This is a genomic window from Paraoerskovia marina DSM 21750, assembly GCF_000701465.1.
GTDB classification, from domain to species: Bacteria; Actinomycetota; Actinomycetes; order Actinomycetales; family Cellulomonadaceae; genus Paraoerskovia; species Paraoerskovia marina.
The window spans coordinates 1,206,382-1,262,725 of sequence record NZ_JNIY01000003.1 but is presented as its reverse complement, the minus strand read 5'-3'; the positions used below and the strand labels follow the sequence as shown (position 1 = coordinate 1,262,725).

At 70.8% G+C, this 56,344-nt stretch carries 58 protein-coding genes and 1 riboswitch (2 of these 59 running past the window's edge); of the genes, 15 read left to right on the top strand and 43 right to left on the bottom strand.

All coding sequences use genetic code 11. The features are described from left to right. A protein-coding gene (gene argC / locus Q343_RS0106005) for an N-acetyl-gamma-glutamyl-phosphate reductase (RefSeq protein ID WP_211248965.1) crosses the window boundary here: on the bottom strand, window positions 1-111 show its 5' portion. 957 nt of this gene lie to the left of the window's left edge; 111 of the gene's 1,068 nt are visible here — the first part of the coding sequence; its start codon is at window positions 109-111; its stop codon lies off the left edge, out of view. Between the two features lie 94 nt (window positions 112-205). Here argC and Q343_RS0106000 point away from each other — a divergent pair, with 94 nt between their 5' ends. Continuing rightward, window positions 206-1,198, top strand: a complete 993-nt coding sequence (locus Q343_RS0106000; protein WP_029252684.1) for a quinone oxidoreductase family protein — start codon at window positions 206-208, stop codon at window positions 1,196-1,198. Beyond that, entirely contained in the window at window positions 1,195-1,443 is a 249-nt protein-coding gene (locus Q343_RS0105995) for a hypothetical protein (protein ID WP_029252683.1), read from the top strand. Before Q343_RS0106000 ends, Q343_RS0105995 begins: the two co-directional genes overlap by 4 nt. A 7-nt stretch (window positions 1,444-1,450) precedes the next feature. Here Q343_RS0105995 and thiD read toward each other — a convergent pair whose 3' ends face one another. The 9 genes from thiD to infC form a co-directional block, all read right to left on the bottom strand. Then, complete coding sequence (gene thiD / locus Q343_RS0105990) at window positions 1,451-2,308, bottom strand: bifunctional hydroxymethylpyrimidine kinase/phosphomethylpyrimidine kinase (protein ID WP_052366940.1); 858 nt, start codon at window positions 2,306-2,308, stop codon at window positions 1,451-1,453. After that, window positions 2,300-2,396: riboswitch (TPP riboswitch) on the bottom strand. (Overlaps the previous gene by 9 nt.) A 46-nt stretch (window positions 2,397-2,442) precedes the next feature. Continuing rightward, on the bottom strand, window positions 2,443-3,339 hold the full coding sequence (locus Q343_RS0105985) for an SDR family NAD(P)-dependent oxidoreductase (RefSeq protein WP_052366890.1): 897 nt from the start codon (window positions 3,337-3,339) through the stop codon (window positions 2,443-2,445). Then, window positions 3,336-5,909 (bottom strand): phenylalanine--tRNA ligase subunit beta, encoded by a 2,574-nt coding sequence (pheT, locus tag Q343_RS0105980; RefSeq protein WP_029252680.1) that lies wholly within the window; start codon window positions 5,907-5,909, stop codon window positions 3,336-3,338. The genes Q343_RS0105985 and pheT overlap by 4 nt, the downstream gene beginning before the upstream one ends. Further along, window positions 5,909-6,994 (bottom strand): phenylalanine--tRNA ligase subunit alpha, encoded by a 1,086-nt coding sequence (pheS, locus tag Q343_RS0105975; RefSeq protein ID WP_029252679.1) that lies wholly within the window; start codon window positions 6,992-6,994, stop codon window positions 5,909-5,911. Before pheS ends, pheT begins: the two co-directional genes overlap by 1 nt. A 108-nt stretch (window positions 6,995-7,102) precedes the next feature. Beyond that, window positions 7,103-8,005, bottom strand: a complete 903-nt coding sequence (locus Q343_RS13875) for a hypothetical protein (protein ID WP_029252678.1) — start codon at window positions 8,003-8,005, stop codon at window positions 7,103-7,105. 48 nt (window positions 8,006-8,053) lie between these two features. After that, window positions 8,054-8,896, bottom strand: coding sequence for a TrmH family RNA methyltransferase (locus Q343_RS0105965; RefSeq protein WP_029252677.1), 843 nt, complete (start codon window positions 8,894-8,896; stop codon window positions 8,054-8,056). Window positions 8,897-8,936: 40 nt separating this feature from the next. Further along, complete coding sequence (gene rplT, locus Q343_RS0105960) at window positions 8,937-9,320, bottom strand: 50S ribosomal protein L20 (RefSeq protein ID WP_029252676.1); 384 nt, start codon at window positions 9,318-9,320, stop codon at window positions 8,937-8,939. Between the two features lie 62 nt (window positions 9,321-9,382). Further along, window positions 9,383-9,577, bottom strand: a complete 195-nt coding sequence (gene rpmI / locus Q343_RS0105955; protein WP_029252675.1) for a 50S ribosomal protein L35 — start codon at window positions 9,575-9,577, stop codon at window positions 9,383-9,385. Window positions 9,578-9,673: 96 nt separating this feature from the next. Continuing rightward, window positions 9,674-10,576, bottom strand: coding sequence for a translation initiation factor IF-3 (gene infC, locus Q343_RS0105950; protein ID WP_248616759.1), 903 nt, complete (start codon window positions 10,574-10,576; stop codon window positions 9,674-9,676). 378 nt (window positions 10,577-10,954) lie between these two features. Here infC and Q343_RS0105945 point away from each other — a divergent pair, with 378 nt between their 5' ends. The 6 genes from Q343_RS0105945 to Q343_RS15420 all read left to right on the top strand — a co-directional run bounded on the left by Q343_RS0105945 (window position 10,955) and on the right by Q343_RS15420 (window position 15,269). Next, a complete protein-coding gene (locus Q343_RS0105945) occupies window positions 10,955-11,368 on the top strand; it encodes a Fur family transcriptional regulator (RefSeq protein WP_029252673.1) in 414 nt (137 codons plus the stop codon). Between the two features lie 50 nt (window positions 11,369-11,418). Continuing rightward, window positions 11,419-12,927, top strand: a complete 1,509-nt coding sequence (locus Q343_RS0105940; RefSeq protein ID WP_029252672.1) for a catalase — start codon at window positions 11,419-11,421, stop codon at window positions 12,925-12,927. A 106-nt stretch (window positions 12,928-13,033) separates the two neighbouring features. Then, complete coding sequence (locus tag Q343_RS0105935; RefSeq protein ID WP_029252671.1) at window positions 13,034-13,393, top strand: DUF1844 domain-containing protein; 360 nt, start codon at window positions 13,034-13,036, stop codon at window positions 13,391-13,393. Then, complete coding sequence (locus tag Q343_RS0105930; RefSeq protein ID WP_248616745.1) at window positions 13,390-13,980, top strand: hypothetical protein; 591 nt, start codon at window positions 13,390-13,392, stop codon at window positions 13,978-13,980. The genes Q343_RS0105935 and Q343_RS0105930 overlap by 4 nt, the downstream gene beginning before the upstream one ends. Next, window positions 13,977-14,714 carry a S1 family peptidase gene (locus Q343_RS0105925; RefSeq protein WP_029252669.1) on the top strand — a complete coding sequence of 246 codons (738 nt, stop codon included), beginning with the start codon at window positions 13,977-13,979 and terminating at the stop codon, window positions 14,712-14,714. The genes Q343_RS0105930 and Q343_RS0105925 overlap by 4 nt, the downstream gene beginning before the upstream one ends. A 9-nt stretch (window positions 14,715-14,723) precedes the next feature. Further along, on the top strand, window positions 14,724-15,269 hold the full coding sequence (locus Q343_RS15420) for a hypothetical protein (protein WP_052366888.1): 546 nt from the start codon (window positions 14,724-14,726) through the stop codon (window positions 15,267-15,269). Between the two features lie 18 nt (window positions 15,270-15,287). Here the strand turns inward: Q343_RS15420 and Q343_RS0105915 are convergent, their stop codons facing one another. From Q343_RS0105915 to Q343_RS0105885, 7 genes are all read right to left on the bottom strand, one after another. After that, a complete protein-coding gene (locus Q343_RS0105915; RefSeq protein WP_043109303.1) occupies window positions 15,288-16,007 on the bottom strand; it encodes an SseB family protein in 720 nt (239 codons plus the stop codon). Then, entirely contained in the window at window positions 16,004-16,735 is a 732-nt protein-coding gene (gene priA / locus Q343_RS0105910) for a bifunctional 1-(5-phosphoribosyl)-5-((5-phosphoribosylamino)methylideneamino)imidazole-4-carboxamide isomerase/phosphoribosylanthranilate isomerase PriA (protein ID WP_029252666.1), read from the bottom strand. The genes Q343_RS0105915 and priA overlap by 4 nt, the downstream gene beginning before the upstream one ends. A 32-nt stretch (window positions 16,736-16,767) precedes the next feature. Continuing rightward, entirely contained in the window at window positions 16,768-17,409 is a 642-nt protein-coding gene (gene hisH, locus Q343_RS0105905; RefSeq protein ID WP_029252665.1) for an imidazole glycerol phosphate synthase subunit HisH, read from the bottom strand. Beyond that, complete coding sequence (locus Q343_RS0105900) at window positions 17,406-17,918, bottom strand: hypothetical protein (RefSeq protein ID WP_248616744.1); 513 nt, start codon at window positions 17,916-17,918, stop codon at window positions 17,406-17,408. Before Q343_RS0105900 ends, hisH begins: the two co-directional genes overlap by 4 nt. Beyond that, window positions 17,915-18,514: an imidazoleglycerol-phosphate dehydratase HisB gene (gene hisB, locus Q343_RS0105895; RefSeq protein ID WP_029252663.1), complete on the bottom strand. Its 600-nt coding sequence runs from the start codon at window positions 18,512-18,514 to the stop codon at window positions 17,915-17,917. The genes Q343_RS0105900 and hisB overlap by 4 nt, the downstream gene beginning before the upstream one ends. Next, window positions 18,511-19,680 carry a histidinol-phosphate transaminase gene (locus Q343_RS0105890; protein WP_029252662.1) on the bottom strand — a complete coding sequence of 390 codons (1,170 nt, stop codon included), beginning with the start codon at window positions 19,678-19,680 and terminating at the stop codon, window positions 18,511-18,513. Before Q343_RS0105890 ends, hisB begins: the two co-directional genes overlap by 4 nt. 70 nt (window positions 19,681-19,750) lie before the next feature. After that, the gene (locus Q343_RS0105885; RefSeq protein ID WP_029252661.1) at window positions 19,751-20,173 is read right to left on the bottom strand and encodes a Rieske (2Fe-2S) protein; all 423 of its coding nucleotides are present in this window, start codon (window positions 20,171-20,173) and stop codon (window positions 19,751-19,753) included. A 111-nt stretch (window positions 20,174-20,284) separates the two neighbouring features. On the opposite strand from Q343_RS0105885, the gene adhP reads away from it, so the two are divergent. Together adhP and Q343_RS0105875 are read left to right on the top strand one after the other, a co-directional pair. Further along, a complete protein-coding gene (gene adhP / locus Q343_RS0105880) occupies window positions 20,285-21,307 on the top strand; it encodes an alcohol dehydrogenase AdhP (RefSeq protein ID WP_029252660.1) in 1,023 nt (340 codons plus the stop codon). 63 nt (window positions 21,308-21,370) lie between these two features. Then, entirely contained in the window at window positions 21,371-23,632 is a 2,262-nt protein-coding gene (locus tag Q343_RS0105875; RefSeq protein WP_029252659.1) for a RecQ family ATP-dependent DNA helicase, read from the top strand. Window positions 23,633-23,650: 18 nt separating this feature from the next. Here Q343_RS0105875 and hisD read toward each other — a convergent pair whose 3' ends face one another. Continuing rightward, the gene (gene hisD, locus Q343_RS0105870; protein WP_029252658.1) at window positions 23,651-24,973 is read right to left on the bottom strand and encodes a histidinol dehydrogenase; all 1,323 of its coding nucleotides are present in this window, start codon (window positions 24,971-24,973) and stop codon (window positions 23,651-23,653) included. Window positions 24,974-25,038: 65 nt separating this feature from the next. Between hisD and Q343_RS0105865 the strand changes: the two genes are divergently transcribed. Then, window positions 25,039-25,266 carry an RNA-binding S4 domain-containing protein gene (locus Q343_RS0105865; RefSeq protein ID WP_029252657.1) on the top strand — a complete coding sequence of 76 codons (228 nt, stop codon included), beginning with the start codon at window positions 25,039-25,041 and terminating at the stop codon, window positions 25,264-25,266. Window positions 25,267-25,273: 7 nt separating this feature from the next. On the opposite strand, the gene Q343_RS0105860 is transcribed toward Q343_RS0105865, so the two are convergent. The 23 genes from Q343_RS0105860 to mraZ all read right to left on the bottom strand — a co-directional run bounded on the left by Q343_RS0105860 (window position 25,274) and on the right by mraZ (window position 50,354). Next, window positions 25,274-25,678, bottom strand: coding sequence for a pyridoxamine 5'-phosphate oxidase family protein (locus tag Q343_RS0105860; RefSeq protein WP_029252656.1), 405 nt, complete (start codon window positions 25,676-25,678; stop codon window positions 25,274-25,276). Between the two features lie 10 nt (window positions 25,679-25,688). Continuing rightward, window positions 25,689-29,264 (bottom strand): DNA polymerase III subunit alpha, encoded by a 3,576-nt coding sequence (gene dnaE / locus Q343_RS0105855; protein WP_029252655.1) that lies wholly within the window; start codon window positions 29,262-29,264, stop codon window positions 25,689-25,691. Between the two features lie 60 nt (window positions 29,265-29,324). Then, window positions 29,325-29,804 (bottom strand): GNAT family N-acetyltransferase, encoded by a 480-nt coding sequence (locus tag Q343_RS0105850; RefSeq protein WP_029252654.1) that lies wholly within the window; start codon window positions 29,802-29,804, stop codon window positions 29,325-29,327. Next, window positions 29,801-30,733: an RluA family pseudouridine synthase gene (locus Q343_RS0105845; protein ID WP_029252653.1), complete on the bottom strand. Its 933-nt coding sequence runs from the start codon at window positions 30,731-30,733 to the stop codon at window positions 29,801-29,803. Before Q343_RS0105845 ends, Q343_RS0105850 begins: the two co-directional genes overlap by 4 nt. Then, on the bottom strand, window positions 30,730-31,341 hold the full coding sequence (locus tag Q343_RS0105840) for a signal peptidase II (RefSeq protein ID WP_052366886.1): 612 nt from the start codon (window positions 31,339-31,341) through the stop codon (window positions 30,730-30,732). Before Q343_RS0105840 ends, Q343_RS0105845 begins: the two co-directional genes overlap by 4 nt. A gap of 50 nt (window positions 31,342-31,391) precedes the next feature. Then, entirely contained in the window at window positions 31,392-31,853 is a 462-nt protein-coding gene (locus tag Q343_RS0105835; protein WP_029252651.1) for a TraR/DksA family transcriptional regulator, read from the bottom strand. Window positions 31,854-31,968: 115 nt separating this feature from the next. After that, the gene (locus tag Q343_RS0105830; RefSeq protein ID WP_029252650.1) at window positions 31,969-32,643 is read right to left on the bottom strand and encodes a DivIVA domain-containing protein; all 675 of its coding nucleotides are present in this window, start codon (window positions 32,641-32,643) and stop codon (window positions 31,969-31,971) included. Between the two features lie 171 nt (window positions 32,644-32,814). Next, window positions 32,815-33,105, bottom strand: a complete 291-nt coding sequence (locus Q343_RS0105825; RefSeq protein WP_029252649.1) for a YggT family protein — start codon at window positions 33,103-33,105, stop codon at window positions 32,815-32,817. 24 nt (window positions 33,106-33,129) lie between these two features. Beyond that, window positions 33,130-33,603 carry a cell division protein SepF gene (locus Q343_RS0105820; protein ID WP_029252648.1) on the bottom strand — a complete coding sequence of 158 codons (474 nt, stop codon included), beginning with the start codon at window positions 33,601-33,603 and terminating at the stop codon, window positions 33,130-33,132. A gap of 143 nt (window positions 33,604-33,746) precedes the next feature. Then, window positions 33,747-34,472 (bottom strand): purine nucleoside phosphorylase YfiH/LACC1 family protein, encoded by a 726-nt coding sequence (locus Q343_RS0105815; protein WP_043109299.1) that lies wholly within the window; start codon window positions 34,470-34,472, stop codon window positions 33,747-33,749. 3 nt (window positions 34,473-34,475) lie between these two features. Next, the gene (gene ftsZ, locus Q343_RS0105810; RefSeq protein ID WP_029252646.1) at window positions 34,476-35,750 is read right to left on the bottom strand and encodes a cell division protein FtsZ; all 1,275 of its coding nucleotides are present in this window, start codon (window positions 35,748-35,750) and stop codon (window positions 34,476-34,478) included. 164 nt (window positions 35,751-35,914) lie between these two features. Beyond that, on the bottom strand, window positions 35,915-36,892 hold the full coding sequence (locus tag Q343_RS0105805; protein WP_155990636.1) for a cell division protein FtsQ/DivIB: 978 nt from the start codon (window positions 36,890-36,892) through the stop codon (window positions 35,915-35,917). Then, window positions 36,889-38,223, bottom strand: a complete 1,335-nt coding sequence (gene murC, locus Q343_RS0105800; RefSeq protein WP_248616758.1) for a UDP-N-acetylmuramate--L-alanine ligase — start codon at window positions 38,221-38,223, stop codon at window positions 36,889-36,891. The genes Q343_RS0105805 and murC overlap by 4 nt, the downstream gene beginning before the upstream one ends. Before the next feature lie 59 nt (window positions 38,224-38,282). Next, on the bottom strand, window positions 38,283-39,410 hold the full coding sequence (murG, locus tag Q343_RS0105795; RefSeq protein ID WP_029252643.1) for an undecaprenyldiphospho-muramoylpentapeptide beta-N-acetylglucosaminyltransferase: 1,128 nt from the start codon (window positions 39,408-39,410) through the stop codon (window positions 38,283-38,285). Between the two features lie 91 nt (window positions 39,411-39,501). Next, window positions 39,502-40,788, bottom strand: coding sequence for an FtsW/RodA/SpoVE family cell cycle protein (locus tag Q343_RS0105790; RefSeq protein ID WP_029252642.1), 1,287 nt, complete (start codon window positions 40,786-40,788; stop codon window positions 39,502-39,504). Window positions 40,789-40,792: 4 nt separating this feature from the next. Next, window positions 40,793-42,223: a UDP-N-acetylmuramoyl-L-alanine--D-glutamate ligase gene (gene murD / locus Q343_RS0105785; RefSeq protein WP_043109297.1), complete on the bottom strand. Its 1,431-nt coding sequence runs from the start codon at window positions 42,221-42,223 to the stop codon at window positions 40,793-40,795. Then, on the bottom strand, window positions 42,223-43,305 hold the full coding sequence (gene mraY / locus Q343_RS0105780) for a phospho-N-acetylmuramoyl-pentapeptide-transferase (protein WP_029252640.1): 1,083 nt from the start codon (window positions 43,303-43,305) through the stop codon (window positions 42,223-42,225). Before mraY ends, murD begins: the two co-directional genes overlap by 1 nt. Beyond that, window positions 43,302-44,711, bottom strand: a complete 1,410-nt coding sequence (locus tag Q343_RS0105775; protein WP_029252639.1) for a UDP-N-acetylmuramoyl-tripeptide--D-alanyl-D-alanine ligase — start codon at window positions 44,709-44,711, stop codon at window positions 43,302-43,304. Before Q343_RS0105775 ends, mraY begins: the two co-directional genes overlap by 4 nt. Continuing rightward, window positions 44,708-46,312: a UDP-N-acetylmuramoyl-L-alanyl-D-glutamate--2,6-diaminopimelate ligase gene (locus Q343_RS0105770; RefSeq protein ID WP_052366883.1), complete on the bottom strand. Its 1,605-nt coding sequence runs from the start codon at window positions 46,310-46,312 to the stop codon at window positions 44,708-44,710. The genes Q343_RS0105775 and Q343_RS0105770 overlap by 4 nt, the downstream gene beginning before the upstream one ends. Before the next feature lie 51 nt (window positions 46,313-46,363). Beyond that, on the bottom strand, window positions 46,364-48,187 hold the full coding sequence (locus tag Q343_RS0105765; protein ID WP_052366882.1) for a peptidoglycan D,D-transpeptidase FtsI family protein: 1,824 nt from the start codon (window positions 48,185-48,187) through the stop codon (window positions 46,364-46,366). A gap of 152 nt (window positions 48,188-48,339) precedes the next feature. Then, window positions 48,340-48,738 carry a cell division protein FtsL gene (gene ftsL, locus Q343_RS0105760; RefSeq protein ID WP_155990635.1) on the bottom strand — a complete coding sequence of 133 codons (399 nt, stop codon included), beginning with the start codon at window positions 48,736-48,738 and terminating at the stop codon, window positions 48,340-48,342. Then, window positions 48,735-49,751: a 16S rRNA (cytosine(1402)-N(4))-methyltransferase RsmH gene (gene rsmH, locus Q343_RS0105755; RefSeq protein ID WP_029252635.1), complete on the bottom strand. Its 1,017-nt coding sequence runs from the start codon at window positions 49,749-49,751 to the stop codon at window positions 48,735-48,737. The genes ftsL and rsmH overlap by 4 nt, the downstream gene beginning before the upstream one ends. Window positions 49,752-49,889: 138 nt before the next feature. Then, a complete protein-coding gene (mraZ, locus tag Q343_RS0105750) occupies window positions 49,890-50,354 on the bottom strand; it encodes a division/cell wall cluster transcriptional repressor MraZ (RefSeq protein ID WP_029252634.1) in 465 nt (154 codons plus the stop codon). A 353-nt stretch (window positions 50,355-50,707) separates the two neighbouring features. On the opposite strand from mraZ, the gene Q343_RS0105745 reads away from it, so the two are divergent. Genes Q343_RS0105745 through Q343_RS0105735 form a run of 3 tightly spaced genes read left to right on the top strand, consistent with a single transcriptional unit; the run spans window position 50,708 to window position 55,233 of the window. After that, window positions 50,708-51,703 carry an AAA family ATPase gene (locus Q343_RS0105745; protein WP_248616743.1) on the top strand — a complete coding sequence of 332 codons (996 nt, stop codon included), beginning with the start codon at window positions 50,708-50,710 and terminating at the stop codon, window positions 51,701-51,703. A gap of 6 nt (window positions 51,704-51,709) precedes the next feature. After that, on the top strand, window positions 51,710-52,996 hold the full coding sequence (locus Q343_RS0105740; RefSeq protein WP_029252632.1) for a DUF58 domain-containing protein: 1,287 nt from the start codon (window positions 51,710-51,712) through the stop codon (window positions 52,994-52,996). Then, window positions 52,993-55,233, top strand: a complete 2,241-nt coding sequence (locus Q343_RS0105735) for a transglutaminase TgpA family protein (RefSeq protein ID WP_029252631.1) — start codon at window positions 52,993-52,995, stop codon at window positions 55,231-55,233. Before Q343_RS0105740 ends, Q343_RS0105735 begins: the two co-directional genes overlap by 4 nt. Here Q343_RS0105735 and Q343_RS0105730 read toward each other — a convergent pair. Then, complete coding sequence (locus Q343_RS0105730; protein ID WP_029252630.1) at window positions 55,184-55,582, bottom strand: DUF3040 domain-containing protein; 399 nt, start codon at window positions 55,580-55,582, stop codon at window positions 55,184-55,186. The genes Q343_RS0105735 and Q343_RS0105730 overlap by 50 nt on opposite strands. A gap of 163 nt (window positions 55,583-55,745) precedes the next feature. After that, a complete protein-coding gene (locus tag Q343_RS0105725) occupies window positions 55,746-56,189 on the bottom strand; it encodes an SAV_6107 family HEPN domain-containing protein (RefSeq protein ID WP_043109292.1) in 444 nt (147 codons plus the stop codon). A 67-nt stretch (window positions 56,190-56,256) separates the two neighbouring features. Here Q343_RS0105725 and Q343_RS0105720 point away from each other — a divergent pair, with 67 nt between their 5' ends. Beyond that, window positions 56,257-56,344: the 5' portion of a spermidine synthase gene (locus Q343_RS0105720; protein ID WP_029252628.1), read on the top strand. It continues 782 nt past the right edge of the window; 88 of the gene's 870 nt are visible here — the first part of the coding sequence; it begins with the start codon at window positions 56,257-56,259; its stop codon lies beyond the right edge, outside the window.

The window sequence follows — 56,344 nt, the reverse complement described above, 5'->3', positions numbered from 1 at the left end:
GGAGTGGGCGGTCAGCGCCCCGATCTCCACGTCGGGATGACTCGCCAGGAGGCGCAGGACCTCTCCCCCGGCGTACCCTGACGCTCCTGCTACTGCGACCCGAACTGTCATATTCATAGTGTGGCATATCTATGCAGTGAGACGCGAACCGGTGCCGCGATGACACTCCGGGTGCGGACACGGCATTCATCACTAGCCTTGCTGGATGCATGCGATCGTGGCTCGCGAAGCGGGCGGCCCTGAGGTACTCGACTACGTCACCCTGCCGGACCCCGGCCCCACGCCCGGACGACTCCTGGTCCGGGTCGCCGCGATCGGCGTCAACTACATCGACACGTACCGACGCAGCGGCGCCTACCCCTCCATGTACCCCCATCTCGTGGGTTCCGAGGGCTCCGGGTGGGTCGTCGACGCCGGAGACGTCCCCGGCTTCGCCCCGGGCGACCACGTCGCGTGGGCGGACGGACCTGCCTCGTACGCCGAGATGGTGAGCGTCGACCCCGCCCGCGCGCTGCGCGTCCCTCCGGACATGTCGTTCGAGACCGCGGCCGCGCTGCCGATCCAGTCCCTGACCGCGCACTACCTCTCGCGGTCGACGTACCCCGCCACGGCCGCCGACACGGTGCTCGTGCACGCGGGTGCCGGCGGCGTCGGCCTCCTGCTGACCCAGATGCTGACCCTCAACGGCGCCCGGGTCCTGACGACCGTGTCGTCCGACGCCAAGGCGGCTCTGTCGCTCGAGGCCGGCGCCGACGCGGCCATCCGCTATGACGAGTTCACGAACATGGCGACCGACCTGCCGAAGAAGCTGCGCGCCGTGACCGGCGACAAGGGCGTCGACGCCGTCTTCGACTCCGTCGGCAAGGTGACCTTCGACGCCTCGCTGGCCTCCCTCGCCCCGCGCGGCATGCTCGTCCTGTTCGGCGCCTCGTCCGGCATGGTTCCCGCGGTCGACCCGCAGCGCCTCAAGAACGCGGGTTCGGTCTTCCTCACCCGCCCCCAGCTCTCCGACCACGTCGCCACGCGCAGCGAGCTCGTCTGGCGGGCGCAGGAGATCCTGCGCGCCGTCAACGACGGGACCCTGCAGGTCCGTATCGGTGCGACCTACCCACTGTCCGACGCCGCGCAGGCGCACCGGGACCTCGAAGGGCGGAACTCGACCGGAAAGCTGGTCCTGATCCCCGACCACGGCGCATGAGCTGGAGCTGGGTGCCGCCCCGCGAGGGCGAGGGTGGCCCGTCCCCCGCGCTGCGCCGGGCCGTCACGGTGCTCGGTGTCCTGTTCACCGCGGTCATCGCGCTGTCCTACGTCGTCTCGGCACAGGACCGCGCCACCCGGGCGTGCGCCATCGACGCCCCCGCGGGTGCAGAGGTGAGCGCGGAGTGGCAGTGGTGGCCTCCCGGTCACGCGTGCGTGTACGACCAGGAGACGACGCAGGTCTGACCCCGCCCTACACCGGCACCTGCGCATGCAGATGGTCGATCGGGCCGTTCCCCGAACCGACGGCGAGTGCGTCCGCCGCCTCGAGCGCTCCCGAGATCCAGGTCTTCGCCTCGCGCACCGCCGACTCCCAGTCGTCGCACCGCGGTCGCAGGGCCGCGAGCGCCGACGACAGCGAACAGCCGGTCCCGTGGACGTTGGACGTCTGCACCCGGGGAGCACTGACCTCGGTCACCACACCCTCGGGCGTGACCAGGGCGTCGGGAGACCCCGGCCCGAGCAGATGCCCACCCTTGGCGAGGACGACCACCGATGCACGTCGTGCGAGCTCGACCGCCTGTTCGAGGACGGCCGACCAGGTCGTGGCGGTCTCCTGCCCGACGAGAACCGCGAGCTCGGCCATGTTCGGCGTGACGAGGTCGACGCGAGGCAGCAGGTCGACCACCGCGCGCTCGGCTCCCGGGTCGAGAAGATGGTGACCGCTCGTGGCGACCATCACCGGGTCGAGCACCACCCATCGTGGCTGCACGCGGTCGAGCCAGAGCCCGATCTCCTGCGCGTACTCCTCGCTCGCGACCATCCCGATCTTGACCGCGTCGACCGCCACGTCGTCGCTCACCGCCTCGAGCTGGCCCACCAGCACGTCGACCGGCGGGAGGTGCACCGCACGGACCCCGTGCGTGTTCTGCGCGACGACCGCCGTCACCACGGCCATGCCGTAGGCACCGTGGGCCGCGAACGACTTCAGGTCGGCCTGGATCCCGGCGCCGCCAGTGGGGTCCGTGCCGGCGATGCTGAGGACCCGGGGCCTGCTCCCGGGCGGGTGTTCGCGCGTCTGCTGCGGCGAACGGTCGGAGGCGTGCGTCATGAGGGACATCCCTTCGCGAGTTCGAGCTCGATCAGGTTCGACGGGTGTGCTCTCAGTCCGCGCGTCGCGGACACCCCGTGTCACGGCGGCCACACTAGCGCGACCACGGCGCCGGGTCCGCCGTCGTCCGGGTGCTAGCGGGGAGGCAGTCCGGCGGGCATCGGGTCGTCGTCGCCCCACGGGCGGACCCGGAGTCGTCGCGCGTCGCCCACGGCGCGGCCCGCGGCGGCCGCGGCGCCCAGCGTCCGCGGGTCGTCGTGCGTGACCCGGAGGTAGGCGCCGGACCAGTCGTCGAGCTCGCCCCGTGCGATAGCCCGCACCATCTCGACCAGGTCCTCGACCGGCGTCCATTCCGTGCGGTTCGCGTGCAGCGGCATCGTGGCCGTCATGTCGGTGCGGACGCTTCCGGGCGACACCTCGAAGACACGCAGCCCGTGCGGCGCCCCCGCGGCGTGCAGGTGCGCACCCATCCGGACCAGCGCCGTCTTGCTTGCGTTGTACGCACTCGATCCGACCATCTCGTGGGTGCTGGCACCGGACGCCAGGTCGACCACGCGTCCTCCCCCGCGGGCGATCATGCCCGGGACGACGGCACGGCTCATCTCGAACGCGCCGCGCAGGTTGGTCTCGACGACGTGCCACCACTCGTCGGGGTCTGCCTCCCACAGGGGCACCTCGGCGTCGATCACCCCCGCGTTGTTCACGAGCAGGTCGACGCCTCCCCACGCCTCCTCGACCCTGGCCACCGCGGCGGCGACGGCCGCGCGGTCCAGGACGTCGGCGACGACACCGATGACGGAAGCACCCGTCGTCTCCCGGACCGACCCGACCGTCTCGTGCACGCGCTGCGCGTCACGACCGAGCAGCGCGACGGCGCGCGTGTCGCTCGACTCGTCGGGCACCGCGAGCCCTTCGGCGACCGCGCGCCCGATTCCCCGGGTCGCCCCGGTCACCAGCACCGTCCGAGCGGGCGGAACGGCTCCCGGGTCCGTCCACGCCGGAACGTCCCCGGGAACGGGCCGCGCCGTCATGCGCGCAGGGTCGCGCCGGTCTGCTCCTGCGCGGCCGCGACGGCCGCCCGGCGAACCTCCACGACCTCGTCCGCCGAGAGCGTCCGGTCCGCGGCACGGAGGCGCAGTGCGAACGCGAGCGACTTGCGGCCCTCGCCGAGCTGCTCGCCACGGAACACGTCGAAGAGCTCGACGTGCTCGAGCAGGTCGCCTGCGCCGTCGACCAGTGCCTGACGCACCTGGTCGGCAGGAACGGACTCCTCGACGACGAGCGCGAGGTCCTCCTTCGCGGCCGGGAACGTCGACACCGGCCGGGCCGCGAACGGCTCTGCCTCGACGGCGTCGAGGAGGACGTCGAGGTCGACCTCGAACGCGACCGTGCGTGCGGGAAGGCCCAGGTTCTCGAGCGCCTTCGGGTGCAGCTCGCCCGCATGGCCGACCACCGTGCCGTCGACCAGGCTGAGGCGTGCGCACCGTCCCGGGTGCCACGGTGCATGGTCGGTGTCGGACGAGACGATCACGTCGACGCCGACCCGGTCGGCGACGAGCCGCGCGCCCGCCAGGGCGTCGGTCCAGTCACCGGCCCGGCCTGGTCCCCACCACCCGCGAGGATCGGCGTTCCCGGCCACGACGCCGGCGACCCGACGTGGCTGCGCCGGGACCGCCGCGGCGAGCACCGCGAGCTGATCCTCCGTCGGTCGAACCCCGCCCGGCAGCTGTGGCGCCACGGGTGCTCCGGCCTCCGGGCACGTCACCCGTCCGATCTCGTAGAGCGCGACGTCGTCGTTCCCCCGACCGAGATTGCGGCGGAGCGTCTCCAGCAACGTACCGAGGAGCGACGTCCGCATCTCGGGACGGTCGCCGGCCAGCGGGTTGGCGAGGCGCAGCGCGCGACGGCGCGGATCATCGGCCGCAAGACGCAGTGCGTCGTGCTGCGCGGGGTCGACGAACGGGTACGACAGCGTCTCGACGTACCCGGCCTCGGCGAGGCTCCGCGCGACGGAGCGCCGAAGCTGCTGCGTCCTGGTCAGACCACGACCTGCGGGCGCGGGCGGTAGGACCGACGGGATCTCGTCGTACCCCACGAGCCGGGCCACCTCCTCGACGAGGTGCGCCGGGCCGACCAGGTCCGGACGCCACGTCGGCACCGTCACGCGGACGACACCGATCCCCGGAGTGTCTCCGACCGTGCACCCGATCTCCTCCAGGATCGACCGGACCCGCGCCTCGTCGACGTCCAGGCTCGTGAGCCGCTCGACCTCCGAGACCCGGAACTCGATCGGCTCGACCCCGGGAACCGTGTCGACGTCGCTGACGGCGGCGTCGGCCGTGCCACCGCCGAGCTCGACGAGGAGGTCGACGACCCGCTGGGCCGCGACACCGGCGAGACGAGGGTCGACCCCGCGCTCGAACCGCTTCGCCGCCTCCGACGGCAGCTTGTGCCGTCGCGCCGTGCGCGCGACGGAGACCGGGTCGAAGTGAGCCGCCTCGACGAGCACGTCCGTCGTCCGGTCGGTCACCTCGGTCGAGGCCCCACCCATCACGCCGGCGAGGCCGAGCACCCGGCTCGCATCCTCGTCCGGCGAGTCGGTGATGAGGAGATCCTGGGGGTCGAGGGCACGGTCGACGTCGTCGAGCGTCGTCAGACGCTCCCCCGCGCGTGCGCGGCGGACGACGATCGGTGCGGCAAGACCGGCGAGGTCGTAGGCGTGCAGCGGCTGACCGAGGTCGAGCATCACGTAGTTGGTGACGTCCACGGTCAGCGAGATCGGGCGCATTCCAGAGCCGGTCAGCCGACGCTGCATCCACGCGGGACTCGGAGCAGTGGGGTCGATCCCCCGGACGACGCGTGTGACGAACCGGTCGCAACCGACCAGCCCGTGGATCGGGGCACGGTCGTCGATCACGACGGGAAACCCGTCGGGTGTCGAGCTCGGCGGCGCGGTGCCGGGCATTCCCGGGTCCGTGAAGGACACGCCCGTCGAGTGCGCGAACTCGCGTGCGACGCCCCGGTAGGAGAAGCAGTAGCCACGGTCCGGTGTCACGTTGATCTCGAGGACCTCGTCACCGAGACCGAGCAGCTCGACCGCGTCCTGACCCGGTTCGAGGTCGGTGCGCCCGTGCAGGAGGTCGCGGCCCAGCACGATGATGCCGTCCGAGTCGTCGCCGAGCCCCAGCTCGGTCGTCGAGCAGATCATCCCGTCGGACACGTGGCCGTAGGTCTTGCGGCTCGCGATCGCGAACGGGCCGGGCAGCACGGTGCCGGGCAGCGCGACGACGACGAGGTCCCCGACGCCGAAGTTGTGCGCCCCGCAGACGATGCCCCGGGGAGTCGCCGGAGCCCCGTCGACTCCCTCGACGTTGTGCGTCCCGACGTCGACCTGGCACCAGTTGATGGTCTTGCCGTTCTTCTGCGGCTCCGCGACCAGCTCGAGCACACGGCCCACGACGAGCGGACCCGTCACCGCCGCGGCGTGGATCTCCTCCTCCTCCAGCCCGACCCGGACGAGGTCGGCGGCAAGCTGCTCCGCACCGAGGCCTTCGGGCAGGTCGACGTGCTCGGCGAGCCAGTCGAGAACGATGTACGGCATCAGATCCCCATTCCGAACTGGGCCGAGAAGCGGACGTCGCCCTCGACCATGTCGTGCATGTCAGCTATTGCGTGGCGCAGCATCAGGGTGCGCTCGATCCCCATCCCGAAGGCGAAGCCCGAGTACTCGGCGGGGTCGATGCCCGCGGCGAGCAGGACGTTGGGGTTGACCATGCCGCAGCCGCCCCACTCGATCCATCCGGCTCCACCCTTCTTCTGGGGGAACCAGAGATCCATCTCGGCGCTCGGCTCGGTGAAGGGGAAGAAGCTGGGTCGCAGTCGCGTCCTGGCCTCCGGCCCGAACATCGCGCGGGCGAAGTGGTCGAGCGTGCCCTTGAGGTGCGCCATGGTCAGGCCCTTGTCGATCGCCAGACCCTCGACCTGGTGGAACACCGGGGTGTGCGTCGCGTCGAGCTCGTCCGTCCGGAAGACCTTCCCGGGGCACGCGATGTAGACGGGCAGATCGCGCTCGAGGAGCGTGCGGGCCTGGACCGGCGAGGTGTGCGTCCGTAGCACGAGACCGGCGAGTGCGTCGGCCGCTCCCTCGACCTCCGACGAACCCTCGACGAAGAAGGTGTCCTGCATCTGGCGTGCCGGGTGGTCCGGTCCGAAGTTCAGCGCGTCGAAGTTGAACCACTCCGCCTCGACCTCGGGGCCCTCGGCGATCTCCCACCCCATGGCGACGAAGAAGTCGGCGACCTGCTCCTGGAGCGTCTCGAGCGGGTGTCGCGCGCCGACGGCACGGCGCGCGACCGGAAGCGTGACGTCAACCGCCTCCTCGACCAGCACCCGCTCGTCGCGCTCGGCCTCCAGCTCGACCTGGCGGGACGCGAGCGCCTTGGCCACGCGGCCGCGTCGTGGACCGACGAGCTTTCCGGCCACCGCCTTGTCCTTCGGCTCGAGGCCGCCGATCTGCCGGTTCGCGAGGGCGAGCGGGCTCTTGTCACCCGTGTGGGCGACCTTGACGGACTTGAGCGCGTCGAGCGAGTCGGCGGCGGCGATCTCGTCGAGCGCCGTGGCGACCGCCGCGTCGAGCGCGGACTCGTCGGTCGGCGACGGGACGCCGGGAGTGGTGTCGGTGGACATGAAGACCTTCCGGAGGGGTTTCAGACGTCGGTCCCGTCGCGCCGCGGTGTGCGGCGTGCCGGGCCGGAGTCGAGTCTAGAACGAGTTACCGCGACCGGGTTCGGATTCTCACCGTCCCGTCGGCTCGTGACCGACGGAAGTCCGCGAGTCCCGACGGACGGCTGTGACCACGATCGTCGCGACGAGCTCGTTCCCCAGGTACGTGCCGAACGCGTGCGGGTCGTCGCGCTCGCCGTGGATCTCGACGTCGACGACCCCGTGTCCCCAGTCGTCCCGCAGCGGTGAACCGACCGTGACCGGGTCGTCGGCGGACCACACGTTCGTCCATCGGACCCGGTCGAGCTCCTGGACCGCGGGACCGATCCGTCGCTGGACGGCGTCGAGGCCGAGCGGGCTGCCGCAGGTGATCAGCTCGGACACCTGCGGCACCCGGCGATCGCAGAGGAGCTCGACGGCGGCCACCGAGCCGAGGCTGTGCGCCACCAGGACCGTCTCGCCGTGCGGGGGAAGACCGTCGAGGATCGCGCGCTGGACGGCCTCGCGCGCGCCCTCGTCAGAGAGGTACAGGGCGACGTCGCGGAACGCCAGCGCAAGGAGAGCCTCGTCCAGGGGACTGTTGTCGGCGACCCACTCGAGCACGTCCCGGACGCGGTCCGTGATCTCGTCGCGCAGGTCGCGCGGAGGGGCTCCGCTCCCGGGAGACCGCGCCAGCGCCTCCACGATCGCCCGCTCGGCCGCCACGATCTCCGGGTCCTGTGCCGTCACGACCGAACGGTCGGACGCGTCGACGGCCCGGGCGAGCGCGTCCCCGTAGGACGGCAGCCACGCCGCACCGACCTCCGGCGGGACGAGCCCGGCGCTCCGAGCACCGTGGGAGAGGTCCTCCATCCACTCACGTCGAGCGGTTCGCAGGTCGACGGCGCCACGACCGTGCAGGAGCACCAGGTGCCGGTCTCCCGCCGGGGTGTCTCCCCGAAGATGCTCCGGACGAACGCCGGCCGCCTCACGCACGCGTCTCTCCTTCCGCCACGAGATCGACGGTACGGGAGCCGCGGTGGATCAGCGCGCCCGGTGCGCGCGAGAGGACGCGTAGAGACAGACGGTCGCGGCCGTCGCGAGGTTCAACGACTCGGCACGGCCCCGGAGCGGGACACGGACCGACGCGTCGGCCAGTGCGAGCTCCGAATCGCTCAGGCCCTGGGCCTCGTTCCCGAAGAGCCAGACCGTGGGCGCCGCGAGGTCCGGCACGCCGTGCGGGGCGCCACCGGCCACGTCCAGGAGGTCGTCGAGGTCGTGGTCACCACCGCCGTCGGCCGCGAGGATCGTGCATCCGGCGCCGCGCAACGCCGAGGTGGCGTCACTCACCGAGACACCAGAGACGACGGGCAGGTGGAACAAGGAACCCGCCGTCGACCGGATCACCTTCGGGTTGTGGACGTCGACGGACTCGCCCGCGAGCACCGCTCCGTCGGCGCCGGCCGCGTCCGCGGCTCGGATCACGGTCCCAGCGTTCCCCGGGTCGCGAACCGTGGCGAGAAGCGCCACGAGCGAGGGTGCCGCCGGGAGGTCGGCAAGTCCGGAGGTGTGCTCGCGCAGGACGGCGAGGACGCCCTGGGCGTCGGCGCTCATCGCGGAGACGACGTCCTCGCCGGCGCCGCGGAGCACCAGCCGTCGCTCACGCGCGGCGTCGACGATCTCCGGGTAGCGCGCGGCGGCCCGCTCGGTCAGAAAGATCTCGAGCACGTGCTCCGCGGCGGACAGGACCGCCTCGCGGACGGCCTGGGGCCCCTCGGCGAGGAACCTGCCGTGCCGTGCACGCGCAGAACGCCCGGACAACGACCGGACCGCGCGCACCCTGTCGCTGCGAGGATTCGTCAGCGACAGGGAGAGCGGACCGCTCATTGTCCGGGCGTCCGGACGGTCGTGCGCATGCAGCGCAGACTCACGCAGCCTTCGGCGCGTTGACGTCTGCGGGCAGAGCGTCCTTCGCGACCTGGACGAGGGCGTTGAACGCCACCACGTCGTTCACCGCGAGGTCGGCGAGGACACGACGGTCCACGGCGACCTCAGCAGCCTTGAGGCCCTGGATAAAACGGTTGTAGGTCATTCCCTGGGCGCGGGCCGCAGCGTTGATGCGCTGGATCCACAGCTTGCGGAAGTCACCCTTGCGAGCCTTGCGGTCGCGGTAGGAGTAGACGAGGGAGTGAGTGACCTGCTCCTTCGCCTTGCGGTAGAGACGCGAACGCTGGCCGCGGTAGCCGCTGGCGCGCTCGAGAGTTGTACGACGCTTCTTGTGGGCGTTGACCGCCCGCTTCACGCGTGCCACGTGATGCTCCTTGCAGTTCGGGTCCGGTAGTCATCGACGGCGGGCGGGGCCCACCGGTCAGATCACTTACCGAGCAGCTTCTTGATCTTCTTGACGTCGGCGGGCGCAACCTGCTGGTCCTGCGACAGGCGGCGCGTCTGCTTGCTCGGCTTGTGCTCGAGCAGGTGGCGCTTTCCGGCCTGCTCGCGCATCACCTTGCCGGTGCCGGTCACGCGGAAGCGCTTCTTCGCTCCGGAGTGGGTCTTGTTCTTCGGCATGGCTGCCAAATCTCCTTGTGTCTGGCCGAGCATCGCGAACGACGTCCGACGGATCGGGCCACGGCCAGAGGGCCGCGACTCGCTGTGTTCAGTTGGTCAGTCGGCCTTCCCGCGCGGGGTCGGCTTGGCTGCAGGACGTGCCGCTGGCTTCGGCACTGCTGCGGGCTTGGGTGCGGCAGCGGGCTTCGCTGCCGGCTTCGGTGCCGCCTTGGCAGCAGGCTTGGGGGCCGCCGCCGGCTTCGGCGCGGCAGCGGGCTTGGGCGAGGTCTTCGGCGCGGACTGCGCCGCAGGCTTCGCCGGTGCCTTGCTCGGCGCCTTCGCCGGCTGCTCGGGTTCCCGTGCAGCCGGGACAGCCGTGTTGACCTCGGCCGCCGCGACAGCGGCCTGGAAGTCCTCGGCCGGCGCTGCCTCTGCCGGCGCGGGCGCAGGCTCGGGCCGCTCGTCGACCCGTGCCGCGGCCGCCTGGTCGCGACGCGTGGTCTTGGTCGGCGCCGCGGGAGCCTCGTCCTTCTTCCGGCGCTGCTCGCTCTTCGCGTCGGCCTTCTTCTTCACCGGGCCGAGGACCATCGTCATGTTGCGACCGTCCTGCTTCGGCATGCTCTCGACGAATCCGAGGTCGGCGACATCCTCTGCGAGGCGCTGCAGCAGGCGCACACCCATCTCGGGGCGAGACTGCTCGCGTCCGCGGAACATGATCATGACCTTGACCTTGTCGCCGGCCTTGAGGAACCGCTCGACGTGGCCCTTCTTGGTGCCGTAGTCGTGCGGGTCGATCTTCAGGCGGAAACGGATCTCCTTGAGAATCGTGTTCGCCTGGTTACGACGCGCCTCACGGGCCTTCATGTCCGACTCGTACTTGAACTTGCCGAAGTCCATGAGCTTGCAGACCGGAGGGCGGGCGTCGGGTGCAACCTCGACGAGGTCGAGATCTGCATCCTGGGCAAGGCTCAGGGCAACCTCCGTGCGGACGACGCCGACCTGCTCCCCGCCGGGACCGATGAGCCGGACCTCGGGGACACGGATCCGGTCGTTGATACGAGGCTCGCTGATGTGATGCTCCTAGGATTCGTCGGTTTCCGCCCGGCATGGAAAAAGCCTCCATCCCGAGATGCAGATGGAGGCCCGACGACACCGCTCGGCATCTGCTCAGCGATGCCCAACTAGACGCTCTGACGAGCGCTGTGACGTACCCGAACTCTGTCGCAGTCGATCGCGGTCGAGAACCAGGTGGGACGGGGTCCACTTGCATACCCGAGACGAACCTCGGGTCGGTCAATCATCCAGTGTAGCAGGGATCGCTCGCCGCACCGCCACCGCCCTGGGATGGATTCGTTCTAAGAGTGGAACTACTCCAGATTACGTGCTTTGATGGTTCCCATGACCACGACCACCGCGGACGAGCTGCGCAGCCGAGGCCTTCGTGTCACCGCTCCACGGCTGGCCGTGCTGGCTGCCCTGGACGGAAACCCTCACGCAGACACCGACTTCCTGGTCCGGGCCGTGCGCGAACGACTGGGCACCGTGTCGACCCAGGCTGTCTACGACGTGCTCCGCGTCCTTACCGCGGCCTCCCTGATCCAACGCATTGAGCCGGCCGGACACCCGGCCCGGTACGAGCTGCGGGTCGGGGACAACCACCACCACGCCGTCTGCCGGCTCTGCGGAGCCGTGGTCGACGTCGACTGCTCGGTGGGTCACGCTCCCTGCCTGATCCCCCAGACGGACCACGGGTTCACCATCGAGTCGGCCGAGGTCACCTACTGGGGAACCTGCCCCGACTGCACCCCGTGACCTCAATCCCCCACGTCCCGCGACCCGGGACACCACCACGAAGGAGCACCATGACCACCCCCTTCACCACCACCACCTCCGGCGCCCCCGTCGCCTCAGACGCCCACTCGCAGTCCGTCGGCGCCGACGGTCCGGTCGTCCTGCACGACCACTACCTCGTCGAGAAGCTCGCCCAGTTCAACCGCGAGCGCGTGCCCGAGCGTGTCGTCCACGCCAAGGGCGGCGGTGCCTTCGGCACGTTCACCGTCACCGGTGACGTCTCCGCCTACACGCGTGCCGCCGTCTTCCAGCCGGGAACCGAGACGCAGATGCTCGCGCGCTTCTCGACGGTCGCCGGCGAGCAGGGCTCGCCCGACACGTGGCGCGACCCCCGCGGCTTCGCGCTGAAGTTCTACACCTCCGAGGGCAACTACGACCTGGTGGGCAACAACACGCCGGTGTTCTTCATCCGCGACGGCATCAAGTTCCCCGACTTCATCCACTCGCAGAAGCGTCTGCCGGGGTCGAACCTGCGGGACAACGACATGCAGTGGGACTTCTGGTCGCTCTCACCGGAGTCCGCGCACCAGGTCACGTGGCTGATGGGCGACCGCGGTCTGCCGCGTTCGTGGCGGGAGATGAACGGCTACGGGTCGCACACCTACCAGTGGATCAACTCCGAGGGTGAGCGCTTCTGGGTGAAGTACCACTTCATCAGCGAGCAGGGAGTCCACCACCTCAGCGGGGACGAGGCTGCTCAGCTCGCGGGTTCGGACGCCGACCACCACATCCGCGACCTCTACGACCACATCGAGGCGGGCGACCACCCCCGCTGGAAGCTGTCGGTCCAGATCATGCCGTACGAGGACGCCAAGTCCTACCGCTTCAACCCGTTCGACCTCACGAAGGTCTGGCCGCACGCCGACTACCCGCTCGTCGAGGTCGGGACGATGGAGCTGAACCGCAACCCGGAGAACTACTTCGCCGAGATCGAGCAGGCGACGTTCGCGCCGTCGAACTTCGTCCCGGGTGTCGCCGCAAGCCCGGACAAGATGCTGTTGGCGCGCATCTTCTCCTACGCCGACGCGCACCGCTACCGTGTCGGGACCAACCACGCCCAGCTCCCGGTGAACGCTCCGAAGACCGAGGACGAGGGTCACTCCTACGCCAAGGACGGGGCGATGCGGTACTCGTTCGCGTCGTCGGACACCCCCGTCCACGCCCCGAACTCCCGGGGCGGCGCGCACGCGGACCCGGCACGCGCGGCCGAGTCCCGCGGCTGGGAGGCGGACGGCGAGCTCACCCGCTCCGCCGCCACCCTGCACCGCGACGACGACGACTTCGGCCAGGCCGGCACGCTCTACCGCGACGTCTACGACGACGCGGAGAAGGCCCGGTTCCTGGACACGATCACGGGACACGTCGGCGGCGTTCGTAGCGCCGACATCCGCGAGCGTGCCATCGGGTACTGGACCTCGGTGGACGCGGACCTCGGCGCCAAGCTCCGCGTCGCGCTGGACGAGGTCGCTCCGCTGGAGACCGGAGAGCCCGGCACCGCGTCCACGCCCGTCGACGCCTGACGGCAGCTGACGGCAGCTGACGCCGTCGTCTGACGACACCGAACCGATGCCTTCGCACCCGGTGCAACGCGCCCAGGCGCACCGCACCGGGTGCGAAGATGTCTTCATGAACGAGAACACCGACCACGTCCACACACCCGATGACGCGACGCGCGACATCGCAGACGTCGCCGCCGTCGAGGTCATCACGACCGCAGCGGTCCACCTCATGAGCGCCGCCGCCGTCAAGTGCGGTCTGGCAGACGACGCCGGGGACGCCGGGCATCTGGACCTGGACGAGGCCCGCAAGCTCATTACCGCGCTCGCCGCGCTGGTGACGGCCTCGGCGCCGGACATCGGCAACCAGCACGCACGGTCGCTCCGCGACGGGCTCAGGTCGCTGCAGCTCGCCTTCCGCGAGGCCTCGGTCGTCCCGGACGCGCCGGGCGAGGGACCCGGCGAGAAGTGGACCGGCGCCGTCTCGTGAGCCTTCCGCCCTCGCTCCCGCCGAACGAGTCGCTGAGCACCTCGTCGGTGTCTGCCCCGGCCACCGGACGGGGCGGTGCCCGGCGTGGCTGGGTCGTCGCCACCTGGCTGCTTCTCGCCACGCTGCTCCTCGTCAGCGCCCTGGCTGCCTATCTTTGGGTCACCACGGCCCGCTGGCAGGAGTCGAGCGCCGGCTGGGAGGCCGACGCGCGCGAGCTCGGCCAACAGGTGGCCCAGCTGGACGAGTCCCTCACGGGCGCGACGGCGGAGCTCGAGCAGGCCCGCGGCCAGCTCACCACCGCACAGGACCGGATCACCGAGCTGGCCGACGAGAAGGCGCAGCTCGGGGACGAGAACGTGGTCTCGCAGCAGTACCTCGACTACCAGGAGCGTGTCTCCGACGCTGCCGGCACCGTCGCGACCGCCCTCGACCGGTGCATCGATGCGCAGGCTCAGCTCATCGGGTATCTCGAGGACCGCGACTCGTACGACCCGGACGACCTCGACCGGTTCGCCGACGACGTCGACGACCTCTGCCAGTCGGCCACGGACGCGAACGCCCAGCTCCAGACGGAGCTGACGGAATGACACGACGCCGAACCCTGGTCGCGAGCACCATGATGCTCGGTCTGCTCGCCGGGTGCTCGGGCACGCTCCCGCCGCTGCCGGACCCGGTGCCTGCGGCGACGGACCTTGTCCCGGACGACCCGTCCCCCCAGGTTCCCGACGGCGTCGACGATCTCACCACGGACGGCTCGGCCGCCGTGCGCAGCATGGCGGTCCGCATCCGCAACGTCCAGTGCGACGGGTTGTCGACCGGGTCGGGATTCGCGCTCGACGAGCACACGCTCCTGACGAACAAGCACGTCGTCGCAGACTCCTCCGAGATCCAGCTCAGCACGTACGACGGCAGGGACGTCGCCGTCGAAGGTGCCTCGAGCGCCCGCATCGCCGACCTCGCCGTCATCCGCACGACGGAGGCACTTCCCTCGTACCCGAAGCTCGCACTCTCCGACCCTGCCCCCGGCGACACGGTCACCGTCGTCGGATACCCGGAGGGCGGACGTCTGACCATCACCCAGGGCGAGGTCGTCGGCACCACGAAGGACCCGCTGAACTCGACCCTGGGCGAGGTCCTCGTCACCGACGCCGAGGTCGAGCCGGGCAGCTCCGGTTCGGCGGCGCTCGACGACGACGGCAACGTCATCGGCGTCGTCTACGCCAAGACCGCCTCCGACCAGAGCCTCCTGGTGCCGGTGAGCACCGTGCAGGCGCTGCTCGAGGACGACGGTGCGTTCGCGCCGGTGGCGTCGTGCTCCTAGTTTTGGGTCATGACGGACGACACACGCGCATGGACCCCTGACCTGTCCCAGTTCACCTCGGCGGTCGACGACACGATGACGACGGGCCGGGTCTTCGGCACGCCGTACGAGCACGAGGGCACCCTCGTGATCCCTGTCGCGAAGATCGCCGGCGGAACCGGGACCGGTGGTGGCGGCGGAACCGGGTCGGGGGCCGGGAACGGGTCCGGCACCGGCTCGGGCCGCGGAACCGGGAGCGGTGCCGGGAAAGGAGCGGGCCGCGGACCTGCCGCCGCACCGACCGACGGACTCGGCGCGGACGGCCAGGCGGAGGCGCAGGGCGAGGCCCAGGGCGAAGCCGGCGCCGAGCTCCACGGCGAAGGCAGCGGCGAGGGCGGGGCCGGCGGCGGTGGCTTCGGCCTCCGGGTCAAGCCGATCGGCGTCTACGTCGTCCAGGACGGCCGCACCCGGTGGATCCCGGCCGTCGACGTGAACCGAGCGGTCCTCGGTGGACAGGTCGCCGCCGCCGTCGGAGCACTCGCCCTCGGGTGGGCCCTCGGCCGACGTCGCAGCTAGCCCCGGACTGCGTCGGGCTCAGGCAGCCTTGCCGACCCGGAGCTCGAGCGAGTCGACCCGTTCGGCGATGACGCTCTTGCGCGCCAGGGCGGCGTTCACCTGTCCGAGGACGCGGTCGAGCCCCTGGCGGTCGAGACCCGCGTGGATCGCCAGCACGACGGCGACCTCGGCCGACCGTCCCGGTTCGGCCCGAACCCCGGCGACATGCTCGATCCCCCCGACGGCGGCGACGATCGCCTCGGCGACCTCGGCCTGGACGACTCCGTCGACCACAGCTGGCTCCCACGCCTTGCCCTGCCCGATCGCCCAGACCGCGGGACGCGGCAGGAGTGCCGTGTGCGGGCCCGCGGGATCGACGACGAGGACCGACCAGCCCTCGGAGACGGCGGACTGTGCGGCGCGCGCGGACTCCACCGGCACGGGACGCGCGTCCTTGCGCCACCGAGCCATCGACTCGACCGACGAGAAGACGGGGAGCGCACGACGCCCGTCCGGTGTCTCGAGTGCCACGACCCCCGAGGACGCCTCTCGGTCGACGGTCCCGTGCTCCCCCTCTTCGGTGACCTCGGCCTCGGCGAGAACCGGGACGAGGAGACGGGCGTCGGCCAGTGCGGAGACGACGTCGGACAGTGACCCGTCCGCCGCGGCGTGAGCCGACAGCGCCGCCGCGAGCGCGGGGTCGGCCGACCCGTCGTCGCCGGCGAACCCGGACGACGGCGGCATCTGCCGGCCGGTCACGGACGCCCCGCCACGTCGAGCGCCTCCGGGAGCGTGAACGCACCGGCGTAGAGGGCCTTGCCGACGATCGCCGAGTCGACCCCTTCACCGACGACGGCGCGCAGGGCCGCCAGGTCGTCGAGGCTCGAGATCCCACCCGACGCGACGACCGGAGCCTGCGCACGGGCCGCGACCTCCCGCAACAGCTCGATGTTCGGACCACGCAGCGTGCCGTCCTTCGTCACGTCGGTGACGACGTAGCGCGAACAGCCGGCCGCCTCAAGACGGTCGAGGACCTCCCAGAGGTCTCCCCCGTCCTGGGTCCAGCCGCGCGCGGCGAGCGTCGTGCCCCGGACGTCGAGCCCCACGGCGATCTTCTCGCCGTGCTCCGCGATGACCTTCGCGGTCCACTCGGGGTTCTCGAGGGCGGCGGTCCCCAGGTTGACCCGTGCGCAACCCGTCGAGAGGGCTCGAGCGAGCGACTCGTCGTCACGGATCCCGCCGGAGAGCTCCACGGCCACGTCGAGCTTGCCGACGACCTCCGCGAGGAGCTCGGCGTTGCTCCCCCGACCGAATGCCGCGTCGAGGTCGACCAGATGAATCCACTCGGCACCTCCGGACTGCCAGTCGAGCGCCGCCGACAGGGGATCGCCGTACGAGGTCTCCGACCCGGCCTCCCCCTGGACGAGTCGGACGGCCTGGCCGTCGGCGACGTCGACGGCGGGCAGCAGAACGAGGCGATCAGTCATCGTGTTCCCTTCACAGATGGGTGTGGTGCGCCTCAGAGGGCGGCACACCAGTTTTCCAGGAGCGTGGCACCGGCGTCGCCGGACTTTTCGGGGTGGAACTGCGTCGCGGAGAGCGGACCGTTCTCGACGGCGGCGACGAACCGGCCGCCGTGCTCGGACCAGGTCACCATCGGCGGCCGGAGCGACTCGGCGACGACCTCTCCGGTCAGCGTGAACGACCGCGCGGCGTACGAGTGGACGAAGTAGAACCGTTGGTCCTCGACCCCGGCGAAGAGCCGGGTGCCCTCCGGGGTCTGTACCGGTGACCACCCCATGTGCGGCACGACCGGCGCCTGCAGCCGGTCGACGACGCCGGGCCACTGGGCAAGTCCCTCGGTGCTCTCCCCGCCCTCGATGCCTGCGTCGAACAGCACCTGCAGGCCGACGCAGATTCCGAGGACGGGACGCCCTCCGGCGAGGCGCCGCTCGATGATCTGGTCGCCGCGTGCCGCCCGAAGACCGGCCATGACCGCCGAGAACGCCCCGACCCCGGGCACGAGGAGTCCCTCCGCCGACATCGCGGCGTCCCGGTCGGACGTCAGCTCGACGTCGGCGCCCACGCGTTCGAGCGCCCGGACGGCCGAGCGCACGTTGCCGAACCCGTAGTCGAAGACGACGACCCGTGGTGCCGTCACTTCTTGCGGGCCTTGCGGGCCGCGGCCGTCAGCTGGCGCATCGCCTTCCACCGGGAGACGGAGCCGCTCGCGACGACGCCGTCGATCTCCGACAGGTCGCCGTCCCCGACGAGGAGGTCCTCGAGCACCTCGGGAGCTCCGCCGAGGACCAGCCCCGGGGCCAGCTCCTCCTCGACGGCCCCGTCCTGCCAGCGGAAGGCCGTGAGCTGCTCACCGGACTTCACGACGAGGACGAAGGGCACGCCGCGCACGAGCTGCGACAACGCCGACACCGCCTTCTGGGGCGCGTCGCCCTTCGTGTCAGCGAGCACCGCGACCGCCCCCACCTCGGTGGGGACGGCGTCGGCCGAGATCTCGGCGATCGAGCAGGCGGCGGCGAGCGGCTGCGCGCCGGCGATCTGGGTGACGATGACAGCGAGCGACGGATCGGCCGAACCCGTCAGGGACGACAGGTCGTCCGGGATCTCGATCCCCTCGAGGCCGTCTCCGGTCGGCTTGTCGGTACTCACAATGCTCCCTTGGTAGACGGAATGCCATCGACGCGCGGATCGAGCGCGACGGCAGCGCGCAGCGCGCGGGCCAGAGCCTTGAACTGGGCCTCCACGACGTGGTGCGGGTCGCGGCCCGAGATCACACGGACGTGCAGGCAGATCGCGGCGTGGTGGGCGATCGACTCGAACACGTGCCGCGTGAGCGAGCCGGTGAAGTGCCCGCCGATCAGGTGCAGCTCCTGGCCCGCGGGTTCCCCCGAGTGGACGAGGTACGGCCGGCCCGAGACGTCGACGACAGCGTGTGCCAGTGCCTCGTCCAGCGGGACGAAGGCGTCGCCGAACCGCGAGATGCCTGACTTGTCGCCGAGTGCCTCGCGGATCGCCTGGCCGAGCACGATCGCCGTGTCCTCGACGGTGTGGTGCGCGTCGATGTGCGTGTCGCCCGTCGAGCGCACCGTGAGGTCGAAGAGCGAGTGCTTCCCGAGCGCGGTCAGCATGTGGTCGAAGAACGGCACCGTCGTCGAGATGTCGGTCCGTCCGGTCCCGTCGAGGTCGAGCTCGACGAGGACGGACGACTCGGACGTCGAGCGTTCGATGCGTGCGGTACGGGTCATAGTCCTGCTACCTCCACGAGGGCACTACGGAACACGGTCATTTCTTCGGCGGTACCGATCGAGACGCGGAGGTACCCGTCAGGTCCCACGACGCGGATCAGGACGCCCCGGTCGAGCAGACCCTGCCAGATCTCGGCGCGGTCATCGAACCGCCCGAAGAGCACGAAGTTGGCATCGGACTCCACCACGTCGAGGGGCACGCCGGCGCGCGTCTGCCGACGAAGCCACGCGACGGTCTCGTCGCGACGCGCACGGAGCTCGTCCACCTGGGCGAGGAGCACGTCCGCGTGCCGCAGCGCGGCCCGTGCGACGGCCTGGGTCACCCCGGAGAGGTGGTACGGCAGCCGGACCACCCGCAGGGCGTCGACGAGCTCGACGGACGCCGCCAGATAGCCCACCCGCGCCCCCGCGAGGGCGAAAGCCTTGGACATCGTGCGGCTCACGGCCAGGTTCGGGTGCGAGCCCAGCAGCTCGAGCGCCGACGGGGTCCCGGTGCGGCGGAACTCGCCGTACGCCTCGTCCACCACGACGACCCCGCAGCCGGCCGCGGTCCCGTCCGGGTCGCGGACCGTGACACGGCCAGCCGCCTCGGCGATCCGCGCGATCCCCTCGAGCGTCATCGCGGTACCCGTCGGGTTGTTCGGGCTGGCGATCAGGACGACGGCCGGCGCACTCGTCTCGATCGCCTCGACCGCGGCGTCGACGTCGAGCGAGAAGTCGTCACGGCGCGGGATCGTGAGCCACCGCGTCGCCGTGTCCCTCGCGTACTCCGGATACATCGAGTACGTCGGCGCGAACGACAGCGCAGTGCGCCCCGGTCCCCCGAACGCCTGCATGACGTGCAGCATGATCTCGTTCGAACCGTTCGCGGCCCAGAGCTGCTCCGGCACGAGCCGGACTCCGGACTCCCGTGCGAGAAAGTCGGCCAGGTCGCTCCGGAGCGGAAGAAAGTCCCGGTCCGGGTAGCGGTTCAGCCCACGGACCGCCTCGGCGACGTCCGCCGCGACGGACCCGACAACGTCGTCGTCCGGCGGGTAGGGGTTCTCGTTGACGTTCAGCAGGATCGGCACGTCGAGCTGAGGTGCCCCGTACGGCGCGAAGCCCGCGTGCTCGGGCCGGACCGGCAGCCGAACGTGCGGGGTCGAGGAATCGTCGAGGAGGGCCACGGGAGCAAGTCTACGGAACGCGCGGACGGGCGCCGTCGTCGTCCGCCTGACGGGCCGTCCGAGCGACGGACTACCCGAGGTAGACGTCCCCCGACTCGACGACGACCGGGATCGACGCCAGCGCCTCCGGCGCCGGCCCCGACAGGACGGCGGCGTCCTCGAGGGCGAACGTCGACGCGTGGCAGGGGCACCGCAGCTCGCCGTCGTCGGGCAGCACGGTGCATCCCTGGTGCGTGCAGGTGGCACTGAAGGCACGGAACTCGCCCTCGACGGGCTGTGTGAGCAGCAGGTCCAGCCCGTCGACGGTCGTCACCGCGAGAGCTCCCCCGACCGGGACGTCCGCCACCGGCGCCAGCGGGGCGTCCGCCGACTCCTGGACGGCGGCAGGCTCCGAGCCCGTGGAACCACAGGCAGCGAGCCCCAGCGCGCAGGCTCCGATCCCGGTACCGACGATGACAGAACGGCGGGAAGGCCCCGATGCGATAGCGGTCATGAGACAAATCATCCCATTCGCCGGCAGGCTCGGCTCGACCTTTTGTGAAAGTCTTCACGAAGAGTACGATGGAAGGCATCAGACCAACACCAGGAGGATTCTGTGAGTACCATGCGCGCAGCCGTCGTCGACTCGTTCACCGCCCCGCTGACGGTCAAGGACGTCGAGATCCCCACCCCGGGGCCCAACGAGGCCCTCGTCAAGGTGGACTACACGGGTGTCTGTCACACGGATCTCCACGCCGCCCACGGTGACTGGCCCGCCAAGCCCCAGCCGGCTTTCATCCCCGGTCACGAGGGCGTCGGCACCGTCGTCGCCGTCGGCGACCAGGTGACCCGCGTCAGCGTCGGAGACGTCGTCGGCAACGCCTGGCTGTGGAGCGCCTGCGGCGAGTGCGAGTACTGCGAGACGGGCTGGGAGACCCTCTGCCTCAAGCAGGAGAACGGCGGATACTCCGTCGACGGTTCCTTCGGCCAGTACATGCTCGTGGACGCCCGCTACTGCCCGATCGTCCCCGACGGCGTCGACATCAGCGCCGTCGGCCCGATCCTCTGCGCCGGCGTGACCGTCTACAAGGGCCTCAAGATGACCGACACGAAGCCTGGCGACTGGGTCCTCGTCTCGGGCATCGGCGGACTCGGGCACATCGCCGTCCAGTACGCCGTCGCGATGGGCCGTCGGGTCGCCGCGGTCGACGTGGACGACGCGAAGCTCGAGCTGGCTCGCAAGCACGGCGCCGAGGTCACCGTGAACGCGGCCACCTCCGACGACGCGGCCGCCGAGATCCAGGCCCAGACCGGAGGAGGCGTCCACGGTGCTCTCGTGACGGCGGTCAACTCCCACGCCTTCCCCCAGGCCGTCGGCGCGCTACGACGCGGAGGGACCGTCTCGCTCGTCGGACTCCCGCCCGAGCAGTTCCCGCTCGACATCTTCACGACGGTGCTGTCGGGCCTGACCGTCCGCGGCTCGATCGTGGGCTCCCGCAAGGACATGGCCGAGGCCATCGACTTCTTCGCCCGCGGCAAGGTCAGCCCGACCTACACCGTCCGCCCGCTCGACGACATCAACGAGATCTTCGGCGAGATGGAGAAGGGTGCGATCGACGGCCGCGTCGTGATGGACATGCGCTCGTAGCCCTCCGGCACGAGTCGTCGTGGGCCCGCCTCCGTGTCAGGGGGCGGGCCTACGATCGTCTCGATGACAACCACGAGCGCACCCGACCCGCAGCCCACACTCCGCACCGAGGCGGAGGACGCTCTGCGCAGACTCGTCGGACGCGACGACGCTGCTCTTCGAGACGACCAGTGGACCGCCGTCGAGGCGCTCGTCGACCGGCACGCGCGCGCCCTGGTCGTCCAGCGGACCGGCTGGGGAAAGTCGGCGGTGTACTTCGTCGCCACGTCCCTGCTCCGGGCACGGGGCGCAGGGCCCACGGTCATCGTCTCGCCGCTCCTCGCGCTCATGCGCGACCAGATCGCCGCGGCGGACCGGGCCGGCATCCGCGCCGTGACGATCAACTCGTCCAACATGACGGAGTGGGACACGGTCCACGCCGAGATCGCCGCCGGGACGATCGACGTGCTCCTGTGCTCCCCCGAGCGCCTCAACAACCCGGACTTCCGGGACGAGGTGCTCCCCCGGCTCGCCGCCGACGCGGGTCTGGTCGTCATCGACGAGGCGCACTGCATCTCCGACTGGGGCCATGACTTCCGGCCCGACTATCGCCGGATCCGTACGCTCCTGGGCGACCTTCCCGCGGGAATCCCCGTACTGGCCACGACCGCGACGGCGAACGAACGGGTCACGGCCGACGTCGCCGAGCAGCTCGGGGTCTCGCGCACCTCGGCCGCCGGCGGCCTCGGCGAGGAGGTGCTCGTGCTCCGCGGCGGGCTGGACCGCGCCTCGCTCCATCTCGCCGTCCTGTCCCTGCCGGACCAGCCCAGCCGCGTCGCGTGGCTCGCCGACACGCTGCAGGACGTCGACGGGTCGGGCATCGTCTACTGCCTCACGGTCTCCGCGGCCGAGCAGGTGGCCACACAGCTGCGAGCCGCCGGCCTGGCCGTGCAGTCGTACACGGGGCAGACCGACCCGGCCGAGCGCGAGCAGCTCGAGGCCGACCTGAAGGACAACCGCGTCAAGGCGCTGATCGCGACGTCGGCGCTCGGGATGGGCTTCGACAAGCCCGACCTCGCGTTCGTCGTCCACCTCGGAGCACCTTCCTCGCCGATCGCCTACTACCAGCAGGTCGGGCGCGCCGGCCGCGGCGTCGATCAGGCCGTCGTGGTCCTTCTGCCCGGACAGGAGGACCGAGCCGTCTGGGAGTGGTTCGGAGCGCAGGCGTTCCCCGCGGAGGAGCAGGTGCGCGCCGCTCTCGAGGCGCTGAGCACCACGGAGACGACGTCGATCGCCGCGCTCGAGACCCGGGTCGACCTCAAGCGGTCACGACTCGAGTCCATGCTCAAGGTGCTCGACGTGGACGGCGCGGTCCGCCGCGTCAAGGGAGGATGGCTCGCCACGGGACAGGAGTGGGCCTACGACGCCGACCGCTACGCGCGCGTCGCGCAGACACGCCGCGACGAGCAGCAGTCGATGCTCGACTACGTCGCGACGCCCGGGTGCCGCATGGCCTATCTCCGCGCGGTCCTGGACGACCCCGAGCTCGAGGCCGGGTGGGCCTGCGGCCGGTGCGACCGGTGCGGAGGGGTCGGGCTGCCCGACGCGCCCGACGCCGACGCCGTGGCCGCGACACGGGCGGAGATGGACCGGGTCGGTGTCGACGTGACGGCGCGCCGCCAATGGCCAAGCGGCATGGAGAGTCTCGGCGTCGACCTGCGGGGCCGAATCCCCGCGGCCGAGCAGGCCGGTGCGGGCCGGGCCGTCGCACGTCTCGACGGACTCGGGTGGTCCGGCGCGCTCCGCGACCTCTTCGCCGCCGTCGACGCGGAGGGCCGACCTGCGGACGGCGAGACTCCCGTCCCGCTCCGCAAGGCGGCGGTACGTGTGCTCGACGAGTGGGACGCGCTGTGGACCGCCGGGCCGTCGTCGTCCGACGACGGCGACCCGAGCACGGGAGACGACGACGGGCCCCGCGCGGAGGACCGTGCACTGACGATCGAGGGGGTCGTGGCGGTGCGGTCGACCACCCGACCCCTGCTCGTCCAGCACCTGGCGACCGGGCTCGCGGGATACCTGAGGGTGCCGTTCGTCGGTTCCGTCGGCCCGGCACCCGACCACGCCGCGCCGGCGCGGCACGACGTGAACTCCGCGATGCGACTGGCCGGTGTCTCGCGCCGTCTCCACCTCGAGCTGTCGGACGCGGCGCGGTCGGGCCTTGCGGGCCGTGCTGTCCTGCTGGTCGACGACTACACCGACTCGGGGTGGACGCTCACCGTCGCCTCTCGCCTCCTGCGCGAGGCAGGGGCGAGCGCCGTGCACCCGTTCGTGCTCGGCGTCCGGTAGCCCGGCCGGCGCGCCCGCTCAGAACCGCGCGCGGACGGCGTCACCGTGAGCAGGCAGGTCCTCGTCGTTCGCCACGGCGACGATGCGGTCCGCGACGACGGCGAGCGCGTCCCGGTCGTACTCGATGACCTGTACCGCCTTGACGAAGCTGTGCACACCGAGGCCGGAGGCGAAACGCGCGCAGCCTCCCGTCGGCAGCACGTGGTTGGACCCTGCCATGTAGTCGCCGAGGGAGACCGGCGACCAGGGCCCCACGAAGATCGCGCCGGCGTTCCTCACCTTCTCGGCGAGCTCGGCGGCGTCGCGTGTCTGGATCTCGAGGTGCTCGGCACCGTACGCGTCGACCACGCCGAGCCCCTGCACCATGTCGTCGACGACCACGATCGCCGACTGCGGGCCGTCCAGTGCCTGCGCGACCCGTTCACGGTGGTGGGTCTCGGCAGCCACGTCCGCCACCCGCGCCTCCACGGCGGAGGCGAGCTCCACCGAGTCGGTGACCAGCACCGCGGCGGCGAGCGGGTCGTGCTCAGCCTGGCTGACGAGATCGGCCGCGACGTGCCCGGCGTCGGCCGAGTCGTCCGCGAGGACGGCGATCTCGGTCGGCCCCGCCTCGGCGTCGATCCCGACCACACCCCGGACGAGGCGCTTCGCCGCAGCGACATAGACGTTCCCGGGCCCGGTGATCACGTCGACCGGCTCGCAGAGCACGTCGCCGTCGACCGGGTCAGAACCGTCGGCGCCGTAGGCGAACATCGCGACGGCCTGCGCACCGCCCACCGCGTAGACCTCCTCGACACCGAGCAGGGCGCACGCCGCGAGGATCGTCGGGTGCGGGAGTCCTCCGTTGTCGGCCTGGGGCGGCGAGGCCACCGCGAGCCCGGGAACCCCGGCCTCCTGGGCCGCCACGACATTCATGATGACGGAAGACGGATACACCGCGAGCCCGCCCGGCGCGTACAGCCCGACCCGCTCGACCGGTACCCAGCGCTGGCGCACCTGCGCCCCGGGAGCGATCTGCACGGTGAAGTCCTGAGGCTTCTGTGCCGCGTGCCCGCTGCGCACCCGGACGATCGACTCCTCGAGGCCCGCGCGCACGGTGCCCGGAAGCGTCTCGAGCGCGCTCGTCAGCTCAGCGGGAGGGACACGCAGATACTGCGGCCGCACGTGGTCGAAGCGCTCGGCGAGGTCACGCAGGGCAGCGGCCCCGCGGCGTCGGACGTCGGCGACGACGGGTGCGACCTGCGCCGCGGCGTCCTCGACCCCGAGCTCGGCTCGCGGAAGGACGTCGACGAGCTCGCGACGGGTGAGCTTTCGGCCACGGAGGTCCAGTCGGGATATCACGTGCCCATCCTAGGACGGCCCTGCGTGCTGCACCGAGACCATTTCAGAACGGGCACAATGAACCCATGAACTCCTCCGAACCCGTCACGATCGACGGCGAGAGCATTCGCCTCGGTCAGTTCCTCAAGCTGGCCGACCTCGCCGAGTCGGGCGCCGACGCACGCGAGCTCATCACTGACGGAGAGGTGTCCGTCAACGGCGAGGTCGAGACGCGTCGTGGACGGCAGCTCGTCCGCGGCGACGTGGTGGCGGTCGCCATGCCGCAGGGAGAGATCTCCGCGACGGTGGCGTGACGACCCGTCACTCGGCCATGTAGGCGGAGCACATGACGCGGTCGGGGGTGAGCCGAAGGACGATCCGGTCCGGGTTCTCGCTGAGCTGACGGTACCTGCGCGCGTATCGCTCGACCGCGTCCGCGATCTCGTCGACGTCGGTGACGACCTCGACCGGACCCTCGAGAGTCATCCACCGCCCGCCGTCGACCTGGCACAGGGCCGCCCGTGGCGGCACTCCCTCGGCGTCGCGGGCGGCGTTCCGCGCCTTCGTCGAACGGCGGTTCGTCGTGATGCGCGCGACCCCGGCCTCGGGGTCCCAGGTGAACGCGACCGGGACGACATGTGGCGTCCCGTCGGACCGAAGCGTCGTCAGGGTGGCCAGGTGGCGTTCGGTCACGAAGACGCGCTGCTCCGGGTTCAGATGAATCATCGCGTCGAGTCTAGACGCCTGCGCCGACGCCGACAGGCGACGATGCGAGGCACGACGGTCCGAGCAACGCCTTGAGATCACCGAAGAGCGCGGGCGAACGTTCGACCCGCAGTGTCGCCTCGAGGCGCATCACGGTGGTCCGGCCAGGACTCTGGAGGCGCAGGTGCACCTCGGCGGTCCCAGGATGGGTCGCCAGGATCTCGCGCACGCGCTCCACGAGCGGCGGCGTGCAGCGCGACTCCGGAAGGCTGACCAGCACCGGAGCGTCCGCGACGTTGGAGACGTCGGGGAGGCTCACCTCCATCGCCTGGAGCTGCATCGTGTCGTCACGACGCCGCACCCGGCCCTTGAGCACCACCACCTGGTCCTCGGCGAGGATCGTCGAGTAGGCCAGGTAGGTCTCGCCGAAGAACATCACCTCGACGCCGCCGTCGAGATCCTCGATGGTCACCGCTGCCCAGGGATTGCCGTTCTTGCTCATCTTGCGCTGGAGCGACGTCACGAGCCCGGCGATCGTGACGGTCGAGCCGTCCGTCCGCCCCTCGTCCGTCAGCAGGGCAGCGATCCCGGTGTCCGCGTGCCGGGCGAGCACGTGCTCGAGCCCGGAGAGCGGGTGGTCGGAGACGTAGAGTCCGAGCATCTCGCGCTCGAAGGCCAAGAGCTGCTTCTTGTCCCAGTCGGGCAGGTCCGGGACGTCGACCTGGAACCCCATCGCGTCGTCCTCGGAGCCGCCGAGGTCGGCGAAGAGGTCAAACTGCCCCTTGGCCTCCTCCCGCTTGACCGAGATCACCGCGTCCACGGCCTGCTCGTGGACGACGACGAGTGCCCGCCGTGGGTGTCCGAGCGAGTCGAACGCTCCTGCCTTGACGAGCGACTCGATCGTGCGCTTGTTGCAGACGACCGCCGGGACCTTGTCGAGGAAGTCGGTGAAGGAGGTGAAGTCACCCTTCTCCTCGCGGGTCGCGACGATCGCGTCCACCACGTTGCGCCCCACGTTGCGCACGGCCGTCAGACCGAACCGGATGTCGTCCCCCACCGCCGTGAAGTTCGCCGCCGAGGAGTTGACGTCAGGGGGGAGCACCGTGATGTGCATGCGACGGCACTCGTTGAGATAGAGCGCGGACTTGTCCTTGTCGTCCCGGACGCTCGTGAGCAGGCCCGCCATGTACTCGGTCGGGTAGTTCGCCTTGAGATACCCGGTCCAGTACGAGACGAGTCCGTAGCCCGCCGAGTGGGCCTTGTTGAACGCGTAGCCCGCGAACGGCACGAGGACGTCCCACACGGCCTTGATCGCGGCGTCGGAGTACCCGCGCTCGCGCATCCCCGCCTGGAACGGGATGTACTCCCTGTCCAGGACCTCCTTCTTCTTCTTGCCCATGGCACGACGAAGCAGGTCGGCCTGTCCGAGGGAGTAGCCGGCGAGGATCTGCGCGGCGCGCTGGACCTGCTCCTGATAGACGATCAGCCCGTGGGTCTCCCCGAGGATCTCCGCGAGCGGCTCCTCGAGCTCCGGGTGGATCGGGGTGACCTCCTGGAGCCCGTTCTTGCGCAGGGCGTAGTTGGTGTGCGAGTTCATCCCCATCGGCCCCGGTCGGTACAGGGCGATGACGGCCGAGACGTCCTCGAAGTTGTCCGGGCGCAGCTGGCGGAGGAGCGCGCGCATCGCCCCGCCGTCGAGCTGGAACACCCCGAGCGTCTCGCCCCGGGCGAGCAGGTCGTACGTCGCCTGGTCGTCGAGGCCGATGTGCTCGATGTCGACCGGCTCCTTGCCGTTCATCACGATGTTCTCGAGCGCGTCGTCGAGGATCGTCAGGTTGCGCAGCCCGAGGAAGTCCATCTTGATGAGCCCGAGGCCCTCGCAGGTCGGGTAGTCGAACTGCGTGATGATCGCGCCGTCCTGCGGCCGCCGCATCAGCGGGATCACGTCGATCAGGGGCGCGCTCGACATGATGAGTGCGCACGCGTGGACGCCCCACTGCCTCTTCAGCCCCTCGATCCCCTGAGCCAGGTCGACGACGCGCTGCGCCTCCGGGTCCTGCTCGTGCATCTTCCGGAACTCCTCGGCCTCCTGGTAGCGAGGGTCCTTCGGGTTGAAGATGCCGGAGACCGTGATGTCCTTGCCCATCACCGCGGGCGGCATCGCCTTCGTCAGCTTCTCCCCCATCGCGAACGGAAAGCCGAGGAGCCGCGAGGAGTCCTTCAGGGCCTGCTTGGCCTTGATGGTGCCGTACGTGACCACCTGGGCCACACGGTCGTCGCCGTACTTGTCCGTCACGTACCGGATGACCTCGCCGCGCCGGCGCTCGTCGAAGTCGACGTCGACGTCGGGCATCGAGACGCGCTCCGGGTTGAGGAAGCGCTCGAAGATGAGTCCGTGCTCCAACGGGTCCAGCTCGGTGATCCCCATCAGGTAGGACGCCATCGACCCGGCGGCCGAACCTCGGCCGGGCCCGACACGGATGCCCTGCTCCTTCGCCCAGTTGATGAAGTCGGCGACGACGAGGAAGTAGCCCGGGAACCCCATCTGGACGATGATCTCGGTCTCGTACCTCGCCTGCTCTCGCGACGCGTCCGGGATCCCGTCCGGGTACCGGCGGTGCAGGCCGTTCTCGACCTCCTTGACGAACCAGCTGACCTCGTCCTCGCCCTCGGGCACCGGGAAGTGGGGCATGTAGTTGGCACTCGTGTCGAACGAGACCTCGCACTGCTCGGCGATCCGCAGCGTGTTGTCGCACGCCTCGGGCAGCTCACGGAAGAGCTCACGCATCTCGCGGGCCGACTTCACGTAGTAGCCGTCTCCGTCGAACTTGAACCGGTCCGGGTCGTCGAGCGTCGAGCCCGAGTTGATGCAGAGCAGGGCCTCCTGAGACTTCGAGTCCTCGCGTCGCACGTAGTGCAGGTCGTTCGTGGCCACCAGGGGCGCGCCGATCGTCTCCGACAGCCGGATCAGGTCCTTCGTGACGCGCGTCTCGATGTCGAGCCCGTGATCCATCAGCTCGACGTAGAAGTTCTCCTTGCCGTAGATGTCCTGCAGCTCGCCGGCCGCGCGCACCGCCTCGTCCCACTGGCCCAGACGCAGTCGCACCTGGATCTCGCCCGAGGGGCATCCGGTCGACGCGATCATGCCCTCGGAGTACGTCGAGAGCAGGTCGCGGTCCATGCGCGGCCACTTGCCCATCTGACCCTCGAGCGAGGCGAGAGAGCTGGCACGGAACAGGTTGTGCAGACCCGTGTTGTTCTTGGCCCACATCGTCATGTGCGTGTAGGCGCCGCGGGCCGAGACGTCGTCGGACTCCTGGCCCTTCTCGCCGTACCGGACGCGCGTCTGGTCGAACCGGCTCGTCCCGGGGGTGACGTACGCCTCGACGCCGATGATCGGCTTGATCCCCGCCGCCGTCGCCTTCGACCAGAACTCGAACGCCCCGAAGACGTACCCGTGGTCGGTGGTCCCGATCGCCTTCTGACCGAGTCGCGAGGTCTCCTCGAAGAGGTCGCCCAGCCGCGCGGCTCCGTCAAGCATGGAGTACTCGGTGTGCACGTGCAGGTGGACGAAGTCGTCCTCGGTCGTGGAGCTGGCAGACGGCATGCGACGAGTCTAGATCCCGCCGGGGACAGTCCGGGGGACGGCACGACCTCTCGTCCCGTCCTACGCTGTGAGGACCTTCACGCCGTCGCGATGGTCGATCCCGGCGTCGAGGTAGACAGGCCCCTCGACCTCGTACCCGCACCGCCGGTAGAAGCCCTCGGCCTGCGTCTGCGCGCTGAGACGGACGACGACGCGTGAGCCAGTCGGCGCCGTCGCGGCGTTCTCGGCGAGCGCCCACTGCTCGAGCGTGTCCATCACCAGTGCGCCGACGCGGGTCCCCCGCGCACGCGCGGCGACCGCGACGCGCCCGATGTGCACGTCGCCGGGCGTGTCGTCGACCAGCAGCCGACCGGTCCCGACCACGGTCCCGTCGACTGCCCGCACGAGCACGTGCGACGTCGACGGGTCCGTGTCTAGCGCATCGATCTCCTCGGCCCGTGGCACGCCCTGCTCGTCGCAGAAGACGGCGAACCGCAGCGCCCAGGCTTCCTCGAGGCCCGCCGCGTCCGCGACGCGTTCGACCGTGTACGACCCGGTCATGCGTACGCGCCCCGGACCACCTCGAGGGCCTGCGCCAGGTCGTCCGGGTACTCGCTGGTCACCTCGACCCGCCGTCCGGTGACAGGGTGGTCGAAGGCGAGTCGCATCGCGTGGAGCCACTGCCGGGTCAGGCCCGTACGCTCCGCCAGCCGGGGATCCGCCCCGTAGGTCAGATCGCCCACGAGCGGGTGCCGGACCGCCTGGAAGTGGACGCGGATCTGATGGGTGCGGCCTGTCTCCAGGTGAACCTCGACGAGCGACGCGGCCGGAAGCATCTCGAGCACCTCGTAGTGCGTGACCGAGTGCTTGCCGTCGGCGGTGACGGCGAACTTCCAGTCGTTGCCCGGATGACGCCCGATCGGTGCGTCGATCGTCCCGCGGGTCGGCTCGGGGTGGCCCTGCGCCAACGCGTGGTAGACCTTCTCGACCGTGCGCTCCTTGAACGCCCGCTTCAGCCCCGTGTACGCGACCTCGCTCTTCGCGACCGCCATCAGTCCGGACGTACCGACGTCGAGGCGGTGAACGATCCCCTGACGCTCGGCCGGGCCCGACGTCGAGATCCGGTAGCCGGCCGCGACGAGCGCTCCGACCACGGTCGGTCCGGTCCATCCCGGGGACGGGTGGGCGGCCACGCCGACGGGCTTGTTCACCACGACCACGTCGTCGTCCTCGTAGGCGATCGTCATCCCCGGGACCGGCTCCGCCACGACGGCCGCTGCGACGGGCGCCGGGTCCTGGAGGTCGACCTCGAGCCAGCCGCCCTCGGTCAGCCTGTCCGACTTGCGGACGGCCGTCCCGTCGAGAAGGACGTTGCCGTCGGCGGCGAGCTCGGCGGCACGGGTCCGCGAGACGCCCAGCATCCGGGCCATCGCGGCGTCGACGCGCTCACCGACGAGACCGTCCGGGACGGGAAGCTCCTTGCGGCTCACGCCGGTCCGTTCCCGGGCCGGTTCTCCGGGTCCGTGGGGTCGACCGCGGCGGGCTCGGCCCGCGCCGGGTCGTCCGACGACGGCGACTCGTCCCCCTCGTCGTCCACCAGCGGCTCTCCGTCGATGCCGACCCCACGCAGCGCGAGTATCGCGATCAGGACGGCGGCGGCGACGATGGCGATGTCGGCCACGTTCCCCACGAAGACCCCGTAGTCGATGAAGTCGACCACGTGCCCGCGCGCGAATCCGGGCTCGTTGGTGAGCCGGTCCACGAGGTTGCCGACCGCGCCGCCGAGGAGCAGGCCGAGAGCGATCGCCCAGCCGAGCGAACCGAGCCTGCGCAAGGACCGGATGATCACCGCGACCACGACGACCACCAGGACCGTGAGCACCCACGTCATGCCCGTGCCGATCGAGAGCGCCGCACCGGGGTTGTACACCAGGACGAGGCCCAGGAGATCGCCGACGAGCGGAATCCGCCCCTCGCCGGCAAGGGCATTCTCGGCCCAGATCTTGGTGACCTGGTCGACGACGAGGACGAGGACGGCCAGCGAGACCGTCCACGCGACGAGGGAGCGGCGCACCGGGCGCGCGGGCTGTGTGGACATCGGGGTCAAGTCTGCCACGACGCGACCACGCCGGGTCACACCCGGCAGGCTCAACGCCGCTCTTCGCGGGCCTTTGCCTCGACGCTCAGGGTCGCCCGCGGGAAGGCCTGAAGCCGCGCCTTGCCGATGGCGGCGCCCGTGGCCTCGCACGTGGCGTAGGTGCCGCGCGCGACCCGCTCGAGAGCACGGTTGGTCTGCGCCAGCAGGTCGCGCATGTTGTTCACGATCGTGAGCTCCTGCTCACGCTCCAGAGCGTTGGCGCCCGAGTCCGCCTGGTCGTCACCGGCGCCCTCACCGGAGTTGCGCAAGAAGTCGGATAGCTCGACGTCCGCCTCCGTCAGCTCTCGCTGCAGGCGCTCACGCTCCGCCATCAGACCGACGACGAGGGTCTCCGCCTCGTTCAGCGTCCACGCCGACTCTCCGTCGCGCACGGGGTACTTCTTCACCTGTCGGCCGAGTTCTGGGAACTCTTCCTTGACTGCGGCACGTTCCGCAGCGCTGAGCTTCGTCATGACGGCCTCCTGGGTCGAGTGACGGCGAGACTAAACGCGACAGCCGGTGCGCACAACACACCACGCCGTGGTGTGTCGCGCGCACCGGCTGCGAAGAAACCGGACCGACGCGTGATCAGATGCTCGGTGGGAGATCTCCCGAGCGGTTGCCTGCTGCGGCGTTGCTGCGCGGCGGGAGTGCGCTGCCGCGGTTGTCGAGGTCCCCCAGCAGGTTCTGCAGGTAGCTCTTGAGACGGGTGCGGTAGTCACGCTCGAACAGGCGCAGCTCGTCGATCTTCCGCTCGAGGAGCGAACGCTCCTGCTCCAGCTGCGTGAGGGTGCGGTGAGACGTCTCCTCCGCCTCCTGCACGAGTCGGTTGCCCTCCTCCTTCGCCTCGCTGATGAGACGGTCGCTCTCCTCCTGACCGGAGCGCACGTAGTCGTCGTGCAGCTTCTGGGCCATCTGGAGCATGCCCGTGGCGGACTCGGGCTCGGCCCCGGAGACCGCAGGGCTCGCAGCCGCGGCCGCGACGACGGCTGGCTCCGGCTCCGGCTCGGGCGCCGGCTCGGGCTGCGCCTCGACGTGCGGCTCGGCGGCCGCTCCTGCGGCGCCCGCACGGCTGAGCTCCGCCACGCGTCGCTCGGCGGCGGCCAGCTTGGAGGTCAGGTCCTCGTTCTCCTCTTGGACGGAGTTCAGCGTCCGGACGACCTCGTCGAGGAAGTCGTCGACCTCCTCGATGTCATAGCCCTCACGGAACTTCGTCGCGGAGAACTTCTTGTTCAGTATGTCCTCGGCAGTCAGCAGTGCCATCGTGTCACCTCGTTGCGGTTGCGCTGTCGGTCCGGGATCTGGCGATCACCTGGAACCAAAGTATCGGAGTTTGCTCGGCCGGGCCGGTCGGCGTCGCGGAGCTGTGAAGCACGGCACGCCGGTTCGTCCCGGAGTTCGGTTTCGTGCGCCCTGGATCACACGCGGGCGGACCTACGTCGCGAGGATGCTGGCCCAGGTGCGGGCGATCGAGACCGCGATGAAGAGGATGATGAAACCCAGGTCAAGGCTCACCTGCCCGATGCGTAGCGGAGGGATGACCTTGCGCAGCGCACGCAGCGGCGGGTCGGTCGTCGTGTACACCGTCTCGGCGACCAGGAGCATGAATCCTTGCGGACGCCAGTCGCGGGCGAACACCTGGACCCAGTCGAGAACGAGCCGACCGATCAGCAGGATCAGGTAGAGGAAGAGCAGGAACGCGATGATTCCCCAGAATATTTGCACGGAACTACTGTGCCAGACGTCGGGTCAGCTCTGGTTGTAGAACGCGCCCGCGCTCGGCTTCTTCTGCCCCTTCGGCTCGCTCGAGACCATCACGTTCTCGGGCGACAGGAGGAACACCTTGTTCGTGACTCGCTCGATGTTGCCGTGCAGTCCGAAGATCAACCCAGCCGAGAAGTCGACCAGGCGCTTGGCGTCGGCGTCGTCCATGTCCGAGAGGTTGATGATCACGGGCGTCCCGCCACGGAACGCCTCCCCGATGATCCGGGCGTCGTTGTAGGAACGCGGGTGGATCGTCGCGATGCGGCCGGACTCGGCCGTGACCGCGGTGCCGGTCTCGCGCGACGAGACCGACCGGTGGATCGGCGTGACCTCAGCGGGGAAGTCCTGCGGCATGTCTGCCTCCGTCTCCTCGAACTCCTCGTCGAACTCGTCTCGTCGCTCACCCTGGTCGTCAGCGAGACCCAGGTACAACATGGTCTTGTGCAGCGCTCCGGCCATCACCTGACTCCATCCTTGTCGGCACCGTCAATCCGGTGTATAGACGCTAACTCGACGTCACCGAGGATCGAAGGCACGACACGCCAGGCCTTGCGTGTTTGCCCGAGGGTGTGCCTGGGGTCGTCAGCGTGTGCCTGTCTCGGTCAGATCCGGAGGACCCCGGCGAAACGACCGGTGACGCCGCCCGCCCACGTCGCTTCCCGGTGGGAGTACCACTCGTCCTCCTCGGCGGTGCACCCGCCGACGCGGGTCGTGTCGGCGACCCCGAGGGCACGAAGCTGCGCGACGGCGCCACGCGCCAGGTCCAGGGCCGGCGCGCCGTCCCGGGTGCGTGCAACCGCCGACGGCACCGACGCCACGACCTCGTCGCGCATCTCGGCCGGCACCTCGTAGCAGGCCCCGCACACGGACGGGCCGACGACGGCCCGGAGCGAGTCAGGACGCGCGCCCCGTGCCACCAGGGCGTCGACGGCCACGGCGACGACTCCGGCGGTCAGTCCCCGGCGACCGGCGTGGACGGCGGCGCCGACGCGACGCGAGGCGTCCGCCAGGAGCACCGGAACGCAGTCGGCGACCATCACCGCGCCCGCGTGCCCCTTCCTGACGATCAGCCCGTCGGCCGCGGTCTCGTCGCTCGTGCTGTCGACGACGGTCGTGCCGTGGACCTGGTCGACGTAGCGCACCGGAACCCCGGCCCACGCGTCGACGAGCGCGCGGTTGCGACGGACGTCGGCCGCGTCGTCGCCGACGTGGAGTCCGAGATTCAGGCCCGCGTACGAACCGGAGGAGCGACCGGGGTGTCGCCGTGTGAACCCGGCCCGGACTCCCGGGCCGAGGTCCACCTCGAGGACAGAGAGATCGTCGCCCACGGCCTACTTCAAGAAGTCGGGGACGTCGAGCTCGTCCCGGCGGTGCACGGGCGCCTCGTCGTTGACCCGAGGCACCTCGACGGCGGGACGCGGTCCGGGCTCGGGCGACGACGTCGGGCCCGACGCGTCACTCTGAGACTGCGCGACCGGCGCCGGCGCCTCAAGGGAGGCCGGGACGTCGTCCGGCTCCGAGGCGATCGGAGCGAGGGTGCGGGGCATCTGGTGAGCACCCGTCTGCGGCGCGGTCGCGGGCGGCGTCGGAGTGCTCTCGGAGGTCGGGCGCGGCTGGTTGACCTGGCCCAGAGCACGCGTGTCGGTCCTGGTCTGCGGGGCACCGCCGTCGAACCCGGCGGCGATGACCGTGACACGGACCTCGTCGCCGAGCGCGTCGTCGATGACCGCGCCGAAGATGATGTTGGCCTCCGGGTGCGCGGCCTCGTGAACCAGGCGTGCCGACTCGTTGATCTCGAAGAGCCCGAGGTCGCTCCCGCCCTGGATCGAGAGGAGCACCCCGTGGGCGCCGTCGATCGAGGCCTCGAGCAGCGGCGACGAGATCGCCAGCTCGGCGGCCTGGACGGAGCGGTCGTCGCCCCGTGCCGAGCCGATCCCCATCAGCGCGCTGCCCGCACCCTGCATCACGGACTTCACGTCCGCAAAGTCAAGGTTGATCAGTCCCGGCGTCGTGATGAGGTCCGTGATCCCCTGCACGCCGGAGAGCAGGACCTGGTCGGCGGAGTGGAACGCGTCGAGCGCCGAGACGGACTTGTCAGACATCGAGAGGAGACGGTCGTTCGGGATGACGATCAGGGTGTCGACCTCGTCCCTGAGCGCCTCGATGCCCTGGTCCGCCTGCACCGAGCGGCGGCGACCCTCGAACGTGAAGGGGCGCGTCACGACGCCGACCGTCAGCGCGCCGAGCGAGCGCGCGATCCGGGCGACCACGGGGGCACCGCCCGTACCGGTGCCGCCACCCTCGCCGGCGGTGACGAACACCATGTCGGCTCCGCGGAGCACGTCCTCGATCTCCTCGGCGTGGTCCTCGGCCGCCTTCTTGCCGACCTCGGGGTCGGCACCCGCGCCCAGCCCACGCGTCAGCTCACGACCGACGTCGAGCTTGACGTCGGCGTCAGACATGAGGAGTGCCTGCGCGTCGGTGTTCACGGCGATGAACTCGACTCCCTTGAGGCCGACCTCGATCATGCGGTTGACGGCGTTCACGCCACCGCCACCGATACCGACCACCTTGATGACTGCCAGGTAGTTCTGCGGAGCTGCCACGTCGTTGCCTCTCGATCTGCTCGACCCTGAACCCTCACCCTCAAGTGGAGGGTTATCGTTATGTCAGGTTCTTCCGAGTTCGACGGTAAAGGTCACCCGGAGCTGGTTCAATCACCGGACCCGCGTGTCGCGCCGGGGATCCACCGTCACACCCCCGCGGTCGACTACCGCGTGATGGGTCGGGTGGGCGACGAGACGTCGAAGACGGTGGCGTCGGCGGACTCGTCGAGGCCCTGCAGCTCCTCGAGCACGGCGATCTTCAGCTCGACACGCTCGGCGTTGCCCCACTCGACCTCGGTGCCGTTCCTCATCACCGTCATGACGTCGTCCTGGGTGTCCGCCGACACCTCGGCCACCTCGGCCCGGGTCTCCGACGGCAGGGTGTTGAGCACCACCAGCGCCGCCCGCATCGCCCGTGCACGTGCGGCCGCGTCGTCCGTCTCGATCTCGATCAGCGGCAGGCCCTTCGGCACAGACGTCACCGTCGCGACAGCCACGCCGTCGGCGTCGAGCAGCTCCGTGCCGTCGTCCGACGGGACGGCGGCCACCGGGGTCCGCGGACTCACGGTGACGTCCAGCCCCGCCGGCCAGGCGCGCAGCACCCGGGCGTCGTCGACGCCCGGCAGCTCGAGGAGCCGGTCACGCATCCCGACCGTGTCAAGGCGCGGCAACGGCGTGCCGGCCGCGTCCGCGACGACCGCGTCCACGGCGTCCGCGTCGATGTAGGCGTCGACGCCCGCGACGGAGACGTCCTCCGCGTCGACCGCGAGCACCGGCGAGAAGAAGAGCATCCACACGATCGCTCCCGCCGCGAGGACGGCGGCGGACCAGATCGACACGATCCTCACCCGGTGGCGTCGACCCATCGCCCTGCGCTCGGCAAGACGCGCGGCATGGCCGTGCGTGACGACAGGTCCGGCGCTGTCGCGCCCGACCTGCTCGGTCGCGGGCCGGGCCTTCTCGCTCGTCGCCGCACGGCGGGACCGCGCCTGGTCGAGCGAGACCGGGGCGGACGCCGGCTTCTCCGCAGCAGACTTGGCGGAGGCCGACTTCGTGGCCGCGGTCGTCGACGGCGCAGGCGTCGTCGACTTCTGGCGCACAGGCGTGCGAGGAGCCGGTGGCCGCGGGCGCGAGGGCGTCACGACGTGCCCTCCTCCAGCAGGTCGAGGAGCACCGGTGCAAGCTCGGTGACGTCCCCGGCACCTACCGTGAGCACCAGGTCGCCCGGCCGTGAGGCCGCGGCGACCGCCGCGACCGCCGCGGCCTTGTCCTCGACAGCACGCGCGGATCCGGACGGCATGTGCCGGACGATCGTCGACGCGTCGACCTGGGGGTCGGGGTCCTCCCGCGCCGCGTAGACACCCGTGACCACGACCTCGTCGGCGAGCGCCAGCGCACGGGCGAACTCGGGCGCAAATGCCTTGGTACGGGAGAAGAGGTGCGGCTGGAAGAGGACGACGACACGGCCGTCTCCGGCCACCCCGCGCGCCGCACGCAGGAGTGCCTCGACCTCGGTCGGGTGGTGGGCGTAGTCGTCGACGACCCGGACTCCCCCGGCCTCGCCGCGCAGGTCGAACCGACGGCCGGTCCCCCGGAACGCGGAGACGCCGCGTACGGCGTCCTCGAGCGCAACACCCAGGACGAGCGCGGCGCCGACCGCGGCAGCCGCGTTGAGGATGTTGTGGACGCCGGGCACGGAGAGCCGCAGATCCGCGGAGGCGCCCGCGGCACGGATCCTCGCCCGACCGCCGACCGCTCCGGCACCGATCTCGACGGACACGTCAGCCCCGAGAGCCTGCCCGTACGTCAGGACGCGCCCGCCGACCGAACCGTGCTGGGCGGCCAGGCGCGCGGAGCCGTCGTCGTCGAGGCACGCGACGAGAGTCCCGGTCCGGCCGAGTCTCGCGGCGAAGTCGACGAAGACCTGCTCGAAGGCCTCGCGGCTCCCATAGTGGTCGAGGTGGTCCGGTTCGACGTTGGTCACGATCGAGACTGTCGGCGAGTAGGCAAGGAACGATCCGTCGGACTCGTCCGCCTCGGCCACCAGGATGTCGCCGGTCCCGAGGTGACCCCCGGCGACAGGACCACCCACGGTCGTGACGGTCCCGCCGACGGCGAACGACGGGTCGAGTCCGAGGGTCGCGAGCATCGTCGCCAGCATCGCGGTCGTCGTCGTCTTTCCGTGGGCCCCGGCGACGGCGACCGCACGACGGTCGACCATGAGCGCGGCGAGCGCTTCGGAGCGATGAACGACCCGGATGCCACGAGCACGTGCCGCGGCCAGCTCGACGTTGTCCTCACGGACGGCGCTTGAGACGACGACGGTGTCCACGTCCTGGAGGTTCATAGGGTCGTGGCCGACGACGGCACGGATCCCGTCGGCCTGGAGGCCTCGCAGAGCGTCGCCGTCGCGAGCGTCGGAGCCCGAGACCGCGACGCCCGCGGCGTCCAGAAGCCGGGCGACGACGGACATTCCCGCTCCCCCGACACCGATGAGATGGGTGTTCCCGAGATCGGCGAGCGCCGTGGTCGTCACGAGACCACCTCGGCCACCAGGTCCGCGACGCGTGCTGCGCCGTCACGGACACCGACCTCCCCCGCGGCTCGCGCCATCGTGTCCAGCCGTTCGCGGTCCGTGAGCAACGGGACGAGCTGCTTCTCGACGTACGCAACGCGCAGCTCCTCGTCCTCGACGAGGATCCCTCCCCCGGCCTCGACGACGGGGCGTGCGTTCAGGCGCTGCTCGCCGTTCCCGACCGGGAGCGGGACGTACACGCCCGGGATCGACAGCGCCGCGAGCTCGCTGACAGTCCCCGCCCCGGAGCGGCAGACCACGAGGTCCGCTACCGCGTACGCCAGGTGCATGCGGTCGAGGTACTCCCGGACGTGGTAGTTCGGTCCCGGCGCCTGCCCGAGCGTGCTGAGCACCTCGGCGGACTTGTCACGCCCAGTCAGGTGCAGGACCTGGATCCCGGCCTCGGCGAGCGCCGGAGCCGCCCCGGAGACAGCGCGGTTGAGGCTGACCGCCCCGAGCGATCCGCCGGTCACCAGGAGGGTAGGGAGCGCCGGGTCGAGACCGAGCTCCTTCGCCGCGTCGCGGCGCACCGCGTCGACGTCGGCCTCGCGAGCCGCGACGAGCCCGGCAACCTCGGCACGGAGCGGCAGACCCGTCACGACGCCGCCGGGCAGGGGCGTCCCCTCGAACGTCACTCCCACGCGAGCCGCCCACCGTGCTCCGAGTCGGTTGGCGAGGCCGGGACGGGCGTTCTGCTCGTGGATGACGACGGGGACCCCGCGACGTCGCGCGGCGACGTAGGCCGGTGTCGACACGTACCCGCCGAAGCCCACCACGGCCTGGGCTCCCGAGTCGTCGATGGCCTGGCCCGCCGCACGGACGGCGTCCGAGAACCGTCCCGGGAACTGGAACCAGTCCATCCCGGGTCGACGCGGGAACGGGACCCGGGACAGCGGCGTCAGGGTGTAGCCGCGGGCGGGGACGAGATCGGCCTCGAGCCCCTCCGTCGTCCCCAGGATCGCCAGGGCCACGTCGGGGTCACGCCGTCGCAGCTCGTCGGCGACGGCGAGCAGCGGGTTCACGTGTCCGGCGGTCCCACCACCGGCGAGAAGAACGGCGGAGGCGGAGCGGGAAGGATGGGGCACGACGGTTCAGATCTCCTTGGTCGGTCGCCGCCCAGAACGGCAGCGAGGCGTCATGCGGGTTCGCCTGACGGTCGGTCGGGCGACAGTCTTCTCATTTTGCACTGCCGCCGCGCCGCAACGGTACCCGCCGCGTCGCGCCCGCCACGACGCTGAACGTCCGGCGGATCACGTGAGGGCGCGCGGCGAGCGCCTCCCGCGCGCCCGGCTCGTCGCGCGCGAACGCGAGGACCACACCGATCGCGAGCAACGTCGCGATGAGCGCAGAGCCGCCCGCGGACATCAGCGGCAGCGGAACCCCGATCACCGGGAGCAGCCCCACGACCACGCAGATGTTGATGATCGCCTGCCCGACGATCCACGCCGAGATCCCGGCCGTGGCCACCTTGACGAACGGGTCCGGGTGCCGCATGACGACCCGGGCCATCGCGAAGCCCAGGACACCGAAGAGCGCCAGGACGACCAGCGTCCCGAACAACCCGAACTCCTCGCCGAGCACCGAGTAGATGAAGTCGTTGACCGCCGCGGGCAGATAGCTCCACTTCTCCCGGCTCGAGCCGAGTCCGACGCCGAGAAGGCCCCCCGTGGCCAGTCCCCACATCCCGTGCACGGACTGGTAGCACGCGTCCGCCGCGTCCGCGCTCGAGACCTGGCCGCGGACGGCGTCCGCACAGGCGCCGTAGACCGCACTGATGCGGTCGGTGCGGTTGGAGTTGCCGACGACGAACAGACCGACCATCCCGACGGCGGCCAGCACCCCGCCCATCGTCAAGAGCTTCCACTCCGCGCCCGAGACGATGAACGCGGCCGCGACGACGAGGCAGAGCACGATCGTGGTCCCCAGGTCGTTGCCACCGAGCACCAGTCCGAGGGCGATCACCACGACGGGGGCCGCCGGGACCAGGACGTGCCGCCACTGGCCGAGCAGCGCGCGCTTGCGTCCGAGGACGGCGCCGAGCCAGAGCGCCAGCGCGAGCTTCAGGATCTCGGCCGGCTGGACCGTCACCCCCCCGAGGTTCAACCACCCCGAGTTGCCGTTCACCGAGTGTCCGAACCCGGTCAGGGTCAGCGCCTGGAGAAACAGGGCCGCGAGCAGCAGCACCGGTGCCGAGCGACGGTAGAACGCGACCGGCAGACGGCTCGCTACCACCAGCCCGACGAGGCCGATCGCCGCGTAGGCCGACTGTCGGAAGAAGAGTCCGTAGGGGCTCGCCGACGCCGCGACCTGCGTCGGTGCGGACGCCGAGAGCACCATGATCAGGCCGAGGAGCAGCAGCAGACCCGTCGAACCGATGATCAGGTAGTAGCTGGTCGTGACCGTGTCCCACCGCCCCTGAGAGACCGGGCGCGGCGCAGAACGGGCTGTCGCAGCAGGTGCCATCCGATCACTCCTGAGGTGCGGCGCTCCCTGGAGCGGAGATGAGGGCGCGCACCTGGGCGGCGAACGCGTCACCCCGCTCGGCGTACGAGCGGAACTGGTCCATCGATGCGCACGCCGGGGCCAGCAGAACGGTGTCACCCGCACGGGCGAGCTCCCGGGCAGCGACCACGGCGCTGCGCATCACGTCAGTCTCTCCCGGGGCGATCCGCACGACGGGGATCTCCGGCGCGTGTCGCGCGAGCGCCTCCGTGACGGGCGTCGCATCGACACCGATGACGACGACGGCACGGAGACGGTCGCGTCGGGCCGCCACGAGGTCGTCGAACGTCGCGCCCTTCGCCAGGCCGCCCGCGATCCAGACGACGCTCGCCGGGCCGAACGCACGCAGGGCGGCGTCGGCCGCGTGGGCGTTGGTCGCCTTCGAGTCGTCGACGAAGTGCACTCCGTCGAGCGTGCCCGCCGGGGCGAGACGATGCGCACCCGGCCGGTAGGCGCGCAGGCCCTCCGCGACCGCACCCGCGGGGACGCCGGCGGCCCGAGCCAGTGCCGCGGCCGCGAGGGCGTTCTGCACGATGTGCGGCGGAATGGCCTGCGGGGCGAGGTGCGCAAGATCGGCGAGGGTCGCGAGCTCGTCGGCCGACCCGTGCCGTCGCGGGTCGTCCACCGGGAGGTGGAACGCGCGGTCGACGAGGACGTCCTCCACGAGACCGAGCTCGCCAGGACCCGGCGCACCGAGTGTGAAGCCGACGGCGTGGGCCCCCTCGCCGACGTCCGCGTCCTCGACCATCCGCCGGGTGCGGCCGTCCGCCACGGAGTAGACACAGGCACGCTCCGCGCCGCGAAAGATCCTCGCCTTGTCGGCGACGTAGTTGTCCATTCCACCGTGCCAGTCGAGGTGGTCGGGGGCGACGTTCAGCACGGCACCTGCGAGGACCTTCATCGACCGGGTGAAGTGGAGCTGAAAGCTCGAGAGCTCGACGGCGAGCACGTCCAGGTGCGGATCGAGGACGGCCTCGACCACCGGGGTGCCGACGTTCCCGACGGCGAGCGTGCGGAGCCCGGCGGCCGCGAGGATCGACTCGAGCATCTGCACGGTCGTCGTCTTCCCGTTCGTTCCCGTCACGGCGACCCACGGCGCAGGGCCCGTGCCGTCCGCACGATCGACGCGGAGGTGCCACGCGAGCTCGACCTCGCTCCACACGGGGACGCCGGCACGACGAGCACGTTCGAGGAGCGGTGATGTCGGGGCCCACCCCGGGCTGGCGACGACCACGTCGACGTCTGCGAGATCGACGAGGTCTGCGACGTCCGCGTCGTCGGCGTCGCGGTCGACCGTCGTCACGGAGGCCGCCCGAGGAACGAGCGCTGCCCGGGCCGCGCGACCGCTCACCCCGAGGCCCGCGACGACGACCCGGCTTCGTTCGAGCGCAAGCACTAGCCGACGACCCACTCGGCGTAGAAGATCCCGGTGCCGAGGGCGGCGAAGAGCCCGGCGATCAGCCAGAACCGGATCACGATGGTGACCTCGCCCCACCCGGAGAGCTCGAAGTGGTGGTGCAGCGGCGCCATCTTGAAGACGCGCCGGCCGGTCATCTTGAAGAAGCCGATCTGGATGACGTCGGAGAGGACGATGATGACGAAGAGGCCACCGATGATCACGGCCAGGATCTCGGTGCGGGTGAAGATCGAGAGGCCCGCGAGCGCGCCACCGAGGGCCAACGAGCCCGTGTCCCCCATGAAGATCTTGGCGGGGCTGGCGTTCCACCACAGGAAGCCGATGCACGCGCCCATGATCGACGCCGACACGATGGCCAGCCCCTGCGGGTCACGAACCTCGTAGCAGCTCGGCCCGGCCGTGTCGATGCGCTGGCACCACTGGCTCATCTGCCACAGGCTCACCAGCACGTAGGCACCGAACACGACCAGGGACGCCCCGGTCGCGAGCCCGTCGAGGCCGTCGGTCAGGTTCACCGCGTTCGACCAGGCGGTGATCAGGAAGTTCGCCCAGATGACGAAGAGGATCAGGCCGAGGGTCGCCCCGGCGAACGCCAGGTCGATGTTGGTGTCTCGCAGGAACGAGATCCGGGTGGAGGCGGGGGTCCGGAAGTTCTCGTTCGGGAACTGCAGGGCAAGGACCGCGAAGGTGATGCCCACGACCCCCTGCCCGATGATCTTTCCCTTGGCGGAGAGTCCGAGGCTGCGCTGCTTGCGGATCTTCGTGAAGTCGTCCAGGAACCCCACGACCCCGAGACCCGTCATGAGGAACATGACAAGGACCGCGGAGACGCTGGGGATCGACCCCGTGAGGATCGCCGAGACGATCCAGCCGATCAGGGTGGCGGCGATGATGACGACGCCGCCCATCGTCGGCGTCCCGCGCTTGGTGAAGTGCGCCGTCGGCCCGTCCTGGCGGACGAACTGCCCGTACTGACGGCGGACGAGGAACCGGATGAAGAGCGGCGTCCCGAAGAGCGCCACCAGGAGCGAGACCGTCGCCGCGACGAGGATCGCGATCATGCGTCGGTGCCCCCCACCAGCTCGTCGCCGAGACGCCAGAGGCCCGAGCCGTTCGACGCCTTGACGAGAACGACGTCACCCGGGCGGAGCTCGGTGCGAAGGAGTTCCGAGGCGGCCTCGACGTCGTCGACGAGCACGGTCTCCTCGCCCCAGGATCCCTCCTGGACGGCACCGTCGTGCAGGCCCTGGGCACCGAGGCCCACCACGATCAGGAGCTTGATGTTCAAGCGGACGGCGAGCCGGCCGATCTCGTCGTGGATGGCCCGCGACTCGGGTCCGAGCTCACGCATCTCGCCGAGCACGGCCACCGAGCGACGCTCACGACCGGACATGACGGCGAGCGTCCGCAGCGCGGCACGCATCGAGTCGGGGTTCGCGTTGTACGAGTCGTCGACGATCGTGACCCCGTCGGCACGGTCCACCACGTGCATGCGGTGCGGGCTGGCAGCGACCGTCCCCGTGAGCCGCTGGGCGACGTCCTCGAGCCCGACACCGAGGCACAACGCCGCCGCAGCCGCGGCCACCGCGTTCGTCACGTGGTGCTCGCCGACCAGTCCGAGCCGGACCGGGGCACGTCGCTCGTCACCGTGCTCGTCGCGAAGCCGCAGCGTGAAGGACGCACGGCCACCGGCGTCGACGCGGATCGACTCCGCGCGCACGTCCGCGCTGGGGATCGTCCCGCACCGGACGACCTTCCCGGGTGCCTTCTCCGACATCGCGGCGACGCGGAAGTCGTCGGCGTTCAGCACGGCGACGCCGTCGGGTGCCAGCCCCGTCACGATCTCGCTCTTGGCCTCGGCCACCGCCTCGATCCCCCCGAACTCGCCGAGGTGCGCCGCACCGACCCGGAGGACGACGGCGACGTCCGGCGGCGCGATACGGGTCAGGTAGGTCAGGTGGCCGATCCCCGACGCACCCATCTCGAGAACCAGCGTGCGGGTCGCCTCGTCGGCGCGCAGGACGGTGAGGGGAAGGCCGATCTCGTTGTTGAACGACCCGACCGGAACGACGGCGGGCCCCTCCGGACGCAGAAGAGCGCCGAGCAGATCCTTCGTCGTCGTCTTACCGACCGACCCGGTGACGCCGACGACGCGGAGCGGGCCGCGGCGGCGCAGCTCCGCGAGGACGTATCGCGCCAGCTCGCCGAGCGCAGCCTGGACGTCGTCGACGACGACGCACGGGCCCTCGACCTCCCGCGCCGCGAGGACAAGAGTCGCTCCGGCCTCGATCGCCGCCGGCACGAAGTCGTGGCCGTCGACGTGCTCACCGGGGAGCGCGACGAAGAGCGACCCGTCCTGGACCTCGCGGGAGTCGACGACGACGGCCCCGGAGACCGCCGCGTCGGGGTCCGCCACGAGGCGCCCGCTGGTGGCTGCGGCCACCTGTGCCGCAGTCAGCTCGATCATGGGTGCTGCTCCTTCATGTCGTTGTCCAGGGGCTTCCGTGCTGCCACAGCCGCCCGCGCCTCCACGCGGTCGTCGAGCAGGTGGTCCACCCCGGCGATCTCCTGGACCGTCTCGTGTCCTCGTCCGGCCACGAGCACCGTGTCGTGCTCCCCCGCCTCGCGGATCGCCGTCGCGATCGCCTCGGCGCGCGGAGCGACCTCGTCCACCGCGACGCCGCGCCGCGGTTCCCCGAGGTCGACGCGTTCCGCCGCGGACCTGGCCCCGGCCAGGACCTGGGCCCGGATCGGGCCGGGGGCCTCCGCATGGGGGTCGTCGTCCGTGACGACGACCCGGTCAGCATATTCGACGGCGATGGCCCCCATCGTCGGCCGCTTTCCGACGTCGCGCTCCCCCGTGGCTCCGAAGACGACTGTCAGACGCCCGCGGGTGGTGGGCCGCAGCGCTTGGAGCGCGAGCCGGAGGGCGTCCGGGTTGTGCGCGAAGTCGACCACGACGCGTGGCTCGTCCGAGACCTGCTCCATCCGCCCGGGGACGGCCGGCGAGACCCCGCCAGCCGCGCCGAGCGCGTCGGCGACGTCCCGGACGTCAGAACCCGCCTCGAGCACCATCGCGAGGGCCAACGCCGCGTTCGTCACGTTGAAGCCGCCGGGCAACGACGTCCCCGTCTCGAGCGCGCGGCCGTCGCGATGCCGCAGCGTGAAGGCCGTACGCGCCGGCTCCGGGTGGACGTCGTCCACCCACCAGTCCGCGGTCGACCCTGTGCCCTGGCCGGCGGTCGTCCGCAACGTCGCCACGGGGATCTGGGCGCTCTCGACCATGCGCTCACCCCACGCGTCGTCGACGACGACGACCCCGCGGCGAGCGTGGGCGGGGGTGAAGAGCCGGGCCTTCGTGGCGAAGTACCCCTGGAGGTCGCCGTGGAAGTCGAGATGGTCCTGGCTCAGGTTCGTGAACCCTGCGACGTCGAACACGATGCCGTCGACCCGGTGCAGCGCCAAGGCGTGCGAGGAGACCTCCATCGCGAGCGTGCGGACGTCGTCCTCCCGCATCGCGGCGAGCAGCGCCTGCAGGTCGGCCGCCTCGGGAGTGGTGAGCCTGCTCGGCAGGACCCGGTCCCCGGAACGCGTCTCGACCGTTCCGACCAGTCCTCCGCGAAAACCCATCGCGCCGAGGACGTGGTCGATCATGTAGGTGGTGGTCGTCTTGCCGTTCGTCCCCGTGACGGCGAACGTGCCGAGGTCCTGCGCGGGTGCTCCGTAGACCACGCTGGCGACCGGTCCGAGCACCGTGCGCGGCTCGTCGCACACGACGACCGGCACGGAGATCTCGCGAAGGAGCTCACGACCGGCGGGGTCGGTCAGGACGGCGACCGCGCCTCGTGACACGGCGTCCTCGGCGTAGGTCGCCCCGTGGACGTGGGCCCCGGGCAGCGCCACGAAGAGGGCTTGAGGCTGGACGGTGCGGTTGTCCGAGGAGACCGACGTCACCGGGACGTCGAGGCGCGCGGAGGAATCCGGCTCCAGGTCGAGCAACGCCACGACGTCGCGGAGCGGACGTCCGGCGGAGACAGCTGGCCGGAGCCTGTCGATGGGTGAACTCACGTCGCACAACCTACCTTGTGCAGCGCCCCGGCGACCGCGCGCTGCACGTCGTCACCAGGTCTCGGGAAGAGGCTCGTACGGGGTCTCGCTCGGAGGCACGTCGGCCTGCTCGAGCGCGAAGGCCATGATGTCGCGGAACGCCGGTGCGGCGACGTCGCCCCCGAAGATCGAGCTGGACGGGTCCTTGAGGAAGACCGAGACCGCGTAGCGCGGATCGTCGGCAGGCGCGACCCCGACGAACGACGCCATGATTCCCGTCAGCTCACCGTTCGGGCCCGGGACCTGGGCTGTTCCCGTCTTTCCGGCGACCCGGTATCCGGGGATCGTCGCCTTCTTGCCCGTGCCTTCCTCTCCGCTGGTCACCCCCTCCATCATGTGCAGGACCGTGTCGGCCGTCTCCTCGTCGATCACACGAGTGCCCTCGCCCCGGTCGGTCGCGAGGAAGACGTCGTCGGCGTCGACCGTGCCCTCGACGAGGTTCGGCTCCATCCGGACACCGCCGTTCGCGATGGTGGAGAAGACACTCGTGATCTGCATCGCGTTGACCGCGAGCCCCTGGCCGAAGAGAACGGCGTACTCCGTCGAGCCGTCCCAGTCGTCGGGGTCCCGGAGGATCCCGGCCGACTCGCCCGGGAGGCCCAGACCCGTCGAGCTGCCGAACCCGAACTTGCTCAGGTAGTCGTAGCGGACCTGCTTGGGGATCTCCTGCCCGACGATGACCGTCCCGGTGTTGGACGAGGTCGTCAGGATCCCGGCGAGCGTGAGCTTCTGGACCGGGTGCTCGTGCGAGTCGCTGAACGTCTGGCCGTTCGACGTCGTGTAGGAGTACGGCACCTCGTACTCGCTCGTCGGCGTCGCGATCCCGAGGTCGAGGATGGCCGCCATCGTGATGACCTTCCCGGTCGACCCGGGGTCGAAGATGTTGGAGACGACCCGGCTCGAGTTCGCGACCGCCGCGGACGAGCGGTCGTTCGGGTCAGGGGTTCCCGAGTCGGCCAGCGCGACGACGTCTCCGGTGCGAACGTCCTGGACCACCGCCATGCCGTACTCGGCTCCCGAGTCCTGCACGGCCTTCTCGAGCTCGTCCTGGGCCTTCCACTGGACGTCGAGGTCGAGCGTCGTACGTACGTCGTCACCCGGGACCGGCTCGACGCGCTCCTCGGACGCACCCGGAATCTGCTGCCCACCGCGGGCCGAGTCGTAGGTGACGTAGCCCGACGTGCCGCTGAGGACGTCGTCGAACATCAGCTCGGCTCCCCCGCGCCCGACCTGCGCCCCGTCCTCGTCGCCGAGGAATCCCAGGATGTTGCCCGCCGTCGTCTTCGCCGGGTAGACCCGCTCGCTCTCGAGCGTCGTGCTGATGTAGGCCGAAAGGCTGAGGTCGAGGATCGCCCGCTGCACCTCCGGGACGACGTCCTTGGCCAGCACGTGGTTGCGGTCCGGGTCTGTGCCGACCGCAGGCACGAGCTCCGCCGCCAGCTCGGGCGCGTCGCGTCCGAGCACCGGGGCGAGCAGCCGCGCGACCGCCACGGCGCCCTTGCCCTCGACGACCTCGCCGTCGATCTCGTGCCTCGAGTCGGGGACGAAGTTCTCGATCGCGAGCTGGTCAGCGGCGATGGTGTAGCGGTCCACGGAGGTCGCGAGCACCACGTCACCGCTCGCGTCCGTGATGTCGCCGCGGTGCGCGGCCTGGACCTCCGTCCGCATGCGCTCGTCGAGCGCCCTCTCGGCGAGCGCGGGTCCCGCGACTCCCTGGACGTAGATGAGCCGAGCGGCGATCAGCACCATGGCGACCGCGGCCACGACGACGAGGAGGCGCTGCCGTCTCGCGGGGTCGCCGGGCGAACGCGGGACCCGCCGGGCGGAGACGGGCACGGGCCGACGCGTACCCGCACGTGCCGGCGTCCGTGACGCGGCCGTTGCCCGCGTCCTTCCCGCCGCCGGGCGCGAGGCTGCGACGCGTGCACGGGTCGTCGACGCCTTCGCGCCACGGCCCGACGGCGTCGACGACCCCGAAGAACGCGGGCTCACGGCGACTCGGACGCGCCTTCGAGGTCCTGCGCCGCAGGAGCGGAACCCGAAAGAGTGACCATCACCGGGTCCTCCGCCGGGACCATGCCCAGCGCCGTCGCCCGCTCGTGCAGGGACGCCGACGCGCTGTCGACGTCCATCTGCAGGTCCTGCGTGTCCTGGGCCACCGCTCCCAACTCCCTCTGCAAGGTCCGCATCTCGAACGACCCGCTCACCATGGTCGTGCTCAACAGCAGACCACACAGAAGCGCTCCGCCGAGGATCGACATGCACAGAACGATGAACGGGCCACGGGACCGGGCCTGGTCGGGAGTTCGGACGAGCTGGAGTCGGGGCCGGGGCGCCGCGACCGGCGCGGCGGAGGTCAGGGGTGCCGTGGCACGGCTCATGCTCATCGTGACTCCTGGTGGCTCATGTGGTCAGGGGTGGTGCGCAGGCGCTCGGCACCACGAAGTCGGACGGACGCCGACCGAGGGTTCTGCTCGACCTCGGCGGCATCTGCCTCCTCCGCGCCGCGCGTCAGAAGCTTCAGATAGGGACGGTGCGTCTCCGGCTCGACGGGAAGGCCCGCCGGCGCGCTCGAGGTCGCGCCGCGGGCGAGCACCTGCTTGACGATCCGGTCCTCCAGGGAGTGATATGACTCGACGACGATGCGCCCACCCACGTCCAGGGCCTCGACGGCGGCCGGCACCGCGCGCCGGAGTGCGTCGAGCTCGCCGTTCACCTCGATACGCAGCGCCTGGAAGGTCCGCTTGGCGGGGTTGCCGCCGGTCCGTCGCGTCGCCGCCGGGACACTGGCGCGCACGACGTCGGCGAGCTCGTGGGTCCGGGACCACGGCTCGATCTCGCGGCGACGGACGATCGCACGGGCAATACGCCCGGCGAACCGTTCCTCGCCGTACTCACGGAGCACACGGGTCAGCTCCCCCACGTCGTAGGTGTTAAGGACCTCCGCCGCAGTGATGCCCGCACTCTGGTCCATCCGCATGTCCAGGGGCGCGTCGTGCGCGTAGGAGAAGCCTCGCTCGGTCTCGTCCAGCTGGAGCGAGGAGACTCCGAGATCCATGAGGACGCCCTGGACGCCGGGCAGGTCGTGCGACGACACGACGTCGGCGATCTCGTCGTAGACCGCTCTCGCGGGAAGGAACCGGCCGCCGAACCGAGCGAGACGCTCCGACGCCAGGTCGAGCGCCTGCGGGTCACGGTCGATGCCGATGACACGAACGCCGGGGACCTGCTCGAGCACGGCCTCGGTGTGACCGCCCATCCCGAGCGTGCAGTCGACGAGCACGGCGTCGGGCGTGCGGAGCGCCGGCGCGAGCAGGTCGACGCACCGCTGGCGCAGGACCGGAACATGGCGCCCCTCGGCGCCCTCGGGTCGACCCGTGCTCTCACGGTTCGTGCTCATCGGTTCTCCTCCAGATCGAGAGCCACCCGACCAGGTCTCCCTCCGCGAACCTTCTGACGCCGGGGAAGTGCGTCAGACTGAGCGGGAGGAGGCCTCGTCGTGCGGCATGTCATGCAGCGCGTCGCGTCCGTTCCACAGCTAGAAGGTGAGAGGCGGGAGCACCTCCTCCGACGTCTCGGAGTACGCAGCCTCCTGCTCCTCGAGATATGTGTCCCAGGCCCGGGCGTCCCAGACCTCGACGCGCGTCCCGGTACCGATCACCGCGACGTCCCGACCGAGACCGGCGTACTCCCGCAGCTTCGCCGGGATCGAGACCCGACCCTGCTTGTCCGGCATCTCGTCGCTCGCCCCCGAGAGGAACACCCGGAGGTAGTCACGCGCCTGCTTGCTCGCGATCGGCGCCTGGCGAATCTGCTCATACATGCGCCGGAACTCCTCCATCGGCAGGAGATACAGGCATCGTTCCTGGCCGCGCGTCATGACCAGGCCGGGAGCGAACTGCGTCCGGAACTTCGCCGGAAGGATCAACCGACCCTTCTCGTCGAGCCGGGGCGTGTACGTGCCGAGGAGCGGGCTGAGCGATCCCGCGAACGCCTCGTTCATACGACCACCACCCTTCCGCTCCCATGTCCTCCACGATACTCCACTTCGCTCCACAAAGCGCGTCAGAAGTTGTGCAGGACGGGTGAAAAACATGCATCGCCGCAGGTCAAGTGCTGTGGATACCCGGGGAGGCCCTGGCGTGGGATTGAGGTCCTCGAGAACTCTAAATGTCCGGTATACCTACTCTGCCCTTGTTCATCCTGTCCCGGCGCTCCCCGGCCGGCGATCCCCGCACCGACCCACGGCGCCCCGTGGAGCGATGTGGAGCGGTCTCGGGGGGCAGACTCGAACCGCCGGGCTCCGCCGCATCGACTAGTCTCGAAGTCCCCTCAACGTCGAGCCGAAGGGCCCCCGTGCTGCACGAGAACGCGCCGCTCTCCACGACGGCGACACTGTCACCCGGACCGGTCGACCTGGCCGGCGTGGTCGACCGGATCCATGCCGAGGTCTCCGCCGTCGTCGTCGGTCAGTCCGACGTCGTCACGACAGCTCTCGCGGTGCTGCTCGCCCGCGGCCACCTCCTCGTCGAGGACGTCCCCGGCGTCGGGAAGACGACCCTCGCGAAGGCGATCGCGCGCACCGTCTCGGCGGACGTCGGACGGGTGCAGTTCACGCCCGACCTGCTGCCGAGCGACCTGACGGGCGTGAGCGTCTACCGCGCCGAGAGGCACGAGTTCGAGTTCCGCCCCGGCCCGGTCTTCGCGCACATCGTGATCGCCGACGAGATCAACCGCGCCTCCCCGAAGACCCAGTCGGCGCTGCTGGAGTGCATGGCCGAGCAGCAGGTGACCGTCGACGGGACCACCTACCCGCTCCCGAGGCCTTTCTTCGTCGTCGCCACGCAGAACCCCGTCGAGATGGAGGGCACGTACGCCCTCCCCGAGGCCCAGCGCGACCGGTTCATGGCCCGGGTGGCCGTCGGCTACCCGGACTCGGCGACCGAGGTCTCCATGCTCGACGACCGCGACTCGGGCGACCCGCTCGAACGGATCACGCCGGTGACGGACGCACACGGCATCGAGGCGCTCCGCGACCGCGTCGCCGCGCTGTACGCGTCGGCGGCCGTCAAGCAGTACGTCGTCGATCTCGTCTCCGGTACGCGGACACGGGACGATCTCCGACTCGGCGCCTCTCCCCGTGCGTCGCTCCAGCTCCTCGCGGCGGCGCGCGCCCACGCCGCGATCAGCGGGCGCGACCACGTCCTGCCCGACGACGTACAGAAGATGACGTCGCACGTCCTTGCGCATCGCGTCGTCCTGCGCACCGAGGCGCGCCTCGACGGTCGCTCGACCGACGACGTGATCCTCGACGTCCTACGCACCACGCCCGTTCCGGCCCACCGGAGGTAGGGCACCGTGGGACGTCACTCACGTCGTGTCCGTCTCACGTCGCGCGGCGTCGGGCTGGTGATCGGTGGACTGCTCCTCGTCGCGACGGGAGTCGTCCTGGACCTCTCCGACCTCGTGGCGCTGGGGAGCAGCGCGGTGCTCGCATGCCTCGTCGCCATCGTCGTCGCGTCGGTGAGTCGCCTCGACCGCGGCTCCGCGGCCGTCCACGTGCATCGCCGTGTCGAGCCCGCGCCGACCACCCGCGACCGGCCGACGATCGCGCACCTCCGTGTCTCTGCGGGCACGTCAGCGCTCTCCCGTGCCAGGCTCGCGCGACTGCGGCTCACCGAACAGGCGGCCACCGAGCTCACCCGTGGTCGTGCTCTCGACGCGCGAGTGAGGACCTCCCCCCAGCACCTCGACGTCTCCTACCCGCTCCGTCCCCCGCTCCGCGGACGGTGGCCGCTCGGGCCGCTCAGGGTCACCCAGACAGACGTGTTCGGACTTGTCCGCACCCGCCAGTCGCTCGGCGCGACGCTGACCGTCGTGGTCCGCCCCCGCGTCCACGAGCTGCCGGTGCAGCCGGACCGCGCGTTCGAGAACTCCCGGACCTCGTCCGTCGGTGTCCGCGCGCCGTCCCCCGACGACACGATGGTCCGCGACTACGTCGTCGGCGACGACCCGCGCCGGGTCCACTGGTCGAGCGCGGCGCGGCGCGGTCGACTCATCGTCCGGGCGGACGAGTCGTCGGCGACCTCTCCGGCCACCGTCCTCTTCGACCGGGGGCTCCTCGTGCCCGGCGACGCCGGGGCGAGGACCGCGAGCGGCGAGTGGTCGCTCGAGCTCGCGGTCTCCGTAGCGGTCGCGACGCTCGCCGGGGGCCAACGCACACGGTTCGTCGTCACGGCGCCGCGGCCTCGACGAACGGACGAGTACGTCATGGCGCGCTCCTCGGAGGGCCGGGACCGTATCGTCGACTCGACCGTCGACCTCGTCGGGCACTCCGGGGCCGCCGACCGTGCCGAGTCGATCGCGGCGACGGTGGCGAGGCTTCGCGCGTCGCACGACCCGGGCGAGCTTGTCTTCGCGGTGCTCGCGCCGCTGTCGGGCCAGGCACGGCGAGCGGTGGCGGGGCTGGCCACCCCCGGGACCCACCACGCCGTCGTCGTCGCGCCCGACCGGAACCCGGACGATCTCCTCGACGCAGAGAGCACCGCGGACGCGCTCCGGCGCGCCGGCTGGATCGCGATCGCCGCACCACGCCACGCCACGGTGACCCAGACGTGGGACCAGATCATGGAGGCAGCGCGATGAGGGGCCCCGCCGGTCAGGTCGTCGCGACCGTCCTGGTCGTGATCGCGACACTCGCCTCGGTGCACGCACTGGGTTCGATCATCGAGCCTGGAGCGTGGACGGGATCCGCCACCCGCATCACCTTGCTGTCTGCCGCGGCCGTGGTTCTGACTCGCGCGCTCCTCTCCCGACAGGCGCCACGACAGGCACTCCGCTGGCCCCTCCTGCCCAGCGTCGTCGGCGGGCTCGTCGCGCTGTGGCTGGTCCTGGGTACCTACGGCGGCCGGACGCAGGGATTCGACCCGGTCGTGGGCCTCGGGAACTTCGGCCGGCTGGCCGACCTGCTCCGCGCCGCCGCGGAGACGGTCAACAGCGAGGTGGCGCCGGTCGTACCGACGACGCCCGTCGAGCTGGTGGCCGTTCTCGGTGCGGTGGCCTGCTTCCTCGTCGCCGACCTGCTCGCGGTCGGACTCCGGCTCCCGGCCATGACGGTGCTGCCGCTCCTCGCCCTCTGGATTCCCGCGCTCGTGATCGACGGAGACATCGGCGCGGCCCCCGTGGCGCTCACGATCGCCCCGTTGCTCGCTCTCCTGGCGATCGACCCGCACGCGACGCCTCAGGACGGCGCTGCCCAGACGGTGCAGTCGACCACGACGTTGGCGACGACGGCCGCTGTGACGGCCGGCGCGCTCGTGCTCGGCGGGATCGCAAGCGGCGTAGGTCCGCTCGCTCCACGCTCCTGGTCGGACGCGTTCGCCTCCCAGGGCAGCGCCGTCCGCCTCTCGGACGACCTCGACATGCGCCGGAACCTCGACGAGCGCTCCGACCAGGTCGTGCTCACCTACTCCGGCGAGAACGCACGCAGTCTCGGTCCGCTCCGCGTGTACACCGCGTCGGCCTTCGACGGCGTGCGCTGGCTACGCAGCGACTCGTCCTCGGGCGACCTGTTCACGGCGCAGGAGCAGCTGTGGCCCGAGCGTGTGGGCGCGACCGAAGAACCGACGAGCGTCTCGATCACCCTCGACAGCTATCGAGACTCCCTGCTCCCGATTCCCGTGGAGCCTCGTTCCGTCGACGTCGACGGCGAGTGGCGCTACGCCGCCACGCAGGACGAGATCCGCGCCACGACGTCGTCCCGCGAGGGGATGTCGTACGAGGTCGCGACCGATCCACGCGCACTGAGCGCCGACACGCTGCGCGGCTCGAGCGGCCCCCTGGCCGTGGACGACAGGTACCTGGACGTACCGGAGAGCGCCCACCAGGCCGACATCGCCGAGCTCGCGCGGAGCGTGACGGGGTCGGCCGACGACCCCTACGACCAGGCGATGGCACTGCAGACCTGGTTCCGGGACTCGGAGAACTTCACCTACACGACGGACGTGGCCGACGCCGTCACGGGGGACGCGGTATGGGACTTCCTGCAGGACAGGAACGGCTACTGCGTCCAGTTCGCCACGTCCATGACGGTGATGGCTCGAACCTTGGGCATCCCCGCGCGCCTGGGTGTCGGATTCCTGGCCGGTGACCGAACGAGCGGGAACACCTATGTGGTGACGGGCGAGAAGTCACACGCCTGGCCCGAGCTGTACTTCCCCGGGACGGGCTGGGTGCGCTTCGAGCCGACACCCGCCACCCAGACCGGACCCACCCCTGGTTACGCTGATCCCCTGCTCGACCGCACCGGATCGGCGCCGGTGGTCGAGACCGAGTCCGAACCGACCCCGACGACCTCCGACGAGTCCACCTCGGCGCCGCGAACCGACGACCGAGAGGTCACGACCACCACCACCGTGGCGACCACGACCACGTCGACCATGCCGCGTCTCGTCGGTGCCGGGTTCCTCCTCGTCGCCGCCGGGTTCGCCCTTCTCCTGTTTCTCGCCCGTGGACGACAAGGAACTGACGAGAAGGTACAGACGCTCGACTCGGAGTGGGAGCGGCTGCGCCAGCAGCTCGAGCTACGGGGATTCGTGTGGTCGCCGTCGACGACCCCCCACGGTCTTCCGGGCGCGGTCGACGCCTACCTCGACCAGCTCGGGGTGGGCGCCGATTCACGTGCAGCGGTCGCGGACGACCTCACCGTCGTCTCGACCGTCGTCGAGCAAGAACGCTACGCACCGCGGGACGACGCGTCGGCCGGAAACCCGGCCACCGTGGCAGAAGTGTCGGAGCGGGTCGACCGCCTGACCGCCGCGGTGGATCGTGGAATCAGCGACCCTCGCCGCGCCGACGATCCCAACGGTCTTCGAGTCGGCTGAAAAAGCTGCGCTTCTCCGTCGTCACGTTCGCGGTCTGCGGTCGAGACGCGACCTTGCCGTCCTCGTCCACAACTCCCGCGGGGCCAGCCTCGGACTTGCGTGGGGCGGTGAACGCGTAGAGCACACCGGCGAACATGATGGCAAAGCCCAGGATGCCGATGAGCGGCTCGCTCGAGACTCCTACGACCAGGAGGAGGAGGCCGACGACCACTGCGACGCCGGCGATCACCCACCGCAGGCCAGACCGCGGACCGCTCGACCTCATCGTCGTCGCGAGTCGGGGGTCGTCGGAAGTCAGCGCACGCTCCATTTGATCCAGCACCCGCTGCTCATACTCAGAAAGGGGCATCGGAACCTCCGGTTACACGACGTCGACGATAGGTACCCAGGATAGTTCGAGTTCCCCCCAGGGGGTAGTCGAACTCGAGAGCAGTTCGGAAGTGCATACCGACGTCGGACCCGGCGCAGGGATCTCGTGCACCTCCGAGCAGTTCTCGGACATATCCCTCGGCTCAGGCGCCGGGCACCACCAGGTGCAGCGGATATCGGACGAACTCTGCTCGAGGATCGAGGAGAAGCGCCACCTCGTCGCGAAAGTCCTCGGCACAGACCACCAGCTCGTCCGCGCGAGCACGGTCGACGACGTCGAAGCGACCCGCGTCGAGCGCGGCCCGGATCTTCGCTCCTGACGCGAAGTAGATCGACCAGCGGCCGAGATCCGGTGCTACACGTGCCAACATCTCCCACACGGTCCGTGCGCCCGTCCGCGGCGACGGCCGACCACGAGCCTCCAGCACCGCCGACGCGGCACGGATCGCCGCGAGATGCGCGTGCAGGAACTTCTCGGCCGGATCCGTGGCTCGGCGCGCGCAGACCAGCTCCGCGTCCGCGCGGACCAGCCCGCGAGACCCGAGGTCCGCGGGCCGAGCTGACCGCGACGTCGGCTGACTCATCATCGTGCACCCTTCCCGCCTGGGGTTCGTCGGTCAGAGACCGTGAACCGGCAACCGATACGGTGTGCAGGTGGCCCACCGCTCTCGCACCAACGGCTCTTCCCGTCGACGAAGTCAAGCATCCACCGAGGCACCGACATTCCCCGAGGGAGACGTCC

Bases quoted from the DNA above. Each gene is read 5' to 3' on its own strand.
- Q343_RS0106000 (WP_029252684.1), top strand. From the start codon at position 206: ATGCATGCGATCGTGGCTCGCGAAGCGGGCGGCCCTGAGGTACTCGAC.
- Q343_RS0105995 (WP_029252683.1), top strand. From the start codon at position 1,195: ATGAGCTGGAGCTGGGTGCCGCCCCGCGAGGGCGAGGGTGGCCCGTCC.
- thiD (WP_052366940.1), bottom strand. From the start codon at position 2,308: ATGACGCACGCCTCCGACCGTTCGCCGCAGCAGACGCGCGAACACCCG.
- Q343_RS0105985 (WP_052366890.1), bottom strand. From the start codon at position 3,339: ATGACGGCGCGGCCCGTTCCCGGGGACGTTCCGGCGTGGACGGACCCG.
- pheT (WP_029252680.1), bottom strand. From the start codon at position 5,909: ATGCCGTACATCGTTCTCGACTGGCTCGCCGAGCACGTCGACCTGCCC.
- pheS (WP_029252679.1), bottom strand. From the start codon at position 6,994: ATGTCCACCGACACCACTCCCGGCGTCCCGTCGCCGACCGACGAGTCC.
- Q343_RS0105965 (WP_029252677.1), bottom strand. From the start codon at position 8,896: ATGAGCGGTCCGCTCTCCCTGTCGCTGACGAATCCTCGCAGCGACAGG.
- rpmI (WP_029252675.1), bottom strand. From the start codon at position 9,577: ATGCCGAAGAACAAGACCCACTCCGGAGCGAAGAAGCGCTTCCGCGTG.
- Q343_RS0105945 (WP_029252673.1), top strand. From the start codon at position 10,955: ATGACCACGACCACCGCGGACGAGCTGCGCAGCCGAGGCCTTCGTGTC.
- Q343_RS0105940 (WP_029252672.1), top strand. From the start codon at position 11,419: ATGACCACCCCCTTCACCACCACCACCTCCGGCGCCCCCGTCGCCTCA.
- Q343_RS0105935 (WP_029252671.1), top strand. From the start codon at position 13,034: ATGAACGAGAACACCGACCACGTCCACACACCCGATGACGCGACGCGC.
- Q343_RS0105925 (WP_029252669.1), top strand. From the start codon at position 13,977: ATGACACGACGCCGAACCCTGGTCGCGAGCACCATGATGCTCGGTCTG.
- Q343_RS15420 (WP_052366888.1), top strand. From the start codon at position 14,724: ATGACGGACGACACACGCGCATGGACCCCTGACCTGTCCCAGTTCACC.
- priA (WP_029252666.1), bottom strand. From the start codon at position 16,735: ATGACTGATCGCCTCGTTCTGCTGCCCGCCGTCGACGTCGCCGACGGC.
- hisB (WP_029252663.1), bottom strand. From the start codon at position 18,514: ATGACCCGTACCGCACGCATCGAACGCTCGACGTCCGAGTCGTCCGTC.
- Q343_RS0105885 (WP_029252661.1), bottom strand. From the start codon at position 20,173: ATGACCGCTATCGCATCGGGGCCTTCCCGCCGTTCTGTCATCGTCGGT.
- adhP (WP_029252660.1), top strand. From the start codon at position 20,285: ATGCGCGCAGCCGTCGTCGACTCGTTCACCGCCCCGCTGACGGTCAAG.
- Q343_RS0105875 (WP_029252659.1), top strand. From the start codon at position 21,371: ATGACAACCACGAGCGCACCCGACCCGCAGCCCACACTCCGCACCGAG.
- Q343_RS0105865 (WP_029252657.1), top strand. From the start codon at position 25,039: ATGAACTCCTCCGAACCCGTCACGATCGACGGCGAGAGCATTCGCCTC.
- Q343_RS0105860 (WP_029252656.1), bottom strand. From the start codon at position 25,678: ATGATTCATCTGAACCCGGAGCAGCGCGTCTTCGTGACCGAACGCCAC.
- dnaE (WP_029252655.1), bottom strand. From the start codon at position 29,264: ATGCCGTCTGCCAGCTCCACGACCGAGGACGACTTCGTCCACCTGCAC.
- Q343_RS0105850 (WP_029252654.1), bottom strand. From the start codon at position 29,804: ATGACCGGGTCGTACACGGTCGAACGCGTCGCGGACGCGGCGGGCCTC.
- Q343_RS0105840 (WP_052366886.1), bottom strand. From the start codon at position 31,341: ATGTCCACACAGCCCGCGCGCCCGGTGCGCCGCTCCCTCGTCGCGTGG.
- Q343_RS0105835 (WP_029252651.1), bottom strand. From the start codon at position 31,853: ATGACGAAGCTCAGCGCTGCGGAACGTGCCGCAGTCAAGGAAGAGTTC.
- Q343_RS0105830 (WP_029252650.1), bottom strand. From the start codon at position 32,643: ATGGCACTGCTGACTGCCGAGGACATACTGAACAAGAAGTTCTCCGCG.
- Q343_RS0105820 (WP_029252648.1), bottom strand. From the start codon at position 33,603: ATGGCCGGAGCGCTGCACAAGACCATGTTGTACCTGGGTCTCGCTGAC.
- murC (WP_248616758.1), bottom strand. From the start codon at position 38,223: ATGTCCGTCGTCGCCCGGCTTCTGGACGCCGCGGGCGTCGCGGTCTCG.
- Q343_RS0105790 (WP_029252642.1), bottom strand. From the start codon at position 40,788: ATGGCACCTGCTGCGACAGCCCGTTCTGCGCCGCGCCCGGTCTCTCAG.
- mraY (WP_029252640.1), bottom strand. From the start codon at position 43,305: ATGATCGCGATCCTCGTCGCGGCGACGGTCTCGCTCCTGGTGGCGCTC.
- Q343_RS0105775 (WP_029252639.1), bottom strand. From the start codon at position 44,711: ATGATCGAGCTGACTGCGGCACAGGTGGCCGCAGCCACCAGCGGGCGC.
- ftsL (WP_155990635.1), bottom strand. From the start codon at position 48,738: ATGAGCATGAGCCGTGCCACGGCACCCCTGACCTCCGCCGCGCCGGTC.
- rsmH (WP_029252635.1), bottom strand. From the start codon at position 49,751: ATGAGCACGAACCGTGAGAGCACGGGTCGACCCGAGGGCGCCGAGGGG.
- mraZ (WP_029252634.1), bottom strand. From the start codon at position 50,354: ATGAACGAGGCGTTCGCGGGATCGCTCAGCCCGCTCCTCGGCACGTAC.
- Q343_RS0105735 (WP_029252631.1), top strand. From the start codon at position 52,993: ATGAGGGGCCCCGCCGGTCAGGTCGTCGCGACCGTCCTGGTCGTGATC.
- Q343_RS0105730 (WP_029252630.1), bottom strand. From the start codon at position 55,582: ATGCCCCTTTCTGAGTATGAGCAGCGGGTGCTGGATCAAATGGAGCGT.
- Q343_RS0105725 (WP_043109292.1), bottom strand. From the start codon at position 56,189: ATGATGAGTCAGCCGACGTCGCGGTCAGCTCGGCCCGCGGACCTCGGG.